This window comes from Olsenella profusa, from assembly GCF_016900315.1.
Taxonomy (GTDB): Bacteria; Actinomycetota; Coriobacteriia; order Coriobacteriales; family Atopobiaceae; genus Thermophilibacter; species Thermophilibacter profusus_A.
The window spans coordinates 1-56712 of the sequence record NZ_JACSNQ010000007.1; the positions used below are offsets into that span (position 1 = coordinate 1).

The following is a 56712-nucleotide window of genomic DNA, read 5'->3' on the forward strand; positions in this document are numbered from 1 at the left end:
ACCCAACGCCCACCGACCCCCCACCCAACGCCCAGCGCCGAAATTTCCCGAATTCTCGTTGACATCTGAGCGCACGCTCATATAATCGTTGTTGTCCAGAACATATGAGCAATTGTTCAGATGTTCAGAACAACCAAGAGCACAGAAGGACAGCACAGAGAAGGGAGGACACGTGGCAGAGGAGATCGCCGTCGGCGAGACCCCGTCGGAGATGCCGGACGAGGAGCTGCTCTACGACCTCGCCGACCTCTTCAAAGTCTTCAGCGACACCACGCGCATCAAGATCCTCTTTGCGCTCATGGGCCGCGAGCTCTGCGTGGCCGACATCGCCGAGGAGACGGGCACCACCCAGAGCGCCGTCAGCCACCAGCTGCGCACGCTCAAGTCGGCGCGGCTCGTGCGCTTCCAGCGCGACGGTCGCAACGTCCTCTACTCCCTGGCCGACGACCACGTCTACACGATGCTCAACCAGGGCATGAGTCACATCTGCGAGTAACGGAGGCGGGGCGGCGCCCCGGAAGGCGAAAGGAAAGCACCATGCGTAAGTCATTCAAGCTCGACGAGATCGACTGCGCCACCTGCGCACAGAAGCTCCAGGACGCCATCGCCAAGGTCGAGGGCGTCGAGAAGGCCAGCGTCAACTTCCTCACGCAGAAGCTCACGCTCACTGCGCCGGACGACCGCTTCGACGACGTCCTCAACCGCGTGGTCGCCCTCGCCGCCGACCTCGAGCCCGACTGCGAGATCGTCCGCTAGCATCCCGGCCGCCGCGCGCGGCCTTTCTCGTTGGCAACATATGCACGTGTGTTCATAGGTTCATTTGGAGAGGCAGCATGAACAAGAAGCAGAGGCGCTGGCGCAACCGCATCATCGCGGCAATCGTCATCTTCGCCGCCATCATGGTCGTGGACAAGACGGGGCTTCTCGCCCAGGCGTTTGGAGGGGCCGCCACCTACGTGGCCTTTGTCCTCTACCTGATTCCGTTTCTGATCTCAGGACATGACGTCCTGGTCAAGGCGGCGCACAACATCCGTCGCGGGGAGGCCTTTGACGAGGCCTTCCTCATGACCGTGGCCACGATCGGCGCCTTTGCGACGATCCTGTTCCCTGACACCGAGTCCCAGGCTGCCGAGGGCTGCGCGGTCATGCTGTTCTACCAGGTCGGCGAGCTCTTCCAGAGCTACGCGGTGGGCAAGAGCCGCAAGTCCATCTCGGCGATGATGGACATCGCGCCCGACTACGCCAACGTCGAGCGCAACGGCGAGCTCGAGCAGGTCGACCCCGACGAGGTGGCCGTGGGCGACGTGATCGTGGTGAAGCCCGGCGAGCGCATCCCCATTGACGGCGTGGTCACCGAGGGCGCAAGCCAGCTCGACACCGCCGCGCTCACCGGCGAGTCCGTCCCGCGCCACGTCGAGGTGGGCGCCGACGTCATCTCCGGCTGCATCAACATGACCGGCATGCTCCACGTCCGGACCACCAAGCCCTTCGGCGAGTCCACGGTCTCCCGCATCCTCGAGCTCGTGGAGAACGCCAGCGAGAAGAAGGCCAAGACCGAGAACTTCATCACGCGCTTCGCGCACGTCTACACGCCCGTCGTGGTCTTCGCCGCGCTCGCGCTGGCCGTGATCCCGCCGCTTCTGGGCATGGGCCCCTGGACCGACTGGGTCATGCGCGGCCTCACCTTCCTCGTGGTGTCCTGCCCGTGTGCGCTCGTGATCTCGGTGCCGCTCAGCTTCTTCGGCGGCATCGGCGGCGCGTCCAAGATCGGCGTGCTCGTGAAGGGCTCCAACTACCTGGAGCTGCTCTCCAAGGTGGACACCGTGGTCTTTGACAAGACCGGCACCCTCACCTCCGGCACCTTCAACGTGGTGGCCGTCCACCCCGAGGCCGGCGTGGACCCCGACTACGTGCTCTCCAACGCCGCCTACGCCGAGGCCTTCTCCGACCACCCGATCGCCGTCTCGGTGCGCGCGGCCTACTCCGGCAAGATCGACCAGACGCGCATCACCGACGTGCGCGAGGAGTCCGGCCACGGCGTGTCCGCGCACGTCGACGAGCACGTGGTCATGGTCGGCAACGACAAGCTCATGGCCGAGCACGGCGCCGACTGGCACGAGTGCGACCTCACCGGCACGATCCTGCACGTCACCGTCGACGGGAAGTACGCCGGCCATATCGTGATCGCCGACGTGGTGAAGGACGACGCGGCGCAGACCATCGCCGACCTGCACGCGGCCGGCGTGCGCAAGTGCGTCATGCTCACCGGCGACCGCCGCGACGTGGCCGAGGCCGTGGGCGCGCAACTGGGCCTCGACGAAGTGCACGCGCAGCTGCTCCCCGAGGACAAGGTCTCCGAGGTGGAGCGCCTGCTCGCGGACGAAGCCGACGGCCACAGGCTCGCCTTCGTGGGCGACGGCATCAACGACGCGCCCGTGCTCATGCGCGCCGACGTGGGCATCGCGATGGGCGCGATGGGCTCCGACGCCGCCATCGAGGCCGCCGACGTGGTCCTCATGGACGACCACCCCTCCAAGATCGCCCGTGCGATGCGCGTCGCCCGCAAGACCATGCGCATCGTCTGGCAGAACATCGTCTTTGCCCTGGGCGTGAAGATCCTCATCCTCGTGCTCGCGGCCGTGGGCGTGGCCAACATGTGGCTTGCCGTCTTCGGCGACGTGGGCGTGGCCATGATCGCGATCCTGAACGCCATGCGCGCGATGCATGTGGAGAAGTAGCCGACGAGAAGAGCGCGACCGCTGAGCGCGTCGAAAAGAAGCACCGAAAAAGCCCGCGCGGCGAGAAGAACGTTCTTCTCGCCACGCGGGCCTCTCTATGCAGGATCCCGCGCCAGTCGCGCCCGTGAGCGCCCGGCCTCGCCAGCCCGTATCGCCCCGCGCCAGTCGCGCTCGGGTGCACCCGCGAGTACCCGGCTGCGCCGGATTGCCGGGGTTTGTGCGAAAGCGGTGCCAAAATCGAGGGGGTTGTGCGCTCTACGGCGCACAGGGGAGCCGATTCTGGCGGCGCTCACGCACACACCCCGGCAATCCGGCGCACGTCCGGCGCACGCACAAACCCCCGAATTCAGGCACCAGGTACTTCTCGCCAGGAAATGGGCGGCAAGGTGGGGTGGGGCTCGGCTCTCGTCAGCAGACGCGGTCCGCGTCGGTGATCGGGCGCACCACGCGGCAGGGACTGCCCATGGCCACCACGCCGGACGGGACGTCGCGCGTGATGAGGCTGCCCGCGCCGATCACCGAGCCCGAGCCGATGGTCACGCCAGGCATCACCTTGACGTCCCCGCCGATCCACACGTCGTCGCCGATCGTGATCGGCAGCGCGATCTCGAGGCCGCGGTTGCGCTCCTCGGCCACGAGCGGGTGCTGCGCCACGTACGCGCCGAAGTTGGGCCCGATGAACACGTGGCTGCCGATGGTGATCGGCGCGCCGTCCATGAGGTAGGCCCCGTGGTTGAGGAAGCTTCCGTCGCCGATGCGCACGTTGTAGCCGTAGTCCACGTAGAAGGGCTCGAGGATCGTGACGCCCTCGCCGAGCGAGCCCAAAAGGTCGCGCAGGATGGCCTCGCGCTCGGCCGCCGCGCTCGGCGGCAGCTGGTTGAGCTGGTGACAGGCCTCGTCGGCGCGGGCGCGCTCGGCGAGCAGGTCGGCGTCAAAGTTGGCGTCGTACCAGAGGCCGGCATCGCGCTTTTCCTTCTCGGTCATGGGTCCTCCCCGGGTTCTTTGGGCCCGCGCCCTTCTGCGCCGACGCCCTCCGCACCCGATGTTCACACATTCGCTCGGCCGGCGCTTGCGGGAGACGGTTCTTCTCGCCCCGCTTGCCAGCTGATGTGGGGTGCCGCGGCCTTTGGACGGTGCTGCGCTTAGGGATTGAGGGCTGTCGCGGCCTACGGGTCCGATTGCGCTTACGGATTGCAGGCTGTCGCGCCCCGCGGGTCCGATTGCGCTTACGGATTGCAGGCTGTCGCGGCCTACGGGTCCGATTGCGCTTACGGATTGCAGGCTGTCGCGCCCCGCGGGCCCGGCTGCGCTTACGGATTGGAAGCTAACGCGCCCCGCGGGCCCCATCTCGCTTTGAAATGCGCGTCGTTACGCCCGAACTTCTCGCATTGCGTGCAACGGTCACGCGTTCGTAAGCATCGCAAGGCGCCGGAGGCGCACCAGTCCCGTTTTCAAAGCACCCCCGAACCCGCAGAGCGCACCAACCCCGCTTCTCAAAGCGCCGAGAAGAACGGGCGCCGCAGCACCCCCACTCCTCAAAGCACGGGCCCCGCCGGGACAGCCGCGTCCCGGCGGGGTGGCCCGTCTCGCTACTCCCCCACCTTGCCGCCGGTGTAGAGCTGCCAGTAGCGTCCACGCGCGGCCATGAGCTCGTCGTGGCTGCCGCGCTCGATGATGCGGCCCTGCTCCATCACGCAGATGAGGTCGGCATTCTTCACCGTGCTCAGCCGGTGCGCAATCACGAACGTGGTGCGTCCCTCCATGAGCGCGTCCATGCCCGCCTGCACGACCTCCTCGGTGCGCGTGTCGATCGAGCTCGTCGCCTCGTCCAGGATGAGCGCCGGCGGGTCGGCCACGGCCGCGCGCGCGATGGCCAGAAGCTGGCACTGCCCCTGGGAGAGTCCCGCGCCGTCACCAGTGATGAGTGTCTGGTAGCCCTGGGGCAGGTGCCGGATGAAGCCGTCGGCGTTCACGCGCCGCGCGGCGGCCACGCACTCCTCGTCGGTGGCGTCGAGCCTGCCGTAGCGGATGTTGTCCATAACCGTGCCGGTAAAGAGGTGCGTGTCCTGCAGCACCATGCCGAGGCTCCGGCGCAGGTCGCCCTTGCGGATCTTGGTGATGTTGATGCCGTCGTAGCGGATCTTGCCGTCGTCCACGTCGTAGAAGCGGTTGATGAGGTTCGTGATCGTGGTCTTGCCCGCTCCGGTGGACCCCACGAAGGCGATCTTCTGCCCCGGGCGCGCCTCGAGCGTGATGTTGTGGAGCACGAGCTTGCCCGGCTCGTAGCCAAAGTCCACGTCGTCCATCTCAAGCGCTCCGCGCTGGCGCACGTAGGTCACGGTACCGTCGGAGCGATGCGGGTGCTTCCACGCCCACACGCCGGTGCGCTCCTCGCAGGGCTCCACGCTCCCGTCCGGCAGCTCGCGCGCGTTCACGAGCTCCACGTAGCCGCGGTCCTCCTCCGGCTCCTCGTCCATGAGGGCGAAGACGCGCGCGGCGCCGGCGGCGGCCTGCGTCACGAAGCTCATCTGCTGCGAGATCTGCGTGATGGGCTGCGTGAAGTTACGGTTGAGACTCACAAAGCTCACGAGCGCGCCCAGCGTAAGTCCGCCCACGCCCCCGATGGCCATGGCGCCGCCCACCGCCGCCATCACCACGTAGGAGATGTTGCCGATGTTGGCGTTCACGGGCATGACGAGGTTGGAGATGCCCATGGCGCGGTTGGTAGCGTCGTGCAGCTGCTCGTTGACGCGGCGCATGTCGCGCTTGCTCTGATCCCTCGTGACAGAAGACCTTGATGACCTTCTGGCCGTCCATGAGCTCCTCCACGAGCCCCTCGACCTCGCCGAGCGATCGCTGCTGGCCGGCAAAGTACGGCGCCGACGCCCGCGAGATGGCAAGCGTCGAGAAGACCATGAGCGCCACGAGCACAAGTGAGAGCACGGTGAGCGGCACCGACAGCGCCACCATGGCCGCAAAGGTGACCACGAGCGTCACGCAGGAGTTCACGAGCTGCGGGAGGGTCTGCGCGTAGAGCTGGCGCAGGGTGTCCACGTCGTTGGTGTAGACGCTCATGATGTCGCCGTGCGGGTGCGTGTCGAAGTAGCGGATGGGTAGGCTCTCCATGTGCTCGAAGAGCTCGTCGCGGAGGCGCCGCATCGTGCCCTGGCTGATCGTGACCATGATGCGGTTGTAGGCGAAGGCGGCCACCACGCCCACAATGAGCACGCCCCCGAGCCGCACGAGGTAGCTCGCGAGCCCGGAGAAGTCGGTGGATCCCGTCGCGATCATGGGCTCGATGTAGACGTCGATGAGGTCCTGCGTGAAGAGCAGCGACTGCGCGGTGGCGAGCGCCGCCACGATGATGCAGGCCACCACCGCAGCAAAGGCCGCGGCGTAGTGCCTGAGCATGAAGCCGACCGCGCGCCTGAGCGCGGAGAACGAGAACGCCGTCCCGCGAGGGGCCGCGCCCGCACGAGCGGCGTGGGTGCTCGTCTGCGATGCCATCCCTAGGCCTCCTTTCCGGTTGCGGCGGACGCGTCCGCGGTGACGTCGAAGTCGCCGGTGCCCTCCGCCTGTGACTCGTACACGCTGCGGTAGATGTCGTTCTCGGCGAGAAGAACCTCGTGCGTGCCCACGCCGTCGATCCGCCCGCCGTCGAGCACCACGATGCGGTCGGCGTCCTCCACGCTCGAGACGCGCTGGGCGATGATGATCTTGGTGGTGCCGGGCAGGTGGTCGCGGAGCGCCTGCCGGATGCGCGCGTCGGTGGCAGTGTCCACGGCCGAGGTCGAGTCGTCGAGGATGAGCACCTTCGGGCGCTTGAGCAGGGCGCGGGCGATGCACAGGCGCTGCTTCTGCCCGCCCGAGAAGTTCACGCCGCCGCGCTCCACGCGGGTCTCGAGCCCGTCCGGCATGCGGCCGAGGAACTCGTCGGCCGCGGCGGCCCGGCACGCCTCCCAGAGCTCGTCATCGGTGGCGTCCGGCGCGCCCCAGTGCAGGTTCTCCGCCACGGTGCCGCTGAAGAGCACGTTCTTCTGGAGCACCACGGCCACCGCGTCGCGCAGCGCCTCGAGGTCGTAGTCCCGCACGTCCACGCCGCCCACGCGCACGGCGCCCGAGCTCACGTCGTAGAGGCGGCTCACCAGGTTCACGAGGCTCGACTTGCCCGAGCCCGTCCCGCCGATCACGCCGATCGTCTCGCCGCTCCTGACGTGCAGGTCAATGTCTCTGAGCACCGGCTCGCCGTCTCCGTTTGGCGTAGGAGAAGCTCACGTGGTCGAAGTCGATGCGCCCGTCGGGCACGGAGGTCACGGCGTCGGCCGGGTTCTCGATGTCGCTCTTCTCGTTCAGCACCTCGGAGATGCGCCGGGCGCTCGCCATGCTCATCGTGATCATGACGATGATCATCGAGAGCATCATGAGGCTCATGAGCACCTGCATCACGTAGCTGAACATGCTCGTGAGCTCGCCGGTGGTGAGCGAGCCGCCTACCACGAGCTGCGCGCCGAACCACGAGATGCCCATGATGCAGCCGTACACGGCGAGCATCATCGCGGGGTTGTTGAAGGCCACGGTGCCCTCGGCGCGCACGAAGAGGCGGTAGAGCTTCTCAGCCGCCGCGCGGAACTTCTCGTTCTCGTACGCCTCGCGCACGAACGCCTTGACCACGCGGATGGCGCCGACGTTCTCCTGCACGCTCGCGTTGAGGTCGTCGTAGGTGGAGAAGACCTCGTCGAAGAAGCGCGTGGCGAAGAACATGATGGTGCCGAGCACCACGACGAGGAACACGATGGCCACGCCGAAGATCGGCGAGAGGTCCAGGCTGATCGTCATGCACATGACGAGGCTCGAGACGAGCATGATGGGCGCGCGCACCGCCACGCGGATGACCATGAGCACGGCGGTCAGCACGTTGGTAACGTCGGTGGTCATGCGCGTGACGAGGCCGGCGGTGCCGAACTTGTCGATGTTGGAGAACGCAAGCGTCTGGACCTTGTCGAAGATGCTCGAGCGGAGCTCGGCCGCGTAGCCCGAGGCGGTTGACGCCGAGAAGTACGACGAGAGCACGCCGAACCCCAGCGAGAGCACTGCCATGACTAGCATGAGCGCGCCGTAGCGCAGGATGGCCCCCAGGTCGGCGCCCATGACGCCGCGGTCAATGACGGAGGCCATGATGAAGGGCAGGAACACCTCCATCACGACCTCGCCGACCGCCCCCACGATGGAGAGGGCCACGTCCCTCCGATAGCGCCCCAGCAGGGCGAGAAGTGAACCCATAGGCTACCCCCTGTGTCTTGGAACTGTCCAACGGAGGTAGCATTTCCAACGACACGGTGTTTGCACGCTGCTCGCCCGGAGCACACGTGCGGTGCAGCTCACCGACGAGGGCCACGCGTTTCTCGGCTACGCGATCGACATCCTCGAGCTCGAGGCGCGGGCACGCACGCAGGTCGCCCACGGCGAGGGGGTCGACGCGCACCGCCTGCGCATCGGCGTGAGCTCGGGCCTCGAGGCGCAGCTGCTCGTGTCCACGCTGCGCAGGCTCCACCAGGACGACCCCGCGCTCGACCCGGTGCTGCGGCTGGGGCCCTACTCGGCCATCGACGGCATGCTCGAGCGGGGCAGCGTCGACGTGGTGCTCGCCTACCGGAACCCCGAGGGCGAGCACGCGGGCGCCACCGCCTTCCGGCGGCTCCTCGACGCGGGGGTGGCCTGCGTCTGTTCCAGCGACCACCCGCTCGCCGGGCACGCGGGGACGGGGGTGGAGGGCGAGGAGCTGCTGGCCGCCGGGCGCATTGCTGTGGCAAACCCGCACGCCGCACCGGCGGCCATCACGCAGGCGCAGCGCTCCATCGGCCTCAGGATGAACGAGCAGCAGGTCATGATGTGTGCCAACGTGGAGGTGGCGCTCGCGCTGGCCCGGGCGGGGATCGCCTTCACCCTCATGCCCGACATCCCCGCCCTGCACCAGGACGGCCTCAGCTTCGTCCCCGTGCGCGGCGCCAGGCCCATCGCGCTGGGGGTCCGCGTGCGCCGTGGCCGGCAGCGGACGCTCGTCGACCGCTTCATCGAGGCCCTCGGCGAGGAGCTCGCGCGCGAGCCGTGACGGCGCGCCAGCGGTTGGGTGTGCTTACGGGAGGGTGCGCCTGTCAGACGCGCTTGCCAGGTGCACTCGTCAGGTGCACCCACAGTCGGGTGCACTTAATCGCAAAACCACGTTTTTCGGTGCACTTGACGCGTTTTCGAGGCTCCGCGGAGTGCACTTGATGAGCTCTCCTCGCCCCGCGGGTGCACCTGACGCGCCACACATCGCCCCGCGGGTGCACCTGACGCGCCCGAGCGCCCCCTACGCCGCTACCCCAGCCGACCGAGCTTGAGGCGCAGCACGCGCGCCACGGACGCGTCGACGCGCTCCCCAGAGAGCTCGCCTGACGTCACGGCGTCAAGCACCCCCTGGTAGGCGGCGTCGAGGTCGGCCGGCATGAGCACGATGTCCACGCCGGCGAGCAGCGCCTCCACGGCCAGGCGGTCGTCCGGCAAGCTGGAGGTGGCCGCGCCCATGCCCATCGAGTCCGTGATGACGACGCCCTCGTAGCCGAGCTCCTCGCGCAGGATCCCCGTGACCACCTCGGAGGAGACGGAGGCAGGGTCGTCGTCGCCGGTCACGTTGGGCAGGCTCAGGTGGCCCACCATGATCATCGGGACGTCCTCGGCGATGGCCGCCTCAAAGGGCCTCAGCTCCTCGGCGCGCAGCTCGTCGACGGTCTTCTCGCTGTAGATGCGGGCGTCGTGGGAGTCGCCGAGGGCGCCGCCGATGCCCGGGAAGTGCTTGGCGCAGCAGAGCATCCCGCCGTCCGTGAAGCCGCGGACCTGGGCGGCCACCATCGGGCAGACCGCGTCGGCCGTGGCTCCGAAGGAGCGCAGGCCCATCTCTCCGTTTGGATTGTTGGCGATGTCGGCGTCCGGGGCAAAGTCCAGGTTGAAGCCTAGGTAGCTCAGGTAGTCGGAGATGTGGGCGGCCACGTCGTAGGCCTGCTGCGCGTCCCCGGTGGCACCCACGTCGCACATGTCGCCCACGTTGTCCACGCCAAAGCCGGGGTTCCCGCCCACGCGGCTCACGGTGCCGCCCTCCTCGTCTACGGCCAGCAGCAGCGGCAGGCCCGTGACCTCGCGGCCGTAGGACATCGTGTTGGAGAGCATCTGACGCGTCTGGTCGGCGTCCAGCAGGTTGGCCGCAAAGTAGACGATGCCGCCGACGGGGCGCTCGACGAGCGCCGCGCGCGTGGCCTCACCGGCCGCGGTCTGCACGCTCACGCCCGTCACGGCCTCGGGGCGCACCACGAAGAGCTGCCAGACCTTCTGCTCGAGCGTCATGGCCGCCAGCCTGTCGGTAACCTCGGCCTCCAGCGGGTCGGCCGCGGGAACGTCCTGCTGGGGCGCGTCGCCGGAGTCAGGTGCGCCCGGCGCGGCGTCGGGGTCCCGCAGGGTCTCCGTGCCCGAGGCGGGCTGGCTCGTCTCCCGGTCGGGCGCGCACCCGGCAAGCACCGCAGAGACGCAGGACGCCCCGGTGGCGAGAAGGACCTCGCGACGGGTCCAGGCGGACTTCTTCGACATGCGGCTCCCTTCGGCCGTCCCCGCGCTACGCACGGGCCAGGCGGTCCTTCACGATCCCCATGAGAACGTCGCCGAGCTCGTGGCCGGCCACGCGCATCATCTGGGGAAAGCGGGAGTAGGTGGTGAGGCCCGGCATCGTGTTGACCTCGTTGAAGACGACCTCGCCCTCGGGCGTGACGAAGAGGTCTACGCGCGCGAGCCCCTCGCACCCAAGCGCCTCGTAGACGCGCGCGCCCGCCTCGCGGACGCGCGCAAGCACGTCTGCGGGCAGCTCGGAGGGGCAGCGGAGCTCGGTGTTGGCGGAGGGGTCCTTCTCGAGGTGAATGGCGAAGAAGCCGTCCTCGGGGACCACGATCTCGTCCGGCTCACCCATCCAGATGCCGTGCGCGGCGTCGCCCACCACGGCGCAGCCCACCTCGATGCCAGTGATGGCCTCCTCCACGGCGACCTTCTCGTCAAGCGCGAAGGCGGCCTCGAGGGCGCGCTCGTAGGCGGCCTCGTCGGCGGCGCGGGAGACGCCGATCGAGGAGCCGCCGCGCGCGGGCTTCACGAAGACGGGGAAGCCGCCGCACGACGCGACGGCGGCGGCGCGATCCTCGGGCGACGCGCCGCGCCAGAGCACCTCGCAGCGCGGGGAGCGCACGCCGGCCGCGGCGGCCAGGCGGTGTGCGGAGTCCTTGTCCACGCAGATCGAGCTCGCCATGACGCCGCAGCCCACGTACGGGACGCCGGCCACGTCAAGCGCGCCCTGGATCGTGCCGTCCTCGCCGCCCTGTCCGTGCAGGATCGGCAGCGCCACGTCAACGGCAAGTGGACGGGCCTCCCCGCCGGCGGGCAGCTCCACGAGGCCCGCGCCGGGGACGAGCGCCACGCCCGGGAGCGAGGCGTCGTCCTCCCACGCGGCGAGCGGGCTTGTGCCGGGGGGCACCAGATGCCAGGCACCGTCCTTCGTAATGCCAACGAGCACCAGCTCAAGGCGATCGCCGAGCACTGAGATCACGTTGTCGGCGGACTTGCAGGATATGTCGTGCTCGGTGGAGATGCCACCGAAGATGAGCGCAGCTCGCGTCATGGCGCGTCCTTTCGTCGTCTGTGGTCGCACCATTATACGGAGTGGCGTCGCCGTGCGACGTTCTTCTCGCCAGGCGGACGCGGCCGGTGGCGCGACGGGGCCGTGGCCGGCGGGGCGCAGCGGGAGCCAAGACGCACCCGTGCCCGGGCGGCTACTCCTCCGGGTAGCGCGGCGGCACGAGGCCCGCGCGCTCGAGCGAAACCACGATCGGCACCACCACGGCGAGCTGCAGCACGATGCCCGTGATGCCGGTCACGAAGGACGCCGTGACCCACGCCTCGAGGCTGTAGGAGCCGGCCGAGAAGACCAGCGCGTCGAGCACGCCGCGCACCACGCGGCCGGCGAGCATGGCGCCGACCAGGGAGACGTAGAGGTCGCGGCTCACGCTGCCGGTGCGGACGTGCTCGGAAAGCGCGCCGGAGGCCAGGCCGTAGACCACGAGCTCGCAGGCCATCGACGGCAGGATGGCGGCGGCGGGCATGCCGGTGAGCAGGCTGGAGAGCACGGGCGCCAGAAGGCCGGTGGCGGCCCCCGCTGCGGGGCCGGCCACCAAGCCGCAGATCATCACGGGGATGTGCATCGGCAGCCACACGCTGCCGGCGTTGGGGATGGAGTGGAAGGCCATCGGCAAGACGATGCCGATGGCGGCGCAGACGGCGGCTATGACGATACGCTTGACCTGGCTCACGGGCGTCTCCCCTCTTGCGCGCGGGGCTCGTCGTCGAGCCGGTAGCCGCGCGCCTCCATGGCAACGGAAAGCTCGTCCGCCCGCCGGAACGCGGACACGAAGATCGGAACGAGCAGCCGCACATAACTGACGGCTCGTCGCATAATACTACGAGAAGAGACGTCACCGCAACGTATGCGCTGCGCCCAGATGATCTGGCGACTCTCGCGCAGGAGCGTCGGCACAAACTGCACGGTCACGCCCACGGCAAGGGCCACCGGCTCCACGGTAAGGCCCAGCCGGCCGAGCGGCGCCAACAGGGAGCGCACGCCGTCGACGAGCTGCTGCGGGCGCGTGGTGGCGGTGAGCAGCGCGCCGAGCACGCCCACGGCCCCCACGCGCACGACGACGGTGAGCCCCTGGGCCGCGCCGGCAAGGGAGGGCGCGAGCGGGCCGATCGCCACCGGGGCGACGCTGGCAGGGGCGCCACCGACAGGCACACCACCCGCAAAGAGCGCGTTCATGACCAGTACGAGCAGCAGGAACCAGCGCATCCCCCAGAGCGGCGCGCACGCCCGGCGCCAGCCCACCCGCGAGAGCGCGACGAGCACCGCGCACCCGGCGCACACGGCGAAAAGCGCCCACCCGCGCGCCACGACCACGAGCACCGCGCAGGCGAGAAGCCCGACGAGCTTGGCCGCGGCCGGCGCGCGGTGCAGCGGCGAGTCCGCCCAGACGTATCCGGAGGCCGCCCTCATGAGGCGTCCCCCTCTCGGGCATCCGGTACGGCGGCGGGCGCAGGGCCGGCCGGCGCTGCGGGCGCAGAACCGTCCGTCGCCACGCCCCGCGCCGCGAGGATCGCGGCCGCGAGCTCGTCGGAGGTGAGCGGCGCGCCGGCCACGGGAAGGCCCGCGCGCCTGAGGGCCGCGGCCGCGCGGGCGGCGCAGGCGGGCTCGAGGCCGTGGGCGCGCATGAGCGCCGCGTCGCCGAGCGTCTCGCGTACGGGGCCGTCAATCGTCACGCGGCCGCCCTCCAGCGCGACCACGCGGTCCGCTGCCTCGGCGAGGACGTTGGCGTCGTGGCTCGCCAGCACCACGGTGGCGCCCGAGGCCGCCGCGGCGCGGACGGCCCGCACGCACGCGGCGCGCGAGTGCGGGTCGAGCCCGGCCGTGGGCTCGTCGAGCAGCAGAAGGCCCGGGCGCAGCGCCAGCACCGAGGCGATGGCCACGCGGCGCTGCTGCCCGCCGGAGAGCGCAAACGGGGAGCGTCGCCCCAGCTCGTCGAGGGAGAGCCCCATGAGCGCGAGCGCCTCGGCCGCGCGGTCTCGCGCGTCCTTCTCGCCCATGCCGCGGGCGCGCAGGCCGAAGCACACCTCGCGCTCGACCGTGGTCTCGAAGAACTGCCGCTCCGGGATCTGGAAGACCAGCCCGACCGCCGTTGAGAGCCGCCGCGCGCCCGCCCCGCGAGAGGCGTCCTCGCCGTCGACGAGCACCGTGCCCGCGTCCGGGCGCAGCAGCCCGGCCATGACCTCCAGCAGCGTGGTCTTGCCCGAGCCGGTCTGGCCCATGAGCCCGGTGACGCCGCCGGCAAGCTCCAGCGTCACGCCGGCAAGCGCCCGGGCCCTCTCGCCGGCCGAGGTGGAAAAGGAGAGGCTCACGTCGGAGAGAGTCAGCCGCACAGCGCCCTCACCAGCCCCTCCGTGGTGACCGGGCACGCCCCGCTGACGGCTCCGGCCGCCTCGAGCGCGCGCCAGGCGCGCACCGCGAGCGGCGCCTCGAGCCCGGCGGACGCGAGCAGCGCCTCGTCAGTGAGCACCTCGCCGGGCGCGCCGGCCGCGGCGACCTCGCCGGCGCGCATCACGACCACGCGGTCGGCGCGGGCGGCGATCTCCATGTCGTGCGTGATCCAGAGGACCGTGGAGCCGCGCTCATGGCGCACGGCCTCGACCGCGCGGGAGAGCTCGTCGCGGCCCTGGGGGTCGATCATCGAGGTGGCCTCGTCGAGCACGATCACGTCCGGCTCGCAGGCGAGCACCGCCGCGAGCGCCACGCGCTGCTGCTGGCCGCCGGAGAGCGCGTGGGCGTCGCGCCGCTCGAAGCCGGCGAGCCCCACCGCTGCGAGGGCGCGCGAGGCAGCCGCCTGCGCGTCCTCCCCGTCGGCGCCGAAGTTTCTGGGACCGAAGGCCACGTCCTCCCCTACCACCGACGAGACGAGCTGGTTCTCCGGATTCTGGAAGACCATCCCGCAGGCGCGCCGCAGCTCCCAGACGCGGGCGGGGTCGGCGGCGTCGAGGCCCGCCACGGTGAGCGAGCCGGCCTGCAGGGCGAGAAGGGCGTTCAGGTGCCGGGCGAGCGTGGTCTTGCCGGAGCCGTTCTCCCCGACGATGGCGACGAGCTCGCCGGCGGCCACGTCGAGGTCGACGCCGCGCAGGTCCTCGCGGCCGCGCACGTAGCTGTGGCGCACACCGCGCGCCCGCACGGCCAGGCCGTCCCGGCTGCCGCCCATCGCGCTCCCTCCCCGCATCCGCGCGCCGCGTCTCCCGCGCGGCACGACATGGTTAAATGACACAACGTCAGCTATTCTAGCAGCGCGCGACCGCCCCGCAAGCGGGCGCCGGGGCCCGCGGGTTCTTCTCGCCGGGCGATATGCCGTGGCGGGCGGCATCGGCCCCTCGCTTGGCCCGTCACCGTTATGCGTCCGAAAGGGCAACGCTTGCCCCCACGGCACCGCTCACCTGCGGTATCGTAGAGAAACCCACCACGACCAAAGGAGGACGCGTGCTGCGCTTTGAGAGCTACACCCGCCCGGAAACGCCCGAGGAGGCCCTGGAGCTGCTGCGCTCGGACCGCCGCGCCACCGTCGTCGGCGGCATGATGTGGCTGCGCCTCGCGGACCGCACCGTGCCTCTGGGCATCGACCTCTCCCGCTGCGGGCTCGACCACATCGAGGAGACCGAGGACGCCTTCGTGATCGGCGCCATGGTCACCCTCGGCCAGATGGAGCGCCACGAGGCGCTCTCCCGCGCCACCGCCGGCGTCCTCTCCGAGGCCGTCTCCGGCATCGTGGGCACGCAGTTCAGGAACCTCGCCACGGTGGGCGGCTCGGTGTGGTCGCGCATGGGCTTCTCGGACGTCATCTGCGCGCTGCTCGCGCTGGACACCGAGGTCGAGCTCGCCGGCGCCGGGCGCATGCCGCTCATCCCCTTCGTGGAGCGCGGCGCCGGGCGCGACGTCCTCACCCACGTCATCGTCCGCAAGCACCGCTACCGGGCCGCCTTCGCCTCCATGCGCCCCGCGGCCACGGACTTCTCCGCTCTCAACGCCGCCGCCGGCCTCTGGAGGGGCTCCTGGCACGTGGCGGTGGGCGCGCGCCCGCAGAAGGCGCAGGCCCTCACCGGCGGCGAGAGGCTGCCGCTGCGCGAGGGCTACTCGCCCACCGAGCTTGCGTCCGTGCTCTCCGCGGCGGCCGACCTCTCCTTTGGCTCCGACCTGCGCGGCACCGAGGCCTGGCGCCGCGCCGTGGCGCCGGAGCTTGTCCGCCGCACCCTTGCCGCCGCCCACGCGAAGGAGGCCTAGGCCATGCAGATCTCCCTCACCCTGAACGGCGCGCCCCTCACCGAGGACGTGCGCGCCGACATGACGCTCCTCGACTTCTGCCGCGCCCACGGCGCCAAGTCCGTCAAGTGCGCCTGCGAGACCTCCAACTGCGGCCTGTGCACCGTGCTCCTGGACGGTGAGCCCGTGCTCTCGTGCTCGGTCCTCATGGCGCGCGCGGACGGCCACGACGTCACCACCTTGGAGGGCGTCGCGGACGGCCGGCGCGAGCTCCTGGCGCGCTGCCTCGCCGAGGAGGGCGCCGAGCAGTGCGGCTTCTGCGCGCCGGGCCTGGAGATGGCGGTCCTCGCCCTGGACGCCGCCCACCCGAATGCCGACGACGAGACCGTCCGCCGCTTCCTCGCGGGCAACCTCTGCCGCTGCACCGGCTACGCAAGCCAGCAGCGCGCCATCCGCCGCTTCCTCGCGCGCCACCAAAACGGCGGCGAGCTGCCGCCGCGCGCCGTGCCGGACGACCCCACCACGCAGTCCGGCGAGCGGCACGCCCAGATCGCGCGGCCCGTGGCGAAGAAGGACTCCGCAGCCCTTCTCGCCGGCAAGCCCGTCTACACGGCCGACCTCGCGCCCGAGGACGCGCTCGTGGTGAAGCTCGTGCGCTCGCGCTACGCGCACGCGCTGGTCACGGACGTCGACAAGAGCCGCGCGCTCGCGCTTCCCGGCGTCGTGGCCGTCTGGGGCCCCGATGACGTGCCCCACCACCGCTTCACGCTGGCCGGCCAGTCCTTCCCCGAGCCGAGCCCCTACGACACGGTCCTTCTCGACCGCCACGTCCGCTACGTGGGCGACGAGGTGGCAATCGTGGTGGCCGTCGACGAGGCCACCGCCGCGGCGGCCGCCAAGCTCGTGAAGGTCAGCTACGAGCAGCTGCCCGCAGTGCTCGACGTGGAGGAGGCGATCGACAACCCCACCGTCATCCACGACGAGGACGACTGGACGCCCGGCGGGGACACCTCCGGCGACCCGCGCCGCAACCTCGTGGCCGCCGGTGAGCGCGTCCACGGCGACCTCGAGGCCGCCTTCGCCGAGGCGGACGTGGTCATCGAGCGGCGCTATCGCACCCAGGCCACCCAGCAGGCCATGATGGAGACCTTCCGCTCCTTCGCCTACACCGACGCCTTCGGCCGCGTCACCGTGGTGAGCTCAACGCAGGTGCCCTTCCACATCCGCCGGCAGGTCGCCTGCGCCCTCGGCATCCCCAAGCGGCAGGTGCGCGTCATCAAGCCGCGCGTGGGCGGCGGCTTCGGCGCCAAGCAGTCCGGCAGCAACGAGGCCTTCGCCGCGCTGGCGGCGCTGCGCACCGGCCGGCCCTGCGTGTGCACCTACACGCGCGAGGAGACCATGTGCTGCTCCAACACCCGCCACGAGATGGTGCTCGACGTGCGCGTGGGCGCCCGGCGCGACGGCACGCTCACGGCCATCGACCTGCACGCCCTCTCAAACGCGGGTGCCTACGGCTACCACGCCACCACCACGGTCACGCTCACGGGCGGCAAGGCGCTGCCGATCTACAACCACGTGGCGGCGAGCCGCTTTTCCTACGAGGTCGCCTACACCAACACCACGCCGGGCGGCGCCTACCGCGGCTACGGCGCCACGCAGGGCTGCTTCGCCGTGGAGTCCGCCGTCAACGAGATGGCCGACGAGCTCGGCATGGACCCCTGCGAGCTGCGCCTCAAGAACCTCGTGGGCCCCGGCGAGACCCTCTGGCAGCTGAACGACGAGCCGCTCCACTCCTGCCGCGCCGACGACTGCCTGCGCCGCGCGATGGAGATGGTGGGCTGGGAGGGCCGCCCGCTCTCCGAGGACCTCGGCGACCGCGTGCGCGGCCTCGGCGTGGCGCTGACCATGCAGGGCTCCGGCATCGCCAACGTTGATATTGCCAACGTGGACATCCGGCTCGAGGACGACGGCTTCTACGTGCTCTCCATCGGCGCCACCGACGTGGGCACCGGCGCGGACACGATCCTGGCCCAGATGGCGGCCGAGGCGCTCGGCTGCAGCGTCGACCGCGTGGTCACCAAGGGCGTTGACACCGACACCTCCCCCTTCGACACCGGAGCCTACGCGTCCTCGGGCACCTACACCACCGGCGGGGCCGTGGTGCGCGCGGCCGAGGACCTCAAGCGGCAGATCCGCGCCCAGGCGGCCCGGCTCTGGGGCGTCGGCGAGAAGGACGTGGAGTTTGACGGGGAGCGCCTCTGGTGCGTCGGCTCTGGCACGCCCGAGGCGCCCGAGCACGAGACGGGCCTCGCCGAGCTCGCCAACCGCATGATCGGCTTTGGCCTCATGCCCGGCATGCTCGAGGGCCACGGCTCCAACTCCCAGCCGAGCTCGCCGCCGCCCTTCATGGCCGGCGTCGCCGAGGTGGAGGTTGACAAGGCAACCGGCCAGGTCCGCGTCACCGACTACGCCGCCGTCGTGGACTGCGGCACCGTGGTGAACCCGGCGCTCGCGCGCGTGCAGGCCGAGGGCGGCATCGCACAGGGCATCGGCATGGCCCTCACCGAGGACGTCTCCCGCGACGACCACGGCCGCCTGCGCACGGGCAGCTTCCTGACCTACAAGCTGCCCAGCCGCCTCGACGTGCCCGAGCCGCGCGTGGAGTTCATGCCGAGCTACGAGCCAACCGGCCCCTTTGGCGCCAAGTCCATCGGCGAGGTGGTCATCAACACGCCCTCGCCCGCCGTCATGAGCGCCGTGGCCCACGCCACGGGCCGCTACGTACGCGACCTGCCGATCACGCCGAGCAAGGTGCTGCTCGGCGAGTAGCGCGCGTGGCGCGAGGTTATCGCCTGACGCACGTCCTTCTCGCCCCGCCTCACGTCCTTCTCGCCCCTGCCTGACAGCGAGAAGGACGTGACTTTTTGCGAGTCGACTTCCCCAGCTCGTCCAAAGTCACGTTTCAGAGCCTCAAAGCGTGACTTCCAGCGAGCTGCGCCACTTTGACTCGTCCAAAGTCACGTTTCAGAGCCTCAAAGCGTGACTTCCAGCGAGCTGCGCCGCTCCGGCTCGCTCAACGTCACGTTTTGAGACGCGCCGAGAGTTGAGACGCGCCGAAAGTCGAGACGCGCCGAGAAGGACGCGACGTTTTGCGGGCCTCCCCCGCGGCGCTAGAATCGAGGGGTTCGATCCCCGTCCGGAGGCCGCATGTTCAAGCTCAGGAGATACCTTGCCGGGCACTACGCCGAGTGCGTGCTCGCGCCCCTGTTCAAGATGCTCGAGGCGCTGCTGCAGCTCCTCGTGCCCCTCGTGATGGCGCAGGTCATCGACGTGGGCATCCCCACGCGCGACGCCAGCTACGTGCTCTGGCACGGGGCGCTGCTCGTGGGCATGGGCGTCTTTGCCTGGGCCATCTCGGTCACGGCGCAGTACTTCTGCTCCAAGCTCGCGGCCGCCTTCGGCACGGCGCTGCGCGACGACCTCTTCCGCCACGTACTCTCGCTCTCCCGCGCGGACGTGGAGCGCCTCGGCCGCGCCAGCCTCACCACCCGCCTCACCAACGACACCCAGCAGGTCCAGGACGGCCTCAACATGTTCTTCCGCCTGATCCTGCGCTCGCCGTTCGTGACGCTCGGCACCGTGGTGGCCGCGTGGCTGGTTGACGGCGTGGAGGGCGCGGCGCTGCTCGTGGCTGTCGTCGTCTCCTTTGCGCTGGTCATGGGCTTCATGCGCCTCACCACCTCCCGCTACCGCGACATCCAGCGCGGCCTCGACGAGGTGCTGCTGCTCGTGGCGGAGAACCTCGAGGGCGTCCGCGTGCTGCGCGCCTTCCGCCGCGAGGCCGACGAGCGCGGCGCCTTCGCCGAGGCGGCCGGCACCGTGCGCCGCCGCCAGGTCACGACCGGCGACCTCTCCGCCCTCGTGAACCCCCTCACCTACGTGGCCATCAACTGCGGACTCATCGCGCTTTTGTGGCTCGGTGGCGCGCAGGTGGACGTCGGCAACCTCACGCAGGGCCAGCTCGTGGCCCTGGTGAGCTACGTGAGCCAGGCCCTCGTGGAGCTCCTCAAGCTCACCAACCTCATCGTCCTGCTCTCCAAGGCCTCCGCCTGCGCCCGCCGCGTGAACGAGGTCTTCGAGACGGCCCCCTCCATGGCGGACGGCACCCGCGAGGCAGCGCTCGCCCCCGACGCGCCCGCCCTCACCTTCGACGACGTCAGCTTCACCTACGCTGGCGGCGCCGGCCCCGCGCTCTCCCGCGTGAGCTTCGAGCTTCCGGCCGGCGGCACCCTCGGCGTGATCGGCGGCACGGGCTCGGGCAAGTCCACCCTCGCGAGCCTCGCCCTGCGCTTCTACGACGCCACCGAGGGCTCCGTACGCGTGGGCGGCACGGACGTCCGCGAGCTCACGCGCTCCTCGCTGCGCCGCGTGGTCTCCCTCGTGGAGCAGGGCGCGCAGCTCTTCTCCGGCACCGTCGCCTCCAACCTGCGCTGGGGACGTTCCGACGCCGGCGAGAAGGACCTCCAGGCGGCGCTCGCCACCGCGCAGGCCGCCGGCGTCGTGGCCGGCAAGGGCGGGCTCGACGCGCCCGTGGAGCAGTTCGGGCGCAACTTCTCCGGCGGCCAGCGCCAGCGGGTCGCCATAGCCCGGACGCTCGCGCGGCGTCCGGAGGTGCTCGTGCTCGACGACGCCTCCTCCGCGCTCGACTTCGCCACCGACGCGGCTCTGCGGCGCGCCCTCGCGCACGACTGCGCGGGCGCCGCCGTCGTCACCATCTCGCAGCGCGTGACCGCCGTGCGCCAGGCCGACCAGATCCTCGTGCTGGACGGTGGGCGCCAGGTGGGACTGGGCACCCACGAGGAGCTTCTCGCCAGCTGCCCGGTCTACCGGGAGATCTGCGAGTCGCAGCTCACGCCCGAGGAGGTGGCCCGATGAGCGGCAGGTTTGGCGGGCGCGCGTCCGGCGCGCGCGGGGTCGGCAGGGGCCGCGGGGCCGCGCGCAGCGACGGCACCGTCCGCCGCATGGTCGGCCTCTTTGCGCGCAGGCGCGGTAGTGTGGCCGCGGCGGCGGTGCTGGCGGTGGCCGTGGTGGTGGGGACGCTCTCCCTGCCCGTGCTCTCCGGCCGCGCCGTCGACTGCGTCGTGGGGCCCGGTCAGGTCGACTTTGCCGGGCTGCGACGCGCGCTCGCGGCCATCGCGGTGGCGCTGACGGGAACGGCCCTGGCGCAGTGGGCGCTCTCGGCGCTCACCAACCGGCTCGCCTTCGGGGCCACCTTCGAGCTGCGCCGGGCTGCCTTCGACCACCTGCAGGAGCTCCCCCTCTCCTACCTGGACTCCCACGGCCACGGCGACCTCGCCAGCCGGATCGTCACGGACGCCGACCAGCTCTCCAACGGCCTGCTCATGGCCTTCCAGCAGCTGCCCACCGGCGTGCTCACCATCGTGGTCACGCTCGCGTTCATGTTCGCCCTGAACCCTCTGGTCGCCGCGGTGGTGGCGCTGCTCACGCCGATCTCGGTCTTCACGGCGCGCTTCATCGCCACGCACAGCGCCCGGCACTTCTCCGGCCAGACGCGCCTGCGCGGCGAGCTCACCGCCTACGCGGAGGAGATGATCGGCGGGATCTCCGCCGTGGAGACCTTCCAGACCCAGGACGAGGTGCTCGCCCGCTTCGCCGTCACCGACGCCGCGCTCGGGCAGGAGAGCTTCAAGGCGGTGTTCTTCTCGTCCCTGGTGAACCCCACCACGCGCTTTGCGAACGCCCTGGTCTACGCCGCCATCGGCATCTTCGGCGCGTTCGTGGCCATGTCCGGCGGCATCACCGTGGGCGGGCTCTCGGCCTTTCTGGGCTACGCGGACCAGTACGCCAAGCCGTTCAACGACATCTCCGGCGTGGCCACCGAGCTCCAGAACTCCGTGGCCTGCGCGCGGCGGCTCTTCGAGCTCCTGGACGTGCCCGCCGAGGAGGCGGACGCTCCCGACACGGCCGAGCTGACGGCGCCGCGCGGCGAGGTGCGCCTGGAGCACGTGGCCTTTGGCTACGAGCCGCTCCGCCCGGTCCTCACGGACGTGGACCTCTCCGTGCGCCCGGGCCAGCGCATCGCCCTGGTGGGCGAGACGGGCTGCGGCAAGACCACCCTCATCAACCTGCTCATGCGCTTCTACGACGTGGACGCCGGCGCCGTGCGCGTGGACGGGCTTGACGTGCGGGGGCTCACGCGCGCAAGCCTGCGCGCCGGCTGGGGCATGGTCCTGCAGGACACCTGGGTGCGGCGCGCGACGGTCTTCGAGAACGTGGCGATGGGCCGGCCCGGCGCCACGCCGGAGGAGGTGCGCGCCGCCTGCCGGGAGGCCTACGCGGACGACTTCGTCTCCCGGCTGCCGCAGGGCTACGACACGGTGCTCGACGGCTCGGAGTCGCTCTCCGCGGGCCAGCGCCAGCTCCTGTGCATCGCGCGGGTGATGCTCGCGCGCCCGGCGATGCTCATCCTGGACGAGGCCACGTCCAACATCGACACGCGCACCGAGCTCCTGGTGCAGCGCGCCTTCGCCCGCCTCATGGAGGGCCGCACGAGCTTCGTGGTGGCGCACCGCCTCTCCACCGTCCGCGACGCCGACCTCATCTGCGTGATCGCCGACGGGCGGATCGTCGAGCGCGGCACTCACGAGGAGCTGCTCGCCACCGGCGGGCGCTACCGGCAGATCTACGAGGCGCAGTTCGCCCCGACGGAGTAGCGGGGGGTACGGCTGGCGGGGGCGCGGGCGGACGGGCGGCCGGACTTCCGCACCGTTTTCGGACACCTCCGGCGAGAAGAACGTCCGGAAACAGTACGCGCTACGAGGGACGCACTGTTTTCTGACGTTCTTCTCGCCAGGTTCGTCCAGAAGCGGTGCGCCCGATCCCCCACGCACCGTTTCTGGACACTTCCCACCTGCAAACCGTCCGGAAACAGTGTGCCCCTCTGGGGACGTACCGTTTCCGGACGCTCTCGGGCAGAAAAACGTCCAAACACGGTGCCGCCCATCACCCGCCGCCCGCAGCCCGCCGTCCATCCAGCCACGGCACCACCACCCGCGACCACCCGCCGGCGAGAAGGACCCCTACAGGCCGTGCTCGGCCAGGCGGCGCACGATCTCCCGCAGCGTCACACGCGCGGCGAAGAGCTGCCGGTACGTGGCCGTCCGCACCCTTCCCTCGGCGGCGAGCCGTTCCATGCGCGCGCACGTGTCGGCGAGCTCGGCGCGCACGTCGGCAGCGAACGCGTCGTAGGCCACCAGGCGCGCCGCGTCGTCCGCGCCGCCGGAAGCGTCGCCGGTCATCAGAAGTTGGCCCCGTTCCAGCCGAAGTCGGGCGTCCAGCCGTAGCGGATGTAGAGCCGCGCCGGGTCCACGCCAAGCTCGCGGGCAATCGCGGGCGTGACCTCCTCGGTGAAGCGCTCCCAGACGCCTGCGTCGACCGCGTCGCGCGCGAACACGCTCACCTCGACGTAGGCCGCCGGCGCCGAGTCGTCACCGGCAAAGTAGATGGGCACGTCGCCCTCGAACAGGCACATCAGCCACGACTCGGACTTGCCGGGCACGACCTCGATCGCGCGGCCGTAGGCGGCCTTCAGGGCCTCGCGGGCCTCGGGCGAAATGGGCTCGGAGCAGTGCGTGTGAACGACGGGCATGGCGTCTCCTCTCGTCGGGTCCCGCAGGCAAACGGGCAGATAGCAGAAGGATAGCCGAGAAGGACCCGCGACGTGCCGCTCCCCGCCACGGGCCGCCGCGGGTCGTGCGGGCCCCGCTCCCCGCCACAAGCCGGCCCACCATGGGCCGCCCTACTCCCCCTCCACGCGGCGGCGCAGCTGCTTCACCTTGCCACGGGCGCGCTTGTCCTCGAGGCGACGGCGGCGCTGACCCACCGGGACGCGCGTCTTCTTCCGCGGGCGCGGCGGCCGGGCACGGCGCCGGCACGTCTCGAGGATCTTCTCGACGCAGCGCTCGCGGTTGCGCAGCTGGCTGCGCTCCTCGCGCGAGACCACCACGATGCCGGTGGGCACGTGGCGCATGCGCACGGCGGAGTCGGCCGTGTTCACGCCCTGGCCGCCCGGCCCCGAGGCATGGAAGGCCTGCACCTCGCAGTCGCGCGCGATCTGCTCGGCGCTCATCCGTGCGAAGGCGGCGTAGTCGCGGTATGTGAGCGGTCTCTCCCCCATGCCGGCAATCCTACCAGAGGGAGGCACGCACCCGCAGGCCCAAGCGGCGAGAAGAACCCGCAGGCGCCACCCGCCCCCGACGCCCGTCGCCCGCTCCCCGACGGCTTCCGGAAGTCCCAAACCCGGCAGCGTATAGTAAGGGTTTTGCAAGCCCACCGTCACGACTCTGTGAGGTTCCCGATGTCCCTGCCGTCCCTCGTGGTCCCGCTCGCCACGCTCGTCCTTATCGCCGCGCTGTCGGCCGTCCGCGCCCTCCGTGTCGGCCGGCCACGTGCCGCCGACGTCGCGTGGCTCGCCGTGCCCGCGGTCCTTCTCGCCGCCGTCGCCGTCTGGTGCACCCTCGGCCTCTACACGGGAGGCCTCGCCGAGCTCGTCGCCGCCTGCGTCGCTGCCCTCCTGGCCGCCGCGACGGCCCTCGGGCGCGAGCGCGCCCTCACGGCGCTCCGCCGCAGGCTCGCCCCCGCGGCCGCCGAGGTCCTTCTCGCCGTGGTGGCGCTGCTCGTCTGCACCGTGCTTGCCCACCTTGCCCTAGAGCTGCCCTACAACCCCACGGCCCTCTCCATCGCCCCCGGCTTCGCCCTCATCCAGCTGCTCGTCATCCTGGCCGCCCTCGTGCTCGGCTACTTCCTCTTCCAGCGGCACGGCTCGGGCCTCGCGCTGGGCGTGGGCGTCTGCTTTGCCATCGGGCTCGCGCAGTTCTTCGTCGCCGGCTTCAAGGCGTCGGCGATCCTGCCCAACGACCTCTTCGTCCTGGGGACCGCCGCTGCGGTGAGCGGCAGCTACGTCTACAGCGTCGACGGGGCGGTCCTGCTGGGCCTGGCCTGCCTGCTTCTGGCCCTGCCCGTCTGCATGCTCGTGGCGCCGGCCCCGCGGGAGAGCTCCCGCGGCGTCGTGCGGGAGGCCATCGTCAACCTGGGGTGCTCGCTCGTCGCGCTCACCCTGCTGTGGGTCGGCGTGAGCGTCCCGAGCTACTTCGACGACCTCGGGGTGGGCATGGAGTACTGGTACACGCTGGACTACTACGAGAAGCAGGGGTTTCTCACCACGTTCATCGCCGTGGCGCAGGACCTGCCGATCGAGGAGCCCGAGGGCTACACGGACGACGGCGCCCGCGAGCTCGAGGCCCGCTACGCCGCGGCCTACGACGAGACGCTCGGTGCCACGGAGGCGTGCGCCGCCGCGAGCGCGCAGTTCGCAGACGTGCGGCCCTCGATTGTCTGCGTCATGAACGAGACCTTCGCCGACCTCTCCGCGCTCGACGGCGGGAGCTGGGGCTATGAGGGGCCGGCGCGCTTCCGGTCGCTGGGATCTACGGACGGCTCCGTCATGACCGGCGAGCTCAGCGTCTCCGTGATCGGCGGGGGCACCTGCAACTCAGAGTTCGAGTTCCTCACCGGCGTCCCGCTGGCCTACGTGGGCGACGGCAAGTACCCCTACTCGCTCTACGACCTCTCCGAGGCGCCGAGCCTCGCCAGGCAGCTCGGGGCGCTCGGCTACGACACCACGGCCATCCACCCCAACTTCCCCACCAACTGGAACCGCGACCGCGTCTACGAGATGCTCGGCTTCGACCGCTTCCTCTCCTTCGACGCCTTCGACGGCGCCGCGTGGTTCCACAGCGGGGTCTCCGACGCCGAGACCTACGACGAGGTCCTCGAGATCCTGCGCTCCGACGACGACCCGCAGCTCGTCTTTGACGTTACGATGCAGAACCACTCAAGCTACGACCAGGGAAACATTGGCGACGTGGAGCGCTACGAGGTCGACGGCGTGAGCGACTACGACAACGCCCGGCTCTCGGAGTACCTGGGCTGCATCGAGGAGTCCGACCGCGCGCTCGCCGACTTCGTGGCCGAGCTCGCCGAGCTGGACCGCCCGGTGGTGCTCGTCTTCTTTGGGGACCACCAGCCCGCGCTCTCCACGATCCTGGCCGACGCGCTCTACCCCGGCGAGGCGGAGGCCGACCCGCTCTCCCACACCCTGCGCACGCACGAGACGAGCTACCTCGTCTGGGCCAACTACGACGTGGCGGGGGCGGCCGACACGGCCGGCGCTGAGTCCGCGGCCGGCGCGGCCGGGACGAGCCCCGCCTACCTCTGGGCACAGACGGCCGAGGCCATGGGCGTGCCCCTCACCGACTACCAGAAGGCGCTCCTCGCGGTGCGCGCGGAGATGCCGGAGCTGACGCTCGTGGGCGCCCGGTCCGCGGACGGAACCTGGTGCGCCCTCACCGACGAGGACGCGCTGCCCGCGGTCTTTGACGACCTCGCGCAGATCTCCTACCTTGAGTTCGCAAGCAAGCTCGAGTAGCCGCGCGTGGCGGCGAGAAGAACCTGCGGGCAGGCACCCCCCGGCAGGTCTCAGGTTCTTCTCGCCGGGTCGGGCGTGCGGTTGCGCGTGCTTCTCGCCTGCCGTGCGTCCTTCCCGCCCGCTGCGCGTCCCTCTCGCCCCGTCCACGGCGCGTCGGCAAAAGAAAGTCAAAATTGGGGGTTGCGCTACCGGTACCTTCCTTGCTAATATATCCCTCGCGCTGCAGACCCCACTGCAGCGGAACAACATTCGGGCGTTTAGCTCAGGGGGAGAGCGCTTCCCTGACACGGAAGAGGTCACAAGTTCAAATCTTGTAACGCCCACCATTAATTCGCAGCTCAGAGCATGTCCGCTCTGAGCTGTTTTCGTATCTGTCCAAATGGTGTCAAAACAATTATCAAAATTCGGCGAGATTCACCGGACGGTATGAAGTGCCAAGTTATGCATGGACTCGAGATTCTTTCGAGTGCCGAGACCTACCTGCACCTCTCTTCCTTTGTATGAGGTCGAGTGGCAGTGGAATCAAAGGAGCGCTGGTTGACGCTTCACGCATAAAGTCAACCGCTCCTCGACGTCGCGTTCGCAGCGTGCGGGAATCGGGTTCATCGCCACCGACTTCGACCCGACCGTGTCCTCGACGCAGCTTGACTCGCACAGCGGCGAGATCGTGCTCGACAGCGTCGAGGCGGAGGGCCCACCGGCATGTACAACCTCGACCGCGTCTTCGGGCGCGACGACGCCAGCGTGGGAGTCACCGGGGCGTAGGGGCCCGCCGCCTCCGTAGCCGCCCGCTTCGCACGGAACGCCGCAGGCGGTATAGGGCTCGACGTCGTCGCGCTCGTCATCGCACTTCGCGCCCGGCGCGGCCGCGCTCTTGTCATCGGAAGCAACCCTGCGGGCAGCCCATGCCGGACCCATGCCGGACTAGCTATCGCGACGCCTCTTAACGTACCGAAAGAGCGAGATGGCCGAAAGGGAGCTGGAGGTGACCATCAGCGCAACCCCTCCGAAATACCATCCGTTAACCGTGTCAAGAATCGACGATACGTCGACCCTGGTGTTCGACCACAATATGAAAAGAAAGCAGAGGGATGAGAGGAAGAAGCTCGAGGCGACGAGCACTATCGATCGGTCCGAGGGCCTGAGCAGGGCGGCAATCAGCGCGAGGGCCACCGAAGCCGCTCCCAGATACAGGGCGAGTATCATAATTTCCGCCAATCTTTAGCAGTGCCGCCCATCAAATATCTGCATGATTGATTTTACAGCAACTCATCGCGCCGCGAGCCTAGTTCCCGATGTACGAGGAGTATGGGAGGTCAGAGGCTCCGCCCAGCGCGCGCTGGGATTGCGGGAAGTCGGGGGCTTTCTCCACCCCGCGCTCAAGAATTGCGTAAAGTCTGGGGCCTCGTGGCCAGACATCGTAGATTCCTTGAGCGGATGGGGACAGAACCTCCCGACTTCAGGGCTTCTCCGCGCAGACAAAGACAGAGCCCTCCGACTTCCGGGGTTTCTCGAGCACAGGGGCGTACGATCTCGCAGGATGACCCGCTCAGCCCTCAGGACGGGGAGCGGCCTCACGCGCGGCGGTCGGCAGCCCGGCAGAATAGACGCGCCTCCGGACGAGATGGACCTCCCCTCTTGTTCGGCGCCGGAAGCGGTCGATATCCTGCCGGAAGGGCCGTTTCATGCCGTGGCCCTCGCCAGCGTGCGACACGGGTGCGGGTGCTGTCGCCATGTGCAGACAGACATCCCGTTGTCAAAGAGGAGGCACATTATGCAGTCCAGAGTCGTCTCTCTCAGGGACTACCGCGAGGTGTCCCTGGACATCCCGACGTTCGAGCCCGACCTGGCCGCCCTGCAGAGGGAGCTCGACCGGCTGCGCAACCCCTACGTCAGCTGGCAGGACGGCGGCGCGGCGGCTCGCGGCGACATGGTCAGCTGCTCGCTGCGCTCGGACGTGCCCCGCTACCAGAAGGACAAGGTGCGCTTCGTCGCGGGCAGCGGGGTGTACAACCACACGCTCGAGGAGCTGTCCGTGGGGATGCGCGCCGGCGAGACGCGCACCTCCTCCCTTCCTGAGGGCCAGGTGAGCCTGACCGTGCAGGCGGTGAAGAAGCGCGTCACGCCTCCCCTCTCCGACGAGATGGTCGCGGCGCTGGGGCTGCCCGGCGTGCTCACCGTGGCGCAGTACCGCCGCCACCTGCTGGGCCTCCAGCTGGACCAGTCCGCCGAGCAGGCATCCTACGCGCTGACGGCGCAGGTCAAGCGGACCGTGCTGGACGAGTCGGCATTCGTGCTCGCCAAGGCCGACTGGAAGCTTGCCGTAGGGCAGGAGCTGGACCGCTGTCGCGCCATCGCCCGGCAGGACGGGATGGTCCTCGAGGAGATGACCGCCGAGCAGTTCGCCGGCAACATCCCGGTGAGAAGCTACGCCGAGCTCGTGGCCATGACCCAGGACTCCTGCTGGGACAGCCTGCGCTGCTATCTCGCGGGGCGCCACTACGCCGAGCGCGACGGCTTCGTCGTGACCAAGAGGGGCCACGAGGCCTTCCTGCACGACTACGCCAGCACCTGGCACGTCAGCGAGGCCCAGGCCCGAGACGCCCAGCCCTGGGACACCTACGAGTTCAACCAGTACGCCGCCCATGCCGAGACGCTGTGGCGAGACCACGCCGTCCGGCTGTATCGCGAAAAGAACCAGCTACCGGACGAAGAGGGAGACCTGCGATGATTCAGCTTGCCGACAAGGACAACTTCGAGAGCCTCATTCAGAACGACTTCGTGATCGTCGACTTCTTCGGGACCACCTGCGGGCCCTGCAAGGCGTTCTCCCGCATCCTGGAGGACCTCGACGCGGAGATACCCTTCCTGAACATCGTGAAGCTCAACACCACCGACAACCTCGAGCTGGCCGAGCGCTACGGCATCCGCGCGGTGCCGACCGTGCACTTCTACAAGGACGGCAAGCTGGTCGAGAGCCATGTGGGGGTCATGCAGCCCCAGCAGATCAAGGACGTCATCGCCCGATACATGTACGATTAACGGGCAGCAGCCGGCGAGCCCCGGCGCAGCAACGAACTCGCCGCGAGGGAGGACGTCATGGACAAAGAGGTCTACCAGAACTACTGCGCCATCCTGGCCGAGGAGCTCCAGCCCGCCATGGGATGCACCGAGCCCATCGCCGTCGCCTACTGCGCCGCGATCGCGCGCGAGACGCTGGGCGCCCTGCCCGAGCAGGTGGACGTCTACGCCAGCGCCAACATCATCAAGAACGTCAAGAGCGTCGTGGTGCCAAACACCGGTGGCCAGCGCGGGCTCTCCGTGGCCGCCGCCGCGGGCATCATCGCCGACGACGCCGCCGCGAAGCTGCAGGTGCTCGCCGGCCTCACCCCGGAGCAGGTGGAGCAGGTCTCTGAGTACGAGCGGCGCGGCGTCATCCGCGTCCACCCGTCCGAGCGCGACTACGTCTTCGACATCCAGGTGCGCGTCGAGGCCTCCGGGCACACGGCCTTCGCCGAGATCGCCGGCTCCCACACCAACGTCATCCGCGTGGAGCGCGACGGCGAGGCGCTCGTCGACCGCCCGTACGCCGAGGAGGGCCCCAAGCACGCCACCGACCGCTCCCTGCTCACGGTGGAGCGCATCGTGGAGTTCGCCGACACAGTCGACGTCGAGGACGTGCGGGCGGTCCTGCAGCGCCAGATCGACTACAACACCGCCATCGCGCGCGAGGGCCTGCGCGGGACCTGGGGCGCCAACATCGGGCGAATCCTGCTCGAGTCCTACGGCGACTCCACGCACAACCGCGCCAAGGCCTGGGCCGCGGCCGGCTCCGACGCCCGCATGAACGGCTGCGAGCTGCCGGTCGTCATCAACTCGGGCAGCGGCAACCAGGGGCTCACCGCGTCGCTGCCGGTGGTCGTCTACGCCCGCACGCTAGGCTCGACCGAGGAGGAGCTCTTCCGCGCGCTCACCGTCTCCAACCTCGTGACCATCCACCTCAAGACGGGCATCGGCAGCCTCTCGGCATACTGCGGCGCCACGGCGGCCGGCTGCGGGGCCAGCGCGGGCGTCTGCTACCTGCACGGTGGCCGCTACGAGGAGATCGCACATACCATCGTCAACGCCGTGGCCATCGACTCGGGCATGATCTGCGACGGCGCCAAGGCCAGCTGCGCCGCAAAGATTGCGTCGGCCGTCGAGGCGGGGCTTCTCGGCTGGAAGATGCAGCAGAACGGCAGCCAGTTCTATGGCGGCGACGGCATCGTGGTCAAGGGCGTGGAGAACACCATCAAGAACGTCGGCACCCTAGCGAGCGAGGGCATGCGCGAGACCGACCGCACGATCATCCGACTGATGACGAGCGGCATGTGCTGAGATCCCTCCGCTCGCGAGAAGGGCAGGCCGAGAAGGACGTCCTTCTCGGCCTTTCCCTCCCCGATCGCCGCACACGCGAAGCGACCCCAGAGAAACGCTCTTCTCTGGGGTCGCTGCCGTAGCGGTGAGGGCCGGGTGTCACAGGTCGATGTCGGCGTACTTCTCTCTCAGCAGGGCGAGAAGCTCGGGATACTTGTCGCGGCTGAGCAGAATCTCGCCCTCGTATCCCTTGAACTGGATCGCGTAGCTCTTGTTGCTGCCGTCGGCCCGGACGAACGAGATCTTCGAGAGGTTCACGATGAACGACTGGTAGCAGCGGAAGAAGCCGCAGCCCTCCAGCATGTGCTCCAGCTGGCTCAGCGTGTAGCCGATCGGGTGGACCTCGGCGCCGGACTGGGTGACGATGCGGTTGCGGCGGTTGCTGCGCTCCACGAACAGGATGTCCGCGACGGGCGTGAGCCGGTAGCCCTCGCGGGTCTTGATCAGCAGGCTGCGGTTTGCGGTCTCGCGCTTGACGCGCTGCAGGTCGAACACGTACCTCAGACGGCCCACCAGCGCCTGCAGAGCCAGCGGGTCGAAGGGCAAAAGCAGGTAGCCCGCGCACTGGCTGCGAAAGGCCTCGAACGCCCACTCCTTGCTGTCCGCGTAGAGAACGACCTGCACGTCGGGGTGGGTCTGGGACAGGAGGTAGGAGACCCAGTCCCCCGTGCTCGTGCGGGAGGGCGAGGCCGGCTGGTGATTGACGAAGACCACGTCGACATGGTTCTGCTGCACGAAGTCCACCGCCTCCTCGGCGGTCTCGACCTCGCCGGCCAGCTCGAAGTCCTGATACAGCCTCAGCAGGTTCCACAGCGACGAGCGAAGCTCGCGGTCGGCGTCGACCAACAGGGTCCGCATCCTCATGAGCCTAGTCCGTCCCGTCCTGCCCGAAGGCCATGAAGGCGTCGGTCAGGGCGTCCACGTCGCCGGTGTAGTTCGTGGCAAGCAGGGCGAACGGGCCGTTATGGGCGGGGGCGATGATGCTGCCGCTGTTGAAAAGGTTGATCGTGCCGTCGTTCTCGAGGCTCTCGTAGGCGACGTACTCGTCGCTGTCCTTGTCCAGGTTGTTCAGATCCCACCAGTAGAACTCGGCGCCGTTCATGGACACGGCGTCCGAGCAGAGCCCGCTCGAGGCCAGCTTGGTCTGGTCGCCGCTGATCAGGCCCTTCTGCTCGAGGTATGCCAGCAGGTCGTCCATCGTCTTGTCCCACACGGCCGAGTTCTGATCATCGCCGGCAGCCGCCTCGCCCTCCCCGGAGGCGTTCGCCTCGCCTGAACCCTCGGTCTCGCCCGAGCTTTCGGCCTTGCCCTCGCTCGTGTCCTCGGGCGCGCCCTGCTCCGAGCTCGTCTGGGTCGCGGACGGGTCCGTGAAGTCCGGCATGGAGATCACGTAGGCCACCACACCGCCAAAGCATAGCACCAGCAGGATGGAAACGACGACCGTAAAGCGCTTCATGACCGTGCCCCCTTCTCGTACGATGTGATTCCCTGCTTCTCGAGGTAAGCTCGATAGGTTGGGCTGGTTCGTGCGAGCTCCGCGTTGGTGCCCGCGGCCTCGAGCGTGCCGTGGTCCAGAACCACGACGTAGTCGGCCGCCATCACCGTGCGCATGTCATGGGTCACCACGACGATGGTGTGGCCACCGAGCCCCCGGCAGACGGCGTCGAGGATGGTCGCGTCGCTTCGACGGTCGAGGTTGGCGCCTGCCTCGTCCATCAGCAGGCAGGCGGGGTCCGTGTACAGCGCCCGCGCGATGGCGACGCGCTGGCGCTGGCCTCCGGAGAGCAGGGTGCCCTCGGCGCCGACCTGCGTGTCGTAGCCTTGCGGGAGCTGGCGGATGAAGTCATCGGCGTCGGCCAGGCGGGCGGCCCGCTCGACGCGCGCCTGGTCGGGCTCGCCCTCGGCGCCGTAGGCGATGTTGTCCCGCACGGTGCCGGAGATGAGCGGATTGTCCTGCAGGATGTAGCCGAACTGCCGACGCAGGTCGTGCGGCCTGACCTCGTCGGTCGTCTGGCCGCCCAGCCAGATGTGGCCGCCGTCCGGGGCGTAGATGCCCTGCAGCAGCTTGAGCAGCGTTGACTTGCCCGAGCCGTTGCCGCCGATGACGGCGGTCATCTTGCCGGCGGGGACGGTGAAGGACAGGTCGCGCAGCACCGGCTGGTCGGGCACGTAGGCGAAGGACACGTTCTCCAGCCGAATCTCCGGCGCGGCGTCACCCGACGGCAGGACGTCGCCTGCGTCCGGCTCCTCCTCGGGGCCGTCCAGCAGCACGCCCACGTACTGCAGCGCGCCCTGGGTGCCCTTGAGGGTCTGGTAGTGGGTCAGCACCTCGGCCGTGTACATGTCCACCCGGTCCTTGTACGTCGAGAAGTCGTTGATGCCGGTCTCGGGCATCTGGCCGCGGCGGATGAGGTCGGAGCCGCACACGGCGGTGACGACCGTCCCGACGTTGACGTACAGCGAGTTGGAGAGCATCTGCAGGGCGCTCATGAAGGCGTAGTAGACGTCGGCCTTGTACCGCGCGTCGATGGCCCTGATGCCCTCCTCGACCTCGAGGTCCTCCATCGCCTGCGCCTTGATGTGCTTGGCGGCGGAGATGTGCTCCGAGAAGAACGTGGTCATCTTGTTGAGGCTGGCGTAGCGGCGCTTCATGATCTGGTACTGCAGGTAACCCACCAGGGCGAACATCACCACGGCGAGCGGCAGGAGCATCAGCATGTACACCGAGAGCGTGCCGTTGAAGCTGTACATCTCCCAGCAGCACCTAAAGAAGCTGTAGAGCGACACGACGGCACTGAACACCATCTGCACGACGGGGCCAACCTGGGTCACGTCGTTGGTGACGCCCGAGATGAGCGTCGAGGGTTGGCGACGCTCCACCTCGCGCAGGGGCAGCCGCAAGATCTTGTGCCACAGCAGCTGGCGGACGCGAAGCGTCACCTTGGCGCTGCCGTAGCCGCTCGCCACGTTGACCACCATGGACAGCAGCGCGTTGAGCACGGTGGCAATGGCGAAGCCGACGATCACCGCGTTGTAGAGCTCGCCCTTGTTGATGCGGATCGTGTACTCGGAGATGGCGAGGACCACCTCGGTGTTGGCGAACCCGATGACCATCGAGAGCAGGAACAGCCACCAGGGAATGGGAAAGCGGGTGAAGAAGGACAGGTACGCCTTGAACGAGAACTTCGGCTTCTTCGCGGCGTCCTCGCCCGGACGCGCGTCGGGCTGTGCGCTAGGGATGCTCATCGTGATACCTCGCTTCCCGACTCCATCATCTCGCGGCAGAAGGCGCTCTCTCTCAGCACGTCGTCGCGCTCGCCGAAGGCAGTCACCCGGCCGCCCTCCAGCACGACGACGAACTCGGCGTTGCGCAGCGTCTGCGCGTCGTGGGCCACGTACACCACGGTCTTGCCCGCCATCAGCTCGTGAACGCTCTTCCACACGCGGTCCTTGCCGTCAATGTCGAGGGCGGCGGTCGCCTCGTCGAGCAGCAGGCAGTCGGGACGCTGTAGCAGGGCGCGCGCGACCGAGAGGCGCTGCCGCTGGCCGCCGGACAGGCTGCCGCCCGACTCGCCCACCGGCGCGTCGTAGCCGCCGGGCTGCTCGCGCACAAAGTCCAGCATGCCCACCGCCTCCATGGCGCGGTCCAGCTCCTCGTCGTCGGGGGTACGGTCGAGCCCGTAGAGGAGGTTCTGGCGGATGGTGCCGGCATAGAGCACGCATTCCTGGGTCACGTAGCCTACGGACCTGCGCAGGCCGCGCAGCGCGAGCTCGGATATGTCGCGCCCGTCGATGGTGATGGAGCCCGCATCCAGCGGGTACAGCCGGTCGATCAGGTTGAGCAGCGTCGACTTGCCGCTGCCGGACGGCCCCACGACGGCCGTGATCTTACCGGCCGGGATGTCGACTGAGAGCCCCTCGAAGAGCGGCTCGCTTCCGTCATAGGCAAAGGCAACGTCGCGCAGCGCGATGCCGCCGACGAGATGCGCCACGTCCGTGCCCTTCTCCAGCTGCTCCTCCGGCTCCTCCATGATCTGCGAGACGCGGTCCAGGGCGCCCTGGGCGCCCTTGAACTCGGACCAGTTGCTGCAGTAGGTGCTCAGGATGTTCGTGAGCTGGACCGCGAAGCCGTAGTAGGCGATCCACTGGGCGAGGTCGAGGGCGCCGGCCCCGTAGAAGGCACGGCCAGCCAGGATGATAACGACGCTCTGCAGCGACGTCGCGATGGCGTAGACCGGCAGCGACAGACCGCGAACCCAGAGGTCCGTCACCTCCGCGTCGTAGGAGGCCTTCATACGCGCCTCGCCCTCGGCTGCCTCCTTCTCCTCGGTCCCCATGGACTTGATGAGCAGCATGTTGTTGGTCCGCTCGGCGATGGAGGCCGTGAGCTGGGCGGTCCGCCGGTTGATGAGGTCCGCGACGCCGAAGCGCAGCCGGCCGATGACGAAGGCCAGAATCACGTTCACGGGCAGCACGACGACGAGCGACAGCATCAGCCTACCGTTGTAGCTGGATATGCGCCCCAGGATCAGGGAGGTCGAGTAGGCCGTCGTGAAGATGGGCAGGACCACCAGCATGATCAGCGAGCTGATGCTGGTCACGTCGGTGGTGATACGGCTGAGTAGCTCCTTGGGGTTGTTGGCGTCGTAGAAGCTCAGCGGCAGGTGCACCGCCTTGCGCCACACCATCCGCCGCAGGTTGCGGTCGATGCGCGCCTGGCACAGGTCACGCACGAGGCCCGAGACCGAGCCGATCACCAGCGCCAGCACCGTGTAGAACAGGTAGGGCAGCACGACGGTCCAGAGCCCCACGTTGCCGGCGAACAGCGCGGCACTGTACTCGGTCGTGCTGACGCCCACGTTGGCGATGACGGCCGACACCACCAGATACCCCACGATCCAGAGATACGGGAGCCGCGCCTTGCCCAGCATCGAGAAGAAGCGCCTGAAGCTGCCGTATCGCGTCCGAAACAGCGCGTCTTGGTCCATGTGATCTCCCTTCCGCCTCCCGAGCTCTGCTCAGAGAAGCAAGGGACCTGTCAGCTTCGAGCGCGCGACGTCTCTCAACAGCCTGGAAGCGCCACGGAACCAAGACGGGATGGGTCCCCATGTCTGGAGGCGCCGGGTCTGGCTGCGCGATACGGGCTAAATCGCCCGTATGCGGCCCTCCTCAGACGCCTGGAGCGGATGATTTGCCGGTTGTACCACGGTTTTCTCGGGCACAGTAGACGGTGTTGTCGATTCTGTCCCGACGCGCGTCCATTCTGCCGCTTTCGCGTCGGCCCCGCGGTGCATTGAGACGCCTCGACGGCGGGAAGGCCGCGTGCTACACCTTCTCGCCGAACTCCAGGTAGGTGATCTGCTCGAGGTCGCGGTAGCCCGCGGGCAGCGCCTCCTCGTCGCCGAGGTCGAACCACGTGCCGCTCGCGTCGCGCACGCCCATGAGGCTCATCGCCGACGCGTCGCCGTAGGCCACGACCTGTGCCTTCTGCAGGTCGGTGAGCGGCGCACCCAGGGCGTGCAGCGCGAGGGCGACCACGTTGGAGGCGCTCGCCCGCACCTGCTCGGACACCTGGTCGCTGCCGGCCACGTCGTAGTTGGCCCACAGCAGGTAGGTCGTCTCGTAGATGCGGCGGGTGTGGTCGGGCTCGGCCTCGCCCGCAAACACCGCGTCGTTCACCCACTGGCCGACGTAGGACTGGTGGTCGCCCAGGAAGAGCACCGCCACCGGGCGGTCCAGGCCCCGCAGCGCGGCCATGAACTCCTCGAGCGCGCGGTCGCTCTCCTCGACGCAGGCCAGGTACTTGGGGAGCTGCGCGTTCGAGTCGTCGTCGAACCCCGCGACGGCGTAGCGCGGCACCCCCCGAGGTTGTTCTGGTTGTAGGCGGAGTGGTTCTGCATCGTGAGGTCGTAGATCAGCTGCGGGCCGGCGTCGGCCTGCAGCAGCTCGAGGATGCGGGAGAAGGTCGCCGCGTCCGAGACGCCGCTGTGGTACCACGGCGCGCCCTCGAAGTCGTCGATGTCGAGGAACTCCTGGAAGCCGAGGTCGGGATAGACGACGGAGCGGTTGTAGTTGGTCGCGAGGTTGGGGTGCATGGCGACCGTGGCGTAGCCCAGCGCGTCGAACTGGCGGGGCAGGCTGGGCGCCTCGGAGAGGTCGAAGAACGAGAAGGGGTAGACCCCCTGGCCCACGAGCCCCAGCGAGACCCCGCACAGGAGCTCGAACTCGGTGTTGCAGGTGCCGCCGCCGGCCGTGGAGACCGCGAGCGACCCGCGCATGACGGCGTCGCCGACGGAGTTGTAGCGCACGGGGCCCGCGTAGCCCCACGTCGCGCCCGAGAGCGCGCTGAGGTCCGAGAACGACTCGTCCACGATGACGACGAGCGCCGGCTGCGTCTCGGCGAACTGCTGCTCGGCGGCCACGCGGGCGGGGTCCGCGCCCGGGCCCTCGTCGTAGGCGGTGGCGTAGCGGGCGGCGAGCTCGCGGGCGCCCTTCTCGGTGTAGCCCTTGGGCGGCCGCATCGCCATGCTCTGCGCGAGCTTGACGAACGACGGGACGAAGCCGTTGGCGTGGCAGTCGTCGAGCGGGCTCCAGGCGTTGACGTTGACCCCGAGGTCGTCGGCGTAGCTCGGGACCACGACCGCCGCGGCGAGCAGAGCCGCGCAGCCGACGCCAGCGCCGCGACGCGGAAGAGAGGCGGGGATGCAGCGCTAGGAGCATGCAGAGAGAGAGTGATTGGAGCGAGGGATGAGAGTAAAGATCTACCGAGGGGGCTGCGATGTGGAGACCCACGAGATACCCCCGCTCGTCGGGAGAACGATTACGCGAGACGGGATCGAGGTCGGGACCGAGAGACTGGACTGTGGCAGCGAGTCCGAGGCCGAGGCCGACGACGTCGCCGACATCATCGAGCGGTTCACATTTTCGCCCGAGAAGGGCGGTGTGCTCAGGCGGCTGGTGCGAAAGTGGGAGCGATCTGATGAGGGCTGGCGGCATGTGGACCGCGTGGCGAACGGAACGTTCGACATGGTGATCATTGCCCCCGAGGAGACTGAGGCGATCACCCGCATCGACGTCGACGACGTCCAGGCGTGGCCCGAGGAGGACACCGGGGGCGGGCGTCTCGGCGATGGAGCTGGCGCGCCAGCTCGGCGTCTCGGAGCGCACGGCCGGCTACGTCGTGCTGCGCCTGCGCGGCGCCATGGCAAGATCGGAGTCCGTTCAAGCGGCTTGACGGGACCGTCGAGGTGGACGAGATGTGCCTCGGCGCCACCGTCCCGGGCAGGGTCGGGCGCGGCTGCGAGAAGGCGCCCCTGCTCGTCGCTGCCGAGGCCGCGGGGCCCGGCGGCCCCGGGCGCTGCTCGGCGAGGGTCGCCTCGGACGTGACGGCGGGCAGCTACCGCGAGTTCTGCCGCCTCCACGTGGGCGTGCTCGCGCGCGTGCGCTTCGACGGCTTCCTGCCGATCGGCTGCGCGCTCGCCTCGTGGCCGCGCGCCGAGGCGGGGCGCACGCCGTCAGGCGGCTCGCCCGGGACGTGGCTGCGCCTCGCCCACAAGGTGATATCGAACCTGCGCGCCTACGTCCAGGGGACCTACCACGGTCTGTCGGCAACGAGGCTGCAGGGGGCGGTGGACGAGTTCTGCTGGAGGTACTCCCACCGCGCCCCGGGAGGGCCCGGCATCGCCTCGGAGCTGCTGGGCGACGCGGTCCGGGGCCACACGCCGCGCGCCGAGCTCCTCTCCTCGACGTTCGCGGCCCAGGGGCCGGGCGGGAGGATCAGGAACGCGAGGAGGGAGAAGAGGGAGAACGAGGAGTGGGTGGCGAGGGCGACGGCGAAGGCGATCGGGGAGAGGGCGGCCGACTATGCCTCTCGTTAGGGGCCACAACCCGGCTTTTCGGTGCACTTGATGCGGGTGTGGCTTCCTTCTCGGTGCACTCCGCAGGTGCACTCCCCGGGTGCACCCGCCTGCCAGTGCACCTAGCGTCAACGGGGCTGTTTCTAGTGCACTTAGCGCTGTTCCGGCGTACTTCTCAGTGCACTTAGTGCGGCATCCCGGCCTCTCGGTGCACCTGACACGGGCGTGGCTTCCTTCTCGGCGCACTCCGCAGGTGCACTCCTCAAGTGCACTCACCCGTCAGTGCACTTGACGTCAAAACCCGGCTTTTCGGTGCACTTGACGCAGATTTGGCGCCTCTCGCGGTGCACTTGACGGGTGCACTTAGCAATCGGGCCCAGTGCGCGCGCTTGGCGGGTGCACCTGGCGGGTACACCTAACGCCCGCGAGCACGAGCGCCGGGTGCCCGGACGCCCAAGCACCCGTGCGCCAGCCCATCCCGAACCGCCCCCTACGCCCCCAGCGTCAGTAACCCGGCGCAGGGCGACATGCGCTCGAAGGTGAGGCCCGGCAGGGCGTCCCTGAGCTCGTCGTAGACGAAGTAGACCTCGTCCGAGTCCCAGCGCTCCCCCGCCTCGGCGCGGCACGCCTCCAGCTCGGCGCGCGTCGCAAACGCGACGTCGCCCACGTAGAGCCGGCCGCCCTCGGCAAGAAGCCCGACGAGCTGGCGAAGAAGCGCGACCTTCCCCGCGTCATCCAGGTGGTGCAGCGAGTAGGTGGCCACGATCGCGTCATAGCGCCGCCGACGAATCTCATCTGCGACTCCGCCCGAGAAGTCGCCCTGGAAGAGGTGCGCGCCGGGCATGCGCCCCTGGGCGAGCTCCACCATGCGACCCGAGAAGTCCTCGCCCCAGACCTCGCACCCGGCGTCGTAGAGGCGCGCGGTCAGCGTGCCCGTGCCAAAGCCCACGTCGAGCACCCTCCGCGCGCCCGCGGCCAGCACGCGCCGCTCGATGGTGCCCAGTACGCGCTCGTAGCCCGCAAACGGGTATGAGCCCTCCTCGTCCGATTGCTCCACGCTCGCGTCATAGCCGTCCGCCCACGCGTCGAAGTCCTTCTCGCCCAGCACGCGCCCTCCTCGGTCCTGTCCTCCTTGGGAGAAGGATAGCCCAACGGGGCGCCGACCCGCATGCCTCATGTCGGAGACGCGTCGCACGAATCATCTGCCTGTGCTCCGGTAAATAAATATTCGTATCTCCTGAAAAACAGCAGGTCGCGAGCTCCCGGGAGCTTCGACGACGGCCATCATCACCCTTTTGCAAGGGTAATGAACCCGCTGGGGGCGTCGACCGAAAGCTAACAAACCGCCCGAAGGCCCCGCCAGCAGAGTCGCCCCAACGCAGCCCGCCCCGTCCGTGACGCTCGCGTAGAAAGGCGCGCGCCCCGGCGCCGCGGCTGGTAGAGCACCAACCCGTCGGGACGAATCGCGTAACGGGAGACACCATGGGCAAGACGCCGGAGGCCGGCACAACGAAGCGCCCGTACTTTGGGTACGGCTCCAACCTTGACAGGGACGGCATGGTCGGGCGCTGCCCGGACGCCGAGTACCTGGGCGTGGCGCGCCTGGAGGGATGGACGTTCTGGATGGACTCCAACGGCTACGCCACCATCGAGCCTGACGGCGGCTCCGTCGAGGGCACCCTCTGGCTCATTAGCGAGAAGGACGTGGCGCTGCTCGACGACTACGAGGGCATCGACCGCGGGCTCTACGAGAAGCGCGAGGTCGACGTCGTGCGCGAGGGAACGGGCGAGGCCGTCCGCGCGCTCGTCTACGTCTCGCTCAGGCCGCCGCTCACGATGGAGACCTTCCGCCGGGAGTACCTGGAGGACATCCGCGATGCCGCGGTGGAGCTCGGGCTGAACGAGGCCACGCAGGCGAGAATCGCGCAGGTGCGCGTCACCGAGGACCGCTAGCTCGCGCTCCCTCGGGGCTACTTCTTCGCGGCCTTCTCCCCCGCCGCGACGCCCTTCTCCCCCGCGGCCTTCTTCGCGGCGGCCGCCGCCTTGCCGGCGGCGATGCGCGCCTCCACGTCGGAGCCGCCCTTGCCACCGTGCGCGCCCTTCGCGCCCGTGCCGCCGGAGACCGTGACCTTCTTCTTGCCCGGCTTGACCGTGACGCCACCGCGCGCCGCGGAGCGCCTGCCGCCGCCGGGCCCGGAGCCCGCGCCGCCCACGAAGCCCCGCACGCGCTTCCACGCGCGCCGCACGCGGCGGTTGATGGACTCGCCGCTCGTGGAGCGCATGCCCATGCACGGCGCCGCGATGAGCACCGGCAGCAGGTACTCCACCGCACGCCAGATCACGAAGCCGGCCGAGAGGTGTACGCCGTACATCCGCCCGAAGAGGTAGGCAAAGCCCACCTCGGCGCCGCCCGTACCGCCCGGCAGCGGCACCGCGTTGATGAGCAGCTCGAGCATCGAGCCGGAGGCCAGGCACACCAGGAAGTCCGCGTCCCCGCCGAAGGAGCGCAGCACGAACCACGGCAGCGCGTACATGCAGCCCAGCTGCAGCAGCGTCACGAGCATCGTGGCCACCATCTCGCGCACGTTGGCAGCCGAGCGCTTGAACGCGGCGGAGAACATCGCCACCTGCGTGTTGACGACCTCGTAGTACTGCTCGTACTTCTCGTCCTTGAGCCACTTGCGACGGTTGGCAAAGCGCAGCGCCCAGTTGCCGACGGCCACCACCGGCCGGGGGAACAGGCACAGGAAGAGCATGCCGCCCACCTGCACCACCTTGAAGCCAAAGAGGAAGGCGCCGATCAGCGTGACGTCGCCGAAGGTCTGGTAGAAGTAGCCGCCGCAGAAGACGAGCATGATGGCCGCGAAGACACCCTCGCCGGCCTCGTAGAGCACCGTGCGCGTGAAGTTGAGCGCACTCGCCTCGCCCACCGAGAGCCCGGCGCGCGTGAGGCGGTAGATCTGCGCGGGCGGGGCGCCGGCGCTGTTGGGCGTGAGGCGCATGAAGAAGACGCCCGAGGCCTCCACACTCATGAGGTCGCGGATGCCCACGGGGTTGTCGGGGTCGGCGGCCACGGAGAGCACGTAGGCCAGCACGCCGAAGACGTAGTAGAACAGAAAGCACACCACGCCCGCGACGACCCAGGCCGTGTCCACGCCGGCAAGCGACGTCACGAACTCGTCCACCTGGCCGGTGAGGACCAGGTAGAGCGCATAGGCGATCACCACGAAGCCCAGGAACACGAGCGTCTTGCGCACCTGGCCCAGCGACTTCTTGTCCGCGGCGCGGTCCTCGGCGTTGACGGTGCGCACCGCGGAGACCTTCAGGGCGACCTTCTTGCCGGCCGCCTTGGCGCCCGCCGCCGGCGTGGCCGGCCTCGCCTTCTTGGGGCTCTCCTGCTCTGCTGCCACCCGCACGCTCCCGACGTCCAGAAAACTACCCAGTCAGACTAGTGTAGCGCGCCGGCGAGAAGGACGCCTGCCGGAGGGCGGCGAGCGGCGGTGCCCACCGAGTCTCTACGCCCCGGAAGCCGGCCGCGCCGACGCGCCGGCCCCGGGCCGCCCGCGCCTACTCCTCCGCGCACCAGCCGCGCCCCACGTCGACCCAGCCACGCGCCCGCGAGAAGCGCTCGAGCTCGTCCAAGGTGAGCTCGATGGCGGAGTTGGAGCTGCCGGCGGCGGGCCAGACGGTCTCGAAGCGCCGCAGGCTCTCGTCGAGCCACACCTCCACGCCGTCGTTGACGCCGAAGGGACACACGCCACCCACCGCGTGCCCCACGAGCTCCGCGGCCTGGTCGGCTGAGAGCATCTTGGCCTTGGTGTGGAAGGTGGCCTTGAACGCGGCGTTGTTGACGCGCGCGTCCCCAGCAAGGACCACCAGCGTGGGCGTGTCCCCCACCATGAAGCTCAGCGTCTTGGCGATGCGCGCCGGCTCGGTGCCCACGGCACGAGCGGCAAGCTCCACCGTGGCGCTCGACTGGTCGAACTCCCGGATGCGCCCCTCGGCGCCAAACTGCGCGAGGTACGCGCGGACCCGCTCTATCGACATGCTTCCTCCCCCGTGTCAGGCCCGGGGGCGCCCGTGCGTCCCCCGGCCATGTGTCTCCCTAGGCCGCACCGAGCGACCCCGGGCCTCCCCCTCTGCGCCCCCGCTGCACGATGCCGCCGCCGAGGCAGCAGAGCCCGTCGTAGACCACGGCAGACTGCCCGGGAGCCACGGTGCGCACCGGTTCGTCGAAGCGCAGCGTGGCCGTCCCGTCCGGCCCCACGGCGAGAAGGACCTCGCGCAGCTCGCCGGTGTGGCGCGTCCGCACGAGGTAGCGCCCCTCCGCGGGCGGCTCGCCTGAGACCCAGCGCGTGTCGGCGAGCGCGAGCTCGCGCGTGAAGAGCGCCGGGCTGTCATGGTCGGCCGTGACGTAGACGACGTTCTTCTCGACGTCGGTGGAAACCACGTAGCGCGCCGGGCCGCCCCCGAGGTCGAGCCCCTTGCGCTGGCCCACGGTGAAGAGGAAGGCGCCGTCGTGGCGGCCGAGCACCCGGCCGCTCTCCCACTCCACGATGTCGCCGGCGCGCCGCTCCAGCGCGTCGAGCAGGAAGGTGCGGATGCCCACCGGACCCACGAAGCAGATGCCGTCGGAGTCCGGCTTGTTCTCCACGCCCAGGCCGCGCTCGGCGCACATGCGGCGCACCTCGGCCTTGCTCGCGATGTCCCCCACCGGCAGGAGCGCGCGGGAGAGCGCCTCCTCGCCCACGCGCCACAGGAAGTAGGTCTGGTCCTTGTGCTCGTCCCGCGCGCGCAGCAGGCGCACGCGGCCGTCCTGGCCGCGCTCCACACGCCCGTAGTGGCCCGTGGCCACGAAGTCCGCCCCGCGCTCCAGGGCGCGCTCGGCGAACGTGCCGAACTTGATCGTCTGGTTGCACATGACGTCGGGGTTGGGGGTGTAGCCGTGGGCGTAGGCGTCCACGAGGTAGTCCACCACCGTGGATCGGTACTCCTCCTCGAAGTCCCAGACCTCGAGCTCCACGCCCAACGTCACGGCCACGCGCTCGGCATCGGCGAGCTCGTCGGCCCAGGGGCAGCGAAAGCCCGGCAGGTCGCGCGACCAGTTGCGCATGTAGACGGCCGTGACATCGTAGCCGGCCTCCACCAAAAGCGCGCAGGCCAGCGCCGAGTCCACGCCGCCGGAGAGGCCGCAGAAGACGCGCGCGCCGCCGCTCATCGCACGGCCCCCTGGCCCGCCCACTGGGCGCGCAGCGCGCGCACCCGCGCCCCCTGGCCCGCGTCGTCCAGGCCCAGGCGGGCCATCTCGGCGCGCACGCAGCGCACGATGGCCGCGGCGGCAAAGTCCACGTCCGCCTCCGTCGTCGGGCGCCCCAGCGTGAGGCGCAGGCTCCCCTCGGCGAGCGGCCGGGGCATGCCGATGGCGTCGAGCACGTGGGAGACGCGCATGCGGCTTGCCGCGCAGGCCGAGCCCGTGCCCACGCTCACCCCCATGCGCTCCAGCGCGATCACGAGCCGACGTGCCTCGATCCCCGCAAAGGCGACGCTCAGCAGGCCCGGCAGACAGCGCTTGGGGTTGGAGGGCCCGGACGCCACCGTCCACGGCAGCTCGGCGAGAAGCGCGCGGCGCAGCCGCTCGCGCAGGGCGGCAAGGCGGCGCACCTCGTCCGCGCGGCGCTCGCACGCGAGCTCGAACGCGCGCGCAAACCCCACGACGCCCGCCACGTTCTCCGTCCCGGAGCGCACGCCGCCCTCCTGGCCGCCGCCGTAGACGAGCGGGCGCAGCCGCACGTCGTCGGAGGCGTAGAGGGCGCCCACCTGCTTGGGCCCGTAGAGCTTGGCGGCCGAGAGCGTCATCAGGTCGACCCCGAGCGAGCTCACGTTCACCGAGAGCGCGCCGGCCGCCTGGGAGGCGTCCGTGTGCAGGTAGAGGGGGGTCCTCTCGCCCGCCTCAAGGCGCCGGGCGCGCTCTGCGGCCACCACGCGCGAGATCTCGCGCACCGGCTGCACGCAGCCCAGCTCCCCGTTTGCGAGCTCCACGGAGACGAGCTCGGTGTCCGGGCGGATGGCGCGCGCCACCGCCGCGGGGTCAACGATCCCGTCCGCGCCCACGCGCACCGTGCGGCGCGCGTGGGTGGAGGCGCAGGCGAGCACGCTCTCGTGCTCGATGGCGTCCACCACCACGTGGCCCTCCACGGCCGCGAAGGCGAGGTTGTTGGCCTCGGTGGCGCCGGCCGTGAAGACCACGTTGTCCGGGCGCGCCCCGATGAGGCGGGCCACGGTCCCGCGGGCACGCTCGACGTCGTCGCGCACCTCGCGAGCGCGCGCGTAGGGCGCCGAGGGGTTCCAGAACCGCTCCGTGAGGTAGGGCAGCATCACGGCGGCCACCTCGGGGTCGACCGGCGTGGCGGCCGCGTAGTCAAGGTAGACCTCGCGCACCGGGGCGCCGGCGCCGGGGGCGGCGGGGGTGCCACACGCAGCCCGCAGGTCCTTCTCGCCCTCCGGCCGCAGGTCCTTCTCGCCGGGCGTCACTGCATGCCTCCCGTGGCCTCGTCCTCGCTCATCGTGTTGCCGTTCTCGTCGAGGACCAGGTTGCCGTTCTCGTCCACGAGGTCGCGCTGGCCGCCGATCTTGAGGTTCTCAAAGCGGCCGGCGATGAACTCGTCGTTGTAGTTGGTGTCCACCCACTCCTCGAAGGCGTTGGACGGCGGCACCCCGGCGTCGCGCGCGGCCTTGCGGTTGAAGCACACGAGCGTCATGGCCACGTCCGCCACCAGGTAGACCGCCACGAGCGTCACGAAGATCGCCTGGCGGCGCGTGGTGGGCATCCCGATGGTGTAGAGCAGCCGCGGCATGACCAGCTTGCACCATGCGAGCCCCAGAAGGCCCCAGAACAGCAGGAAGCGCCAGGCCACCCACTGCGTGATGTGGTCGGGCAGATGCAGGTAGGTCCAGGACTCGGCGTCGAAGAAGGTGGACATGGACCAGCCGGCCAGCTGCTCGAGCAGCCCTCCCACCACGGCCGACACCAGGAAGACCTGCCAGGCCCTGGCGCCCTTGCGGCGCAGCAGGAAGCTCATGAGCGTCAGCAGCACCGCGCCGAGGCCGTAGAGCGGCGAGAAGGGCCCCCAGACCAGGCCCACGCGGCTCTCCGTGAGGCCGGCCGAGACGAGCATCCAGACCTCCTCGATGAGCAGCCCCGCCATGGAGCCCACGAAGAAGATGATCACGAGCTGGTACCAGGAGAGGTGCAGGTGGTCGAGGTACTCCTCCACCGCCTCGCCCGAGGCGCGCCAGCGGGCGAAGAGCCGTCCCAGGCCGCGCTCGCGCTCGGCACGGGCCAGCTCTCGCTCCAGGACGTCCTCGGACTCCTCCATCGCCGTCTCGGCGCGCTTGACGTCGTCCTGGTCAAGCTGGTCCCCGTGGGAGAGCCAGTCCCAGAAGAACATCACCACGCGCACGAAGCCCTGGACCACCAGGAAGAGGAAGACCACGAAGATGAGCGAGAGAAACATTCGCCAAAGCTCCTAGCAGACGACTCCCATGCGTCCGATCCCGAGGATAGCAAAAGGGGCCGGTCAGCTGACCGGCCCCAGAAGGCTCATGGAGCGGGCTACGGGGTTCGAACCCGCGACCTCCACCTTGGCAAGGTGGCGCGCTACCAACTGCGCTAAGCCCGCGACGCGAGAGGTAATACTACGGCAAGCCCCGACGGATTGCAAGCGGAAATTTTCGCGGGAGGTGATTTGGTGCGGGCGGGTGTGCCGGTTCGTCCCCCGTTTCGCCCGTCCTTCTCGGCCCTCCGGAGAGCTTGTGCGCTGGAGGTCGCTGCGTCTTAGCGCCCTGGTCCATCCGGTCGTTAAGAATTGCCGTGCCTTCGAACTGGGGCCGCGCCGGCCGTTAGGAAACGCCGTACGTTAGCGCGCCAGCGCCCCTCGTCCGTTAGAAATCGCCGCACCTTAGTGCGCCGGAACGCCCAACCGTTAGGAATCGCCGCACCTTAGTGCGTCGTGGGCAAAAGATGCGGCCGTTCCTAACCGAACGGGACCACGGCGACACAAGATGCGCCGGTTCCTAACGGCGGGGGCGGAACGCGTCATAGACGCCAACCTGGGAGCCATCCTGCGCCAGTCCATAACGGCGGGCGGAATGCTGAGGGGCAGAAGCTTCACAGGACGAGAAGGACCACGAGGACGAGGCGTCGCGGAACGAAATCACGGCGTGCCGAGAGCGGGGCGAGAAGAACCACGGGCCGGAACACCACAAGCCGAGAAGAACCCGCGACCGCAACCCGGCGCGCCCACAGTCCGCGCACGAAAAAGGGCGCCCATCAGGGCGCCCATCTGGTCTTGGAGGCGAAGCCCGGATTCGAACCGGGGGTCAGGGCTTTGCAGGCCCGTGCCTTACCACTTGGCCACTTCGCCGTATGAAAAAGGCCGAACGAGTCCGGCCTGGAGCTCACATGGAGCGGGCTACGGGGTTCGAACCCGCGACCTCCACCTTGGCAAGGTGGCGCGCTACCAACTGCGCTAAGCCCGCACGAGCAGGAATACTATACGGGCCGCGGCGCCCGCGCGCAAGCAGAATCTGACAGAAAGGTGAAGAACCTGTGAAGGCCCAGCTCTGCGGGGGCCGCAAGCTAGGCTGGAACGTCCTCCGCGCCTTCCCCCGCCGAGGCGTCCGCGTGGTCGAAGAGCTTGACGAGACGCACCACCGTGCCCTCGCCCGTGCTCTTGTGCGCGATGGTCACCGAGTCCGTGAGCAGCCGCATGAGCCGGATGCCGCGCCCGCGCTCGGCGCACGGCCCCGCCTCGGGGGGCTCCTCGTCGTCGGCGAGCTCGTAGCCGCATCCGCAGTCCGCCACGTCGATGGTCACCCGGTCCGGGTAGGCCGCCACCGTGGCGAGCACCCCTCCCCCGCAGGTGTGGTCCACCGCGTTGCCCAGCGCCTCGCCCGAGGCCAGCTTGAGGTCAAAGACCTCGTCCGGCGAGAAGGGCAGCGAGGAGAGCAGCCGCCCCATGCGGTCGCGCGCCTCGGAGAGCGCCGCGGCGTCCACGCGAAAGGTGGTGCGCCAGCGCGGCAGCACCGAGGGGTCGAGCGCGCTCACGGACCGGCGCGCGCCCGCGCGGACGACCGGCATGTAGTCGAGCACCCTCATGCGCCTGAGAGCCTGGTAGACCTGGGCGGAGACGTTGGTGAGCGAGAGCAGCCCGCCCATGCGGCGCATGCGCCTGAGCTCGGTGAGGATGAGCCCCATGCCGGCGGAGTCCACGTGCGTGGCCTCGGCCATGTTCACGAAGACGCGCCGGCAGCCGCCCGCCAGGAGGCGGTCAATCTGGCGTCGCACGGAGGGGACCGTCGTCACGTCGAGGTCCCCGTCCACCACCACGAAGGCTATGTTGACGGAGTCGGACATGCCGTTGTTATTCCCCAAAAGGGGCGCTGCCTAACCCTGCGCGCCGTCCTTCTCGCCAGGTGCGTCGTCCTTCTCGCCGGGCGCGCCGCCCTGCACGGCAGGCGCGCCGTCCCACTCGCCGAGCTCGTCGAAGCGCAGGGCCACCATGGCCACGTCGTCCTCAAGGTTGCGCCCCGTGAAGGCGTCGAGGGTGGCCAGCAGGCGCTCCACGAAGCCGTCGAAGGGCTTGTCGCCCTCGGACTCGCGCATCACCATGTCCCGCAGGCCCTCCTCGCCGAAGAAGGCGCCGGAGGGGTCGCGCGCCTCGGTGGTGCCATCGGTGTAGAGCAAAAGCACGTCGCCGGGCTCCAGGCTCACGAGACCGTCCTGGTAGTTGATGTCGTGGAAGGCGCCCACCACGCCCGACTGCACGTCCAGGATGGAGATCTCGTCGGCGCCGGGGCCGATAAGGATCGCGGGCGGGTGGCCGGCCGAGCAGTAGCGAATCGTGGCCGCCTCGAGGTCGACGATCCCCACGAAGAGCGTCGCGAAGGTCTCAAGGCGCGAGAAGCCCAGGAGGAACTCGTTGAGCGAGCGCACCATGCGCGCCGGGGAGAGCCCCTCCCACGCGTAGGCGCCGAGCGCGGTCTTGACGGCCGCGGAGACCGATGCCGCCTCCACGCCCTTGCCGGAGACGTCGCCCATGATGACGCAGGCGCGCCGGTCCGGCAGGCGGATGAGGTCGTAGAAGTCCCCGCCCACCGAGGCTGCCTTGGTGGCCGAGGAGTAGACCGCCTGGGCGGTGATGCCGTCGACGCGCTGGAGCTCGTTTCTCATGCCGGTCTGGAGGGCCTGGGAGATGCGCTTGTCCTGCTCGCGCGCCTCCTCGCCCCGGGCGATGTCGTGCACGTCGCCGGCGAGCACCTGGAGGAAGTCGAGCTCGATGTCGTCGAGCGGCTCGGCACCGTCCGGGCGCAGCACCATGAAGCAGCGCCGGTGCTCGGAGAGCTCGCCGAGGTCCACGAGGGCGCCCACGCAGGGCTCGCCGAGGCCCCGCAGCGCCGAGAAGAGCGGCGTGTCAGGCTGGATCGCTACCACGGCCACCCCGTCGCGGCGGCGGTCCCCCACGAGCTCGTCGACGCTCACCGGCAGCTCGCGCGCGCCCGTGAGCGGCAGCTCGGCCACCGCGAGGTGCTGGTGCTCGTTGGTATGCACGCGCACGAGGGCCGCCTCGAGCTCGTCGGCGGCCTCGGCGAACACCTCGTCGATGCTCTCGAGCGTGCCGGCGCCCTCGCGCGTGGCGGAGGTGAGCAGCTCCTCGCGGAGCTCGGTGGCAAGCGTGTCGAGCCGGCTCGCGCGCTGGGCGCGCAGCGTGGTGAAGGCGCCGGCGAGCTGCACGGAGAGGTAGTGGGCCACGGAGTCGAGCAGGCCCGCCTCCTCCTTGAGGATGGGGTGCACGCGCCGCCAGCCCACCTCGATGATCGCGATCACGTGCCCGCCGAACCACACCGGCACGGAGACGAAGCTCGTGAACGGCGGCAGCATGTCGGAGCGCATCTTGAGGACCTCGTGGGTGTCCTCGTTGACCACCTCGCGCGTGGTGAGGCGCCCCTGGCGCAGCGCGCCGCTCGAGGGAGCGCACACCCGCAGGCGCACGGCATGCCCCTCGCGGATGGCAAGGCGCTCCACGCTGCGCCCGGAGGGCATGAAGCGCGCGACCTTCTCGCCGGCAAGGCCGCTCGAGATGCCGCGCAGGTGAAAGCCGTCCGTCTCCGCAAGGTAGACGATCGTGCCGTCGGCCTCCATCGTGTCGGTGACCTCCTCGAGTACGCGCTCGAAGAGGGCAGAGACGTCCGTGGAGTCGAGCGTGTCCAGGACGATGTTGAGCGTGCCGGCAAGGCGGTGGTTTGCGCGGCGCAGGTCCTCGAGCACGCGGGCGCCCTCGCGGTCAACGAGCGCGTCGTCGCTGTAGTGGCGCGCCACGAGCAGGTAGGTCTCGCCGGGGGCCTGGACGGTCTCGCAGCGCACCCTCACGCGCACGGAGCGGCCTGACGCGCCGCGACAGGACACGAGCGAGGCCGTGCCGTCCACGGGAAACGGGAGCGCCCGAGCCTCGAAGGGACCGTGCGCCGCCGTCTCGTCGCCAGAGGCCGGAAACACCAGGCGGACGTCGGTGCCCACCAGGCCGCCCGGGGCGTCGAAGAGCTCGGACGCCTCGTCGTTTGCGAGGAGCACCCTGCCCGCCCCGTCAAAGACGAGCACCGCCTCGCAGGTGAGCTGCAGGAGGCGCGAGAGCGTCCCGACGAGGCTCCCCTCGCCGATGCCCTCGACGCGCCGCGTGGAAAGTCCCGCCTTCGCCATCTCTCCCCCGTCCGTACGTGCCCTACGCGCAGAAGCGTAGCACGACGAAGCCGTGCGGGGCCCTACTCCTCCTCGTCCGGCACGTAGAGCTCCGCGGCGTCCAGAAAGACGAGTCCGGTCTGGGCGAGCTTCACGGCGAGGGGCTCGCCGGAGACCTTGATGAGGTCGACCACACGGCTCCCGAGCGAGCAGCAGTAGGCGTACTCCACGTTGAGGTCGTAGGAGGCAAGGCGCTCGAGCAGCGCCCCGAAGGCGCCGGGGACGTTCTCCACCTCCACCGCGGCCAGCCTGCTCGTGATGGCGGCGTAGCCCCTCTCGGCAAGGCGGGCGCAGGCCGTGCGCGGCTGGTCGCAGATGATGCGGACGATGGAGAAGTCGCTCGTGTCGGCAACCATGAACGCGTGGATCTGGAGGCCCCACTCGCCGAGCAGGCGACACATCTGGGCAAGGCTGCCGGGACGGTTTGGCAGGCTGACGCTGAGCTGGTCAATCATGGCGCGCTCCTCTCCAAGATAGCCGTTGAGCGCATCATAGGACGCGGAGGCACCCGTCTTCAGCCACGAGCCCGCACGCGAAACCGTCCAGTGACGGTTCGTAACATAAAAGCGGGCCTCCCTAGGGAGGCCCGCGAACCCTCGTGGTGTCGGAGGCGGGACTTGAACCCGCACGACCTTTTAGTCAGTCACTAGCACCTCAAGCTAGCGCGTCTGCCAATTCCGCCACTCCGACTTGTCACTGCGCTTTCGCGCAAGGGATAGTATGCACCAGACCCCATCTCCGCGCAAGCCCCAATTTTGGATTTTTTCGCCGCGGGAGGGGCGCCGCACGAGGGAGGCGCGCCGCGGGAGGGACGCCCAAGGCGCGGACGGAAGCGCTGGCCGGCGGCGCGAGGTTCTTCTCGCCGGGTCTGCCGCACACTTGGCCGGGAGGGGCCAGGGGTGCTTGGCACAAAAAGAAGGAGGCCCCACCTGGGACCTCCCCCGAGTCAAGTCAATGCGCTTGCCGTGCGACGGGGCTAGCCGATCGTGCCCGTCGGGAAGGTGAGGGCCATCACGATGACGCAGACGATGAAAATCGTGGTGGTGATGACCGTGAGGCGGTTGAGGTTCTTCTCGAGCACGCCCGAGCCGGTGCCGGAGTTGTAGATCGACGAGGCAATCATGTCCGAGACGCCGGTGCCCTTGCCGGAGTGCATGAGGACGAGGGCGACCGTCAGCAGGCCGGACAGGACAAGAAGAACAACGAGGATGATGTTGAGGACGTTCACGTAACACTCCTTAGGGGGCAGATGCAGTCCAGTCTGCAATGGTAACACAAAGGGACCCGAGCACCTGCCCGGGTCCCAGAACACATAATCTGGCGAGAAGAACGTCAGGCCCTGAGGGTCTGTCGCCTACGCCATGGCGCTCTTGACCATAGCCGCGAAGCTGTCGGCCTTGAGCGAGGCGCCGCCGACGAGGGCGCCGTCGACGTCCTCCTTCTCCAGGAAGCCGGCGATGTTCTCCGGCTTGGCGGAGCCGCCGTAGAGGACGCGGATGCCGGCCGCGGTCTCCTCGCCGAAGATCTCGGCAAGGGTCTTGCGGATGGCGCCGCAGACCTCCTGGGCGTCGTCGGCCGTGGCGGTCTTGCCGGTGCCGATGGCCCAGATGGGCTCGTAGGCGACCACGTACTTGGACGGGTCGGTGATCTCGAGGCCCTCGGTGTCCTTCTTGATCTGGTCGACGACGAACTCGACGTGCTTGCCGGCCTCGCGGACCTCAAGGGACTCGCCGCAGCAGCTGATCGGCACGATGCCGTGAGCCATGAGGGCCTTGGCCTTCTTGTTCACGTCCTCGTCCGTCTCGTGGAAGTAGTCGCGGCGCTCGGAGTGGCCGATGATGCAGTAGGTGGCGCCCACGGCCTCGAGCATGCTGGGGGCCGTCTCGCCGGTGTAGGCGCCGGACTCCTCCCAGTAGACGTTCTGCGCGCCGAGCGCGTACGGGGCGCTCGTCTGCTCGATGACCTCGGAGACGCCCTTGAGGTCGACGGCGGGCGGGCAGACGACGACGTCGACGTCGCCGGTGCCGTCCTTGAGCTCGTCGGCAAGGCCCTGGGCGAGGACGACGCCCTCGCTGTAGGTCTTGTTCATCTTCCAGTTGCCAGCGATCATCCTCTTACGCATCGAGAAGCGCCTCCACTCCAGGAAGGGCCTTGCCCTCGACGAGCTCCATCGAGGCGCCGCCGCCGGTGGAGATCCAGCTCATCTTGTCGGCCAGACCGAACTTGTTGATGGCGGCCACGGAGTCGCCGCCGCCGATGATCGAGGTGCAGTCGGAGTCGGCCACGGCGCGGGCGACGGCCTCGGTGCCGGCAGCGAACTGGTCCATCTCGAAGACGCCCATCGGGCCGTTCCAGAAGACGGTCTTGGCGCCCTTGATGGCCTCGGCGTAGAGCTCGCGGGTCTTGGGGCCGATGTCCATGCCCATGCGGTCGTCGGGGATCTTGTCGGAGTCGACGACCTCGCCCACGGCGTCCTCGCCGAAGTGGTCGGCGACGACGTTGTCGATCGGGAGCAGGATCTTGACGCCCTTGTCCTCGGCCTTCTTGAGCATCTCGCCGGCGCGCTCGACCCAGTCCTCCTCCTTGAGGGAGGTGCCCACGGTGTAGCCCTGGGCGAGGAAGAAGGTGTAGGCCATGCCGCCGCCGATGATCAGGGTGTCGGCGGAGTCGATCAGGTGGTCAAGCACGCCGATCTTGGAGGACACCTTGGAGCCGCCGACGATGGCGACGAACGGGCGCTCCGGCTCGGCGAAGATGGAGGTCAGGGTGTCGACCTCCTTCTCCAGCAGGAAGCCGGCGTAGGCGGGCAGGTACTGGGCGGGGCCCACCACGGAGCCCTGGGCGCGGTGCGCGGTGCCGAAGGCGTCGAGCACGAAGACGTCGCCGTAGGAGGCGAGGATCTTGGCGATCTCGGGGTCGTTCTTCTTCTCGCGCTTGTCGAAGCGGACGTTCTCGAGGACGAGGATGTCGCCCGGCTCGAGGGCGTCGACGGCGGCCTTGGCCTTCTCGCCGTAGGTGTCATCGACGAACTTCACGTCATAGCCGGTGAGCTCGGCGAGCTTGTCGGCAGCCGGCTTGAGCGAGAGCTCGGGCTCCGGGCCGTCGCCCTTGGGGCGGCCGAGGTGGCTCATCAGGATGGTCTTGGCGTTGTGCTCCTTGAGGTACTTGATGGTGGGGATGGCGGCGCGCACGCGCGTGTCGTCGGTCACGACGCCGTCCTTCAGGGGCACGTTGAAGTCAACGCGCATGAGGACGCGCTTGCCGTCGACGTCGGCGTCGCGGACGGTCTTCTTGGTGAAAGCCATGCTTCACTCCTTGCGACTTGCGGGTACCTTACGAAAAGGGGCGCGGCCGCGGCCCTGTGAGCTGCGACCGCACCCCTTGCGAAAAGCTGATGCGAAGCTGAGGCTACGCGACGAACTTCTCGAAGTACTTGATGGTGCGGACCATCTGGGAGGTGTAGGAGTTCTCGTTGTCGTACCAAGAGGTGACCTGAACGAGGCTCTGGCCGTTGCCGAGGTCCTGGACCATGGTCTGGGTGGCGTCGAAGATCGAGCCGTGGGTCTCGCCGACGATGTCGCGGGACACGATCTCGTCCTCGTTGTAGCCGAAGGTCTCGGGGATGGTCTCGGCGTAGGCCTTCATGGCAGCGTTGACCTCGTCGACGGTGACGGTCTTGTCAACGACGCAGTAGAGGTTGGTCAGCGAGCCGGTCGGCGTCGGGACGCGCTGGGCAGCGCCGATGAGCTTGCCGTTGAGCTCGGGGAGCACCAGGCCGATGGCCTTGGCGGCGCCGGTGGAGTTGGGGACGATGTTCTCGGAGCAGGCGCGGGAACGACGCTTGTTGCCCTTGCGCTGCGGGCCGTCGAGCGGCATCTGGTCGCCGGTGAAGGCGTGGATGGTGGTCATGATGCCGGAGACGATCGGGGCGAAGTCGTTGAGGCCCTTGGCCATCGGGGCGAGGCAGTTGGTGGTGCAGGAGGCCGCGGAGATGATGTTGTCATCGGCGGTCAGCGTCTCGTGGTTGACGTTGTAGACGATCGTGGGAAGGTCGTTGCCCGCGGGAGCGGAGATGACGACCTTCTTGGCGCCGGCGTTGATGTGCGCCTGGGCCTTGGCCTTGGAGGTGTAGAAGCCGGTGCACTCGAGGACGACGTCCACGCCGAGCTCGCCCCAGGGGAGGTTGTTGGCGTCGGCCTCCTTGTAGATGGTGATCTTCTTGCCGTCGACGGTGATGGAGTCCTCGTCGGAGGTCACCTCGTGGTCACGGCCGTAGTTGCCCTGCGTGGAGTCGTACTTCAGGAGGTACGCGAGCATGTCGGGGGAGGTGAGGTCGTTGATGGCGACGATCTCGGTGCCCTCGTGCGCGAACATCTGACGGAACGCCAGACGGCCGATGCGACCAAAGCCGTTGATAGCAACCTTTACTGCCATGCTTTCTCCTTTCACGGTGCCACCGGGGTCCTTCCCCGGCGAACCAAGCACAGGGCACACTGCCCTAACCGTCTGATAGTGTACCCCAGACGCGCGCGCGTGAAGCACGTAATCCTGAAACAGGCGGGGGAAATTTGAGCCGGGCGCGCTCAGGTGTGGGAGGGGCGGGGTTCCACCTGCCGCCGGACAGGCCTGCGGCCCCCTCGGCGCCGCGGCGTGCGCCCGTCCCCGGCGCCACGGTCCTGTCCCGTGGCAGGTGCCTGTCCCCCAGAGACCGCGGTCAGCGCCCCTGGTTCTTCTCGGCCTCCGCGACGAGCTCCTCGAGGCGCAGGACCCGGTGGTACATGGCGGACTTCGAGGCGGGCGGGTCGAGCTCCTCCCCAAGCGCGGCGAGGCTGAGCTCGGGGTGGGCGCGGCGGGCCTGGCAGAACGCGCGCAGGGCCGGCGGCAGCGAGGCTAGGCCGACCTCGCGCTCCGCCCGGTCGATGAGGTCGAGCTGCGCGGCGGCGGCCCCCGTGGAGCGGGCCTGGTTGGCCATCTCGGCGTTGACGCGGCGGTTGACGTCGTTCTTGACGGACTTCTTGGCCCGCGCCACCTCCACGACGCGCGCCATCCGCCCCGCCCCCATCGCGCGCAGCAGGGCGATGACGTCATCGTAGCTCTTGAGGTAGATGGCAAAGGCGCCGCGGCGGCGGTTGAGGCGCGCCGAGACCCCGAACGACCCCACGAGCTCTACGAGGCCGCGGGCGAAGTCCTCCCCCGTCACGGCAATCTCCAGGTGGAAGTCCCCGCGCGGGTCCGCGATGAAGCCGCCGGCCATGAAGGCGCCGCGCACGAAGGCCTCCCGCGCCGGGCGGGTCGAGAGCAGCGCCGCGGGCACCCCGGTGGCAAGCCCGCGGCCCGGGACCAAGATCCCCAGCCTCACGAGGTCGGCGGCCAGCTCGTCCTGCTCGGGCATCTCTATGAGGTAGTTGCGGGTCTTGTGCAGCACCGAGCGCCGCACGGTGAGCGAGGTGTCAAGGTCAAAGATCTTGTGCGTGAGCTTGATGACGGTGCGCGCCACCGCGCCCGTCTCCGTGGCGATGCGGACCGAGTAGCGCCCCGACCCCCGGAAGGAAAGCGTGCCGCACACGCGGATGAGGGCCGAGAGCTGGGCGAGCTCGGCTTCGGCGGTGGGCGCCTCCACGCGGGAGAGCTCGTCTTTGACCTCCGCGGTGAAGGACATGCTAGCTCGTCCTCACGTTGGCGAGCGCGAGGTCGCGGTGCGAGAGGCTCACGTGGTAGCCGCCTCGCTCCAGGTAGGCGGCCGTGGCGGCGGCGATGGCGACGCTGCGGTGCTGGCCGCCCGTGCAGCCCACCGCGATGGAGAGGTGGCTCTTGCCCTCGGCCACGTAGCCCGGCATTGCCACGTCGAGCAGGCGGTACCACGCGTCGAGGAACTGCTCGGTGGTGGGGTTGCCCAGGACGAAGTCGCGCACCAGGGGGTCGTTGCCGGTCAGGGTGCGCATCTCGGGGTCGTAGAAGGGGTTGGGCAGGAAGCGCACGTCGATCATGAGGTCCGCCTCCACCGGCATGCCGTGCTTGAAGCCAAAGGAGAAGACGCTGACCTCCATGAGCTGCTGGTCGGTGAGCTCGGAGAAGGCGCGGCGCAGGCGGGAGCGCAGGTCCTTCGTGCGCAGGTGGCTTGTGTCGATGACGAGGTCGGCCGTGTCGCGGACGCCCTCGAGCTGCGAGCGCTCGCGGGCGATGGCTGAGGCCACCGACTCCCCCGGCGCGGCGAGCGGGTGGCGGCGGCGGTTCTCGTCGTAGCGACGGATGAGGATCTCGTCAGAGGTGTCGAGGAAGACCACCTTGACCGAGATCTCGTGCTCGCGCAGCTGGGTCACGGAGTCGGAGAACTCGTCGAAGAGCCCCTGGGAGCGCAGGTCGCAGGTCACGGCGAGGTGACGCCCCACGCCGGTGTTGATGCCCACGAGCTCGGCCAGCTGGAGCAGGAGGCGCGGCGGCAGGTTGTCGATGCAGAAGTAGCCCATGTCCTCGAAGACGTGCAGGGCCTG

Annotated in this window: 48 protein-coding genes, 5 tRNA genes and 2 pseudogenes (1 of these 55 only partly in view); 16 read left to right on the plus strand and 39 right to left on the minus strand. The window is 69.5% G+C overall.

What is annotated here, in order from left to right:
* Nucleotides 1-211 precede the first annotated feature (211 nt).
* From H9X80_RS04605 to H9X80_RS04615, 3 genes are all read left to right on the plus strand, one after another.
* Nucleotides 212-496, plus strand: a complete 285-nt coding sequence (locus H9X80_RS04605) for an ArsR/SmtB family transcription factor (protein WP_204793241.1) — start codon at nt 212-214, stop codon at nt 494-496.
* A gap of 41 nt (nt 497-537) precedes the next feature.
* Nucleotides 538-756, plus strand: coding sequence for a cation transporter (locus H9X80_RS04610; RefSeq protein ID WP_204793173.1), 219 nt, complete (start codon nt 538-540; stop codon nt 754-756).
* 77 nt (nt 757-833) lie between these two features.
* Nucleotides 834-2738 carry a heavy metal translocating P-type ATPase gene (locus H9X80_RS04615; RefSeq protein ID WP_204793174.1) on the plus strand — a complete coding sequence of 635 codons (1905 nt, stop codon included), beginning with the start codon at nt 834-836 and terminating at the stop codon, nt 2736-2738.
* Between the two features lie 408 nt (nt 2739-3146).
* Here H9X80_RS04615 and H9X80_RS04620 read toward each other — a convergent pair whose 3' ends face one another.
* The 5 genes from H9X80_RS04620 to H9X80_RS09115 form a co-directional block, all read right to left on the minus strand.
* Nucleotides 3147-3722: a sugar O-acetyltransferase gene (locus H9X80_RS04620; protein WP_204793175.1), complete on the minus strand. Its 576-nt coding sequence runs from the start codon at nt 3720-3722 to the stop codon at nt 3147-3149.
* 605 nt (nt 3723-4327) lie between these two features.
* A complete protein-coding gene (locus H9X80_RS09100; protein WP_342590873.1) occupies nt 4328-5389 on the minus strand; it encodes an ABC transporter ATP-binding protein in 1062 nt (353 codons plus the stop codon).
* Nucleotides 5301-6245 carry an ABC transporter ATP-binding protein gene (locus tag H9X80_RS09105; protein ID WP_239471632.1) on the minus strand — a complete coding sequence of 315 codons (945 nt, stop codon included), beginning with the start codon at nt 6243-6245 and terminating at the stop codon, nt 5301-5303. Before H9X80_RS09105 ends, H9X80_RS09100 begins: the two co-directional genes overlap by 89 nt.
* Before the next feature lie 2 nt (nt 6246-6247).
* Nucleotides 6248-6976: an ABC transporter ATP-binding protein gene (locus H9X80_RS09110; protein WP_342590867.1), complete on the minus strand. Its 729-nt coding sequence runs from the start codon at nt 6974-6976 to the stop codon at nt 6248-6250.
* Complete coding sequence (locus tag H9X80_RS09115) at nt 6960-8018, minus strand: ABC transporter permease (protein WP_239471634.1); 1059 nt, start codon at nt 8016-8018, stop codon at nt 6960-6962. Before H9X80_RS09115 ends, H9X80_RS09110 begins: the two co-directional genes overlap by 17 nt.
* A gap of 91 nt (nt 8019-8109) precedes the next feature.
* Between H9X80_RS09115 and H9X80_RS04635 the strand changes: the two genes are divergently transcribed.
* Entirely contained in the window at nt 8110-8847 is a 738-nt protein-coding gene (locus H9X80_RS04635; RefSeq protein WP_204793176.1) for a LysR substrate-binding domain-containing protein, read from the plus strand.
* Between the two features lie 248 nt (nt 8848-9095).
* On the opposite strand, the gene H9X80_RS04640 is transcribed toward H9X80_RS04635, so the two are convergent.
* The 6 genes from H9X80_RS04640 to H9X80_RS04665 all read right to left on the minus strand — a co-directional run bounded on the left by H9X80_RS04640 (nt 9096) and on the right by H9X80_RS04665 (nt 14599).
* A complete protein-coding gene (locus H9X80_RS04640; protein WP_204793177.1) occupies nt 9096-10355 on the minus strand; it encodes a glycoside hydrolase family 3 protein in 1260 nt (419 codons plus the stop codon).
* A 25-nt stretch (nt 10356-10380) separates the two neighbouring features.
* Nucleotides 10381-11427, minus strand: a complete 1047-nt coding sequence (locus H9X80_RS04645) for a D-alanine--D-alanine ligase family protein (protein WP_204793178.1) — start codon at nt 11425-11427, stop codon at nt 10381-10383.
* A 151-nt stretch (nt 11428-11578) separates the two neighbouring features.
* Nucleotides 11579-12115 (minus strand): ECF transporter S component, encoded by a 537-nt coding sequence (locus H9X80_RS04650; RefSeq protein ID WP_204793179.1) that lies wholly within the window; start codon nt 12113-12115, stop codon nt 11579-11581.
* Nucleotides 12112-12852 carry an energy-coupling factor transporter transmembrane component T family protein gene (locus H9X80_RS04655; RefSeq protein ID WP_204793180.1) on the minus strand — a complete coding sequence of 247 codons (741 nt, stop codon included), beginning with the start codon at nt 12850-12852 and terminating at the stop codon, nt 12112-12114. The genes H9X80_RS04650 and H9X80_RS04655 overlap by 4 nt, the downstream gene beginning before the upstream one ends.
* Entirely contained in the window at nt 12849-13772 is a 924-nt protein-coding gene (locus H9X80_RS04660; protein WP_204793181.1) for an ATP-binding cassette domain-containing protein, read from the minus strand. The genes H9X80_RS04655 and H9X80_RS04660 overlap by 4 nt, the downstream gene beginning before the upstream one ends.
* A complete protein-coding gene (locus H9X80_RS04665) occupies nt 13763-14599 on the minus strand; it encodes an ATP-binding cassette domain-containing protein (RefSeq protein ID WP_204793182.1) in 837 nt (278 codons plus the stop codon). The genes H9X80_RS04660 and H9X80_RS04665 overlap by 10 nt, the downstream gene beginning before the upstream one ends.
* A gap of 272 nt (nt 14600-14871) precedes the next feature.
* On the opposite strand from H9X80_RS04665, the gene H9X80_RS04670 reads away from it, so the two are divergent.
* The 4 genes from H9X80_RS04670 (at nt 14872) to H9X80_RS04685 (ending at nt 22382) form a co-directional block, all read left to right on the plus strand.
* The gene (locus H9X80_RS04670) at nt 14872-15669 is read left to right on the plus strand and encodes an FAD binding domain-containing protein (protein ID WP_204793183.1); all 798 of its coding nucleotides are present in this window, start codon (nt 14872-14874) and stop codon (nt 15667-15669) included.
* Between the two features lie 3 nt (nt 15670-15672).
* Nucleotides 15673-18477 carry a molybdopterin-dependent oxidoreductase gene (locus tag H9X80_RS04675; RefSeq protein WP_204793184.1) on the plus strand — a complete coding sequence of 935 codons (2805 nt, stop codon included), beginning with the start codon at nt 15673-15675 and terminating at the stop codon, nt 18475-18477.
* A gap of 378 nt (nt 18478-18855) precedes the next feature.
* Nucleotides 18856-20583 (plus strand): ABC transporter ATP-binding protein, encoded by a 1728-nt coding sequence (locus tag H9X80_RS04680; RefSeq protein ID WP_204793185.1) that lies wholly within the window; start codon nt 18856-18858, stop codon nt 20581-20583.
* A complete protein-coding gene (locus H9X80_RS04685) occupies nt 20580-22382 on the plus strand; it encodes an ABC transporter ATP-binding protein (RefSeq protein ID WP_204793186.1) in 1803 nt (600 codons plus the stop codon). The genes H9X80_RS04680 and H9X80_RS04685 overlap by 4 nt, the downstream gene beginning before the upstream one ends.
* Before the next feature lie 366 nt (nt 22383-22748).
* Here the strand turns inward: H9X80_RS04685 and H9X80_RS04690 are convergent, their stop codons facing one another.
* The 3 genes and pseudogenes from H9X80_RS04690 to H9X80_RS04700 form a co-directional block, all read right to left on the minus strand.
* Nucleotides 22749-22967, minus strand: a complete 219-nt coding sequence (locus H9X80_RS04690; protein ID WP_204793187.1) for a hypothetical protein — start codon at nt 22965-22967, stop codon at nt 22749-22751.
* Nucleotides 22967-23317 (minus strand): hypothetical protein, encoded by a 351-nt coding sequence (locus H9X80_RS04695; protein ID WP_204793188.1) that lies wholly within the window; start codon nt 23315-23317, stop codon nt 22967-22969. The genes H9X80_RS04690 and H9X80_RS04695 overlap by 1 nt, the downstream gene beginning before the upstream one ends.
* A 150-nt stretch (nt 23318-23467) precedes the next feature.
* Nucleotides 23468-23764, minus strand: a pseudogene (locus H9X80_RS04700) (peptide chain release factor-like protein); the annotation flags it as partial.
* Between the two features lie 261 nt (nt 23765-24025).
* On the opposite strand from H9X80_RS04700, the gene H9X80_RS04705 reads away from it, so the two are divergent.
* From H9X80_RS04705 to H9X80_RS04730, 6 genes are all read left to right on the plus strand, one after another.
* Nucleotides 24026-26155 (plus strand): LTA synthase family protein, encoded by a 2130-nt coding sequence (locus tag H9X80_RS04705; protein WP_204793190.1) that lies wholly within the window; start codon nt 24026-24028, stop codon nt 26153-26155.
* A gap of 251 nt (nt 26156-26406) precedes the next feature.
* Nucleotides 26407-26481, plus strand: a tRNA-Val gene (locus tag H9X80_RS04710).
* 638 nt (nt 26482-27119) lie between these two features.
* Entirely contained in the window at nt 27120-27380 is a 261-nt protein-coding gene (locus tag H9X80_RS04715) for a hypothetical protein (protein ID WP_204793191.1), read from the plus strand.
* Between the two features lie 549 nt (nt 27381-27929).
* Nucleotides 27930-28886 carry a hypothetical protein gene (locus tag H9X80_RS04720; RefSeq protein ID WP_204793192.1) on the plus strand — a complete coding sequence of 319 codons (957 nt, stop codon included), beginning with the start codon at nt 27930-27932 and terminating at the stop codon, nt 28884-28886.
* Nucleotides 28883-29197 (plus strand): thioredoxin family protein, encoded by a 315-nt coding sequence (locus H9X80_RS04725; protein WP_204793193.1) that lies wholly within the window; start codon nt 28883-28885, stop codon nt 29195-29197. Before H9X80_RS04720 ends, H9X80_RS04725 begins: the two co-directional genes overlap by 4 nt.
* Nucleotides 29198-29254: 57 nt before the next feature.
* Nucleotides 29255-30532 (plus strand): serine dehydratase subunit alpha family protein, encoded by a 1278-nt coding sequence (locus H9X80_RS04730; RefSeq protein ID WP_204793194.1) that lies wholly within the window; start codon nt 29255-29257, stop codon nt 30530-30532.
* Nucleotides 30533-30670: 138 nt separating this feature from the next.
* Here H9X80_RS04730 and H9X80_RS04735 read toward each other — a convergent pair whose 3' ends face one another.
* The 6 genes and pseudogenes from H9X80_RS04735 to H9X80_RS09375 form a co-directional block, all read right to left on the minus strand.
* Nucleotides 30671-31435 carry a LytR/AlgR family response regulator transcription factor gene (locus tag H9X80_RS04735; RefSeq protein WP_204793195.1) on the minus strand — a complete coding sequence of 255 codons (765 nt, stop codon included), beginning with the start codon at nt 31433-31435 and terminating at the stop codon, nt 30671-30673.
* A 4-nt stretch (nt 31436-31439) separates the two neighbouring features.
* Nucleotides 31440-32027 carry a hypothetical protein gene (locus H9X80_RS04740; RefSeq protein WP_204793196.1) on the minus strand — a complete coding sequence of 196 codons (588 nt, stop codon included), beginning with the start codon at nt 32025-32027 and terminating at the stop codon, nt 31440-31442.
* Nucleotides 32024-33817, minus strand: coding sequence for an ABC transporter ATP-binding protein (locus H9X80_RS04745; protein WP_204793197.1), 1794 nt, complete (start codon nt 33815-33817; stop codon nt 32024-32026). The genes H9X80_RS04740 and H9X80_RS04745 overlap by 4 nt, the downstream gene beginning before the upstream one ends.
* Nucleotides 33814-35559: an ABC transporter ATP-binding protein gene (locus H9X80_RS04750; protein WP_204793198.1), complete on the minus strand. Its 1746-nt coding sequence runs from the start codon at nt 35557-35559 to the stop codon at nt 33814-33816. Before H9X80_RS04750 ends, H9X80_RS04745 begins: the two co-directional genes overlap by 4 nt.
* A 337-nt stretch (nt 35560-35896) precedes the next feature.
* Nucleotides 35897-36568 (minus strand): sulfatase-like hydrolase/transferase, encoded by a 672-nt coding sequence (locus H9X80_RS04755; RefSeq protein WP_342590868.1) that lies wholly within the window; start codon nt 36566-36568, stop codon nt 35897-35899.
* Nucleotides 36457-37098 (minus strand): annotated as a pseudogene (locus H9X80_RS09375) (LTA synthase family protein); the annotation flags it as partial. The gene H9X80_RS04755 and the pseudogene H9X80_RS09375, both read right to left, overlap by 112 nt.
* Before the next feature lie 564 nt (nt 37099-37662).
* On the opposite strand from H9X80_RS09375, the gene H9X80_RS04765 reads away from it, so the two are divergent.
* The gene (locus H9X80_RS04765) at nt 37663-38448 is read left to right on the plus strand and encodes a transposase (protein WP_342590869.1); all 786 of its coding nucleotides are present in this window, start codon (nt 37663-37665) and stop codon (nt 38446-38448) included.
* A 469-nt stretch (nt 38449-38917) separates the two neighbouring features.
* Here H9X80_RS04765 and H9X80_RS04770 read toward each other — a convergent pair whose 3' ends face one another.
* Nucleotides 38918-39535, minus strand: coding sequence for a methyltransferase domain-containing protein (locus H9X80_RS04770; RefSeq protein WP_204793201.1), 618 nt, complete (start codon nt 39533-39535; stop codon nt 38918-38920).
* A gap of 374 nt (nt 39536-39909) precedes the next feature.
* On the opposite strand from H9X80_RS04770, the gene H9X80_RS04775 reads away from it, so the two are divergent.
* Nucleotides 39910-40380 carry a gamma-glutamylcyclotransferase family protein gene (locus H9X80_RS04775; protein WP_204793202.1) on the plus strand — a complete coding sequence of 157 codons (471 nt, stop codon included), beginning with the start codon at nt 39910-39912 and terminating at the stop codon, nt 40378-40380.
* A gap of 17 nt (nt 40381-40397) precedes the next feature.
* Here the strand turns inward: H9X80_RS04775 and H9X80_RS04780 are convergent, their stop codons facing one another.
* The 18 genes from H9X80_RS04780 to rapZ all read right to left on the minus strand — a co-directional run.
* Entirely contained in the window at nt 40398-41837 is a 1440-nt protein-coding gene (locus H9X80_RS04780) for a flippase-like domain-containing protein (protein ID WP_204793203.1), read from the minus strand.
* Nucleotides 41838-41994: 157 nt separating this feature from the next.
* On the minus strand, nt 41995-42474 hold the full coding sequence (locus H9X80_RS04785; protein WP_204793204.1) for a YbaK/EbsC family protein: 480 nt from the start codon (nt 42472-42474) through the stop codon (nt 41995-41997).
* Between the two features lie 58 nt (nt 42475-42532).
* On the minus strand, nt 42533-43645 hold the full coding sequence (gene mnmA / locus H9X80_RS04790; RefSeq protein WP_204793205.1) for a tRNA 2-thiouridine(34) synthase MnmA: 1113 nt from the start codon (nt 43643-43645) through the stop codon (nt 42533-42535).
* Nucleotides 43642-44913 (minus strand): cysteine desulfurase family protein, encoded by a 1272-nt coding sequence (locus tag H9X80_RS04795; protein ID WP_428832969.1) that lies wholly within the window; start codon nt 44911-44913, stop codon nt 43642-43644. The genes mnmA and H9X80_RS04795 overlap by 4 nt, the downstream gene beginning before the upstream one ends.
* Before the next feature lie 41 nt (nt 44914-44954).
* Complete coding sequence (locus H9X80_RS04800) at nt 44955-45941, minus strand: putative ABC transporter permease (protein WP_204793207.1); 987 nt, start codon at nt 45939-45941, stop codon at nt 44955-44957.
* Nucleotides 45942-46030: 89 nt separating this feature from the next.
* Nucleotides 46031-46106: transfer RNA gene (locus H9X80_RS04805), tRNA-Gly, on the minus strand.
* A gap of 670 nt (nt 46107-46776) precedes the next feature.
* A tRNA-Cys gene (locus H9X80_RS04810) sits at nt 46777-46850 on the minus strand.
* A 39-nt stretch (nt 46851-46889) separates the two neighbouring features.
* Nucleotides 46890-46965 (minus strand) — tRNA-Gly (locus H9X80_RS04815).
* 100 nt (nt 46966-47065) lie between these two features.
* Nucleotides 47066-47842, minus strand: coding sequence for an ATP-binding protein (locus tag H9X80_RS04820; protein ID WP_204793208.1), 777 nt, complete (start codon nt 47840-47842; stop codon nt 47066-47068).
* A gap of 30 nt (nt 47843-47872) precedes the next feature.
* Entirely contained in the window at nt 47873-50182 is a 2310-nt protein-coding gene (locus H9X80_RS04825; RefSeq protein ID WP_204793209.1) for a GAF domain-containing SpoIIE family protein phosphatase, read from the minus strand.
* A gap of 62 nt (nt 50183-50244) precedes the next feature.
* Nucleotides 50245-50676: a hypothetical protein gene (locus H9X80_RS04830; protein ID WP_204793210.1), complete on the minus strand. Its 432-nt coding sequence runs from the start codon at nt 50674-50676 to the stop codon at nt 50245-50247.
* 144 nt (nt 50677-50820) lie between these two features.
* A tRNA-Leu gene (locus tag H9X80_RS04835) sits at nt 50821-50911 on the minus strand.
* A 286-nt stretch (nt 50912-51197) separates the two neighbouring features.
* Entirely contained in the window at nt 51198-51449 is a 252-nt protein-coding gene (gene secG, locus H9X80_RS04840; RefSeq protein WP_204793211.1) for a preprotein translocase subunit SecG, read from the minus strand.
* 126 nt (nt 51450-51575) lie between these two features.
* Nucleotides 51576-52343, minus strand: a complete 768-nt coding sequence (tpiA, locus tag H9X80_RS04845) for a triose-phosphate isomerase (protein WP_204793212.1) — start codon at nt 52341-52343, stop codon at nt 51576-51578.
* Nucleotides 52336-53526 (minus strand): phosphoglycerate kinase, encoded by a 1191-nt coding sequence (locus H9X80_RS04850; RefSeq protein ID WP_204793213.1) that lies wholly within the window; start codon nt 53524-53526, stop codon nt 52336-52338. Before H9X80_RS04850 ends, tpiA begins: the two co-directional genes overlap by 8 nt.
* Before the next feature lie 103 nt (nt 53527-53629).
* Nucleotides 53630-54655, minus strand: a complete 1026-nt coding sequence (gap, locus tag H9X80_RS04855) for a type I glyceraldehyde-3-phosphate dehydrogenase (protein ID WP_204793214.1) — start codon at nt 54653-54655, stop codon at nt 53630-53632.
* 280 nt (nt 54656-54935) lie between these two features.
* Nucleotides 54936-55880 (minus strand): DNA-binding protein WhiA, encoded by a 945-nt coding sequence (gene whiA / locus H9X80_RS04860; protein WP_204793215.1) that lies wholly within the window; start codon nt 55878-55880, stop codon nt 54936-54938.
* A gap of 1 nt (nt 55881) precedes the next feature.
* Nucleotides 55882-56712 carry the 3' portion of an RNase adapter RapZ gene (gene rapZ / locus H9X80_RS04865; protein ID WP_204793216.1) on the minus strand. Its footprint extends 96 nt past the window's final position, so 831 of the gene's 927 nt are visible here — the last part of the coding sequence; its start codon lies beyond the right edge, outside the window; it ends in the stop codon at nt 55882-55884.

What these genes read in the sequence shown, in the direction of transcription:
- H9X80_RS04695 (WP_204793188.1), bottom strand. Translation starts at nt 23,317, where the DNA reads ATGCCCGTCGTTCACACGCACTGCTCCGAGCCCATTTCGCCCGAGGCC.
- H9X80_RS04680 (WP_204793185.1), top strand. Translation starts at nt 18,856, where the DNA reads ATGTTCAAGCTCAGGAGATACCTTGCCGGGCACTACGCCGAGTGCGTG.
- H9X80_RS04610 (WP_204793173.1), top strand. Translation starts at nt 538, where the DNA reads ATGCGTAAGTCATTCAAGCTCGACGAGATCGACTGCGCCACCTGCGCA.
- gap (WP_204793214.1), bottom strand. Translation starts at nt 54,655, where the DNA reads ATGGCAGTAAAGGTTGCTATCAACGGCTTTGGTCGCATCGGCCGTCTG.
- H9X80_RS04690 (WP_204793187.1), bottom strand. Translation starts at nt 22,967, where the DNA reads ATGACCGGCGACGCTTCCGGCGGCGCGGACGACGCGGCGCGCCTGGTG.
- H9X80_RS04745 (WP_204793197.1), bottom strand. Translation starts at nt 33,817, where the DNA reads ATGAGCATCCCTAGCGCACAGCCCGACGCGCGTCCGGGCGAGGACGCC.
- H9X80_RS04705 (WP_204793190.1), top strand. Translation starts at nt 24,026, where the DNA reads ATGTCCCTGCCGTCCCTCGTGGTCCCGCTCGCCACGCTCGTCCTTATC.
- H9X80_RS04720 (WP_204793192.1), top strand. Translation starts at nt 27,930, where the DNA reads ATGCAGTCCAGAGTCGTCTCTCTCAGGGACTACCGCGAGGTGTCCCTG.
- H9X80_RS09100 (WP_342590873.1), bottom strand. Translation starts at nt 5,389, where the DNA reads ATGGCGGCGGTGGGCGGCGCCATGGCCATCGGGGGCGTGGGCGGACTT.
- H9X80_RS04750 (WP_204793198.1), bottom strand. Translation starts at nt 35,559, where the DNA reads ATGGACCAAGACGCGCTGTTTCGGACGCGATACGGCAGCTTCAGGCGC.
- H9X80_RS04620 (WP_204793175.1), bottom strand. Translation starts at nt 3,722, where the DNA reads ATGACCGAGAAGGAAAAGCGCGATGCCGGCCTCTGGTACGACGCCAAC.
- mnmA (WP_204793205.1), bottom strand. Translation starts at nt 43,645, where the DNA reads ATGAGCGGCGGCGCGCGCGTCTTCTGCGGCCTCTCCGGCGGCGTGGAC.
- H9X80_RS04685 (WP_204793186.1), top strand. Translation starts at nt 20,580, where the DNA reads ATGAGCGGCAGGTTTGGCGGGCGCGCGTCCGGCGCGCGCGGGGTCGGC.
- H9X80_RS04715 (WP_204793191.1), top strand. Translation starts at nt 27,120, where the DNA reads ATGGCCGAAAGGGAGCTGGAGGTGACCATCAGCGCAACCCCTCCGAAA.
- H9X80_RS04850 (WP_204793213.1), bottom strand. Translation starts at nt 53,526, where the DNA reads ATGGCTTTCACCAAGAAGACCGTCCGCGACGCCGACGTCGACGGCAAG.
- H9X80_RS04825 (WP_204793209.1), bottom strand. Translation starts at nt 50,182, where the DNA reads ATGGCGAAGGCGGGACTTTCCACGCGGCGCGTCGAGGGCATCGGCGAG.
- H9X80_RS04800 (WP_204793207.1), bottom strand. Translation starts at nt 45,941, where the DNA reads ATGTTTCTCTCGCTCATCTTCGTGGTCTTCCTCTTCCTGGTGGTCCAG.
- H9X80_RS04830 (WP_204793210.1), bottom strand. Translation starts at nt 50,676, where the DNA reads ATGATTGACCAGCTCAGCGTCAGCCTGCCAAACCGTCCCGGCAGCCTT.
- H9X80_RS04735 (WP_204793195.1), bottom strand. Translation starts at nt 31,435, where the DNA reads ATGAGGATGCGGACCCTGTTGGTCGACGCCGACCGCGAGCTTCGCTCG.
- H9X80_RS09105 (WP_239471632.1), bottom strand. Translation starts at nt 6,245, where the DNA reads ATGGCATCGCAGACGAGCACCCACGCCGCTCGTGCGGGCGCGGCCCCT.
- whiA (WP_204793215.1), bottom strand. Translation starts at nt 55,880, where the DNA reads ATGTCCTTCACCGCGGAGGTCAAAGACGAGCTCTCCCGCGTGGAGGCG.
- H9X80_RS04740 (WP_204793196.1), bottom strand. Translation starts at nt 32,027, where the DNA reads ATGAAGCGCTTTACGGTCGTCGTTTCCATCCTGCTGGTGCTATGCTTT.
- H9X80_RS09115 (WP_239471634.1), bottom strand. Translation starts at nt 8,018, where the DNA reads ATGGGTTCACTTCTCGCCCTGCTGGGGCGCTATCGGAGGGACGTGGCC.
- tpiA (WP_204793212.1), bottom strand. Translation starts at nt 52,343, where the DNA reads ATGCGTAAGAGGATGATCGCTGGCAACTGGAAGATGAACAAGACCTAC.
- H9X80_RS04665 (WP_204793182.1), bottom strand. Translation starts at nt 14,599, where the DNA reads ATGGGCGGCAGCCGGGACGGCCTGGCCGTGCGGGCGCGCGGTGTGCGC.
- H9X80_RS04730 (WP_204793194.1), top strand. Translation starts at nt 29,255, where the DNA reads ATGGACAAAGAGGTCTACCAGAACTACTGCGCCATCCTGGCCGAGGAG.
- H9X80_RS04645 (WP_204793178.1), bottom strand. Translation starts at nt 11,427, where the DNA reads ATGACGCGAGCTGCGCTCATCTTCGGTGGCATCTCCACCGAGCACGAC.
- H9X80_RS04640 (WP_204793177.1), bottom strand. Translation starts at nt 10,355, where the DNA reads ATGTCGAAGAAGTCCGCCTGGACCCGTCGCGAGGTCCTTCTCGCCACC.
- H9X80_RS04655 (WP_204793180.1), bottom strand. Translation starts at nt 12,852, where the DNA reads ATGAGGGCGGCCTCCGGATACGTCTGGGCGGACTCGCCGCTGCACCGC.
- H9X80_RS04775 (WP_204793202.1), top strand. Translation starts at nt 39,910, where the DNA reads ATGGGCAAGACGCCGGAGGCCGGCACAACGAAGCGCCCGTACTTTGGG.
- H9X80_RS04675 (WP_204793184.1), top strand. Translation starts at nt 15,673, where the DNA reads ATGCAGATCTCCCTCACCCTGAACGGCGCGCCCCTCACCGAGGACGTG.
- H9X80_RS04785 (WP_204793204.1), bottom strand. Translation starts at nt 42,474, where the DNA reads ATGTCGATAGAGCGGGTCCGCGCGTACCTCGCGCAGTTTGGCGCCGAG.
- H9X80_RS04605 (WP_204793241.1), top strand. Translation starts at nt 212, where the DNA reads ATGCCGGACGAGGAGCTGCTCTACGACCTCGCCGACCTCTTCAAAGTC.
- H9X80_RS04820 (WP_204793208.1), bottom strand. Translation starts at nt 47,842, where the DNA reads ATGTCCGACTCCGTCAACATAGCCTTCGTGGTGGTGGACGGGGACCTC.
- H9X80_RS04615 (WP_204793174.1), top strand. Translation starts at nt 834, where the DNA reads ATGAACAAGAAGCAGAGGCGCTGGCGCAACCGCATCATCGCGGCAATC.
- H9X80_RS04725 (WP_204793193.1), top strand. Translation starts at nt 28,883, where the DNA reads ATGATTCAGCTTGCCGACAAGGACAACTTCGAGAGCCTCATTCAGAAC.